The following is a 56026-nucleotide window of genomic DNA, read 5'->3' on the forward strand; positions in this document are numbered from 1 at the left end:
GGCGGCTGCGAGAAGTGGTGGCCGCACGGACAAACCGTCTTGCGCCGGATCGTGCGAATCACCTTGAACATCGCCGCGACGCGGGCGAGTTGCTCGGACACGTCTTCTCCGAGCCGCTGCATGGCGCTGCCGCACTTCGGACACGTTGCGTCAGCCTCCAGTACGCGTTCTTCGCGTGGCAGATGCGGCGGCAGCGCTTCTTTCGGCGATGCGTCGCTCACGGGCGCGCTCGCGCTTGATTGGCGGGCGCGCCGCACATCGGCGACGCCGCGCTCGCCCGTCAAATCCTCGAGCGCGGTTTCGAGCCGTGCCACCTCCCGGTCCAACTGCTCGGACTTGCGCCCGAATTGCATGCGCCTAAGCTTGTCGAGCTGCGCCTTGAGTTGCTCGATCTCCAGATCACGCTCGGCAAGCTGAGCACGAGCCTCGAGCAGCAAGGCTCGCAGCGTTTCAACATCGTCAGGAAGTTCGGCGCCGTTCGACATGCGGCGCAGTTTACGAGCCTTCTGCTCGGTTTACAACATCGACAGTGCAGCGGTGCGACGCGGTTGCCGCCAATCGATGCCTTCGAGCAACATGGACAATTGCGCCGCCGTCAGATGAACCTTGCCGCCATCGGCCTGCGGCCAGACGAAACGACCACGCTCAAGCCGTTTCGCAAGAAGCCAGAGCCCGTCCTCGGTCGCCCACATGAGCTTCACGAGATCGCCGCGCCGGCCCCGGAAGATGAACACGTTGCCGCCCAGCGCATTGTCCTCGAGCACCGTCTGCACCTTCGCCGCCAGCCCTTGGAATCCGCAGCGCATGTCGGTGACGCCGGCCACCAGCCAGACTCGGGTACCCGTGGGAAGAGAGATCACGATCGCATGCTCCCCAGTACGACACGTAGGGTATCGGCGTCAACGGCACCGTCGACCTTGATCACCACTGCGCCGATCCGGATCTCGATCGTCCCGGCTCGTGTAGTCCGGTTGCCGACGGACCGTGCATCCGAGGGCATCGTCACGCGCTGCGCCGGCGTTTCATGGACCACCGCCACCGGAATCAGCGACGTCGTTTGGGCCTGCAATTGCTCGCGATAGCGGCGCCGCCAGGTGAACAGCATGTTTGCATTGATGCCATTCTCGCGCGCCAGCTTTGCGACCGAGGCACCCGGCTCGCATGCCGCAGCGGCGAGTCGGCGTCGAAACTCGCGATCATAATTCGGGCGTCCCTTGCGGCTACCCGGCTTGGCTTCCGGCTCTGTCACAGTGATGTCCATCAAATCGAAAATGATGGGCACCACTTTGATGTCGGTTCTCGCCGTCGTCTACGACGGTCGTCGTGAGGTGCTTACAGTGCATCTACAGCGTTCTTGTTAACTTCCCGTAGGGCATCAAGGCTGAATGTCGTGCTGCGGTATATGAGGTCAGAATATGAGTGCATGATTGGTCCAGTTATCTGGTAAGGCTGTTGTGAATCATTCCACACCCTGAACCGCGAGGCTTTCACCTTTGCCCCTGCTGCCCCATCAAATCGGGGCGACTCAGGAGGCGTGAGCCAGGTCAATTCGGGTCATATGGCTTTACAGGCCGCAGCATCCGCTTTTAATTCAACATCTTAATTAAATGAACCACTCAAACTGACCACCCCATCCAACTGAAACCTACTACACACGCTAGGGCGAACATGGCCGATGTACGATAGGGTCTTGATCACACGTGCGGGGCCTACATGACGACCCGTTCTCCCGACGCGATCGAACGCGGGATAGCCCGCCTGCAGGAACGGATCGACACGCTCAGAGCATTCGACTTCCAGGTTCTCAGGAAGGATGGAACCTTGCCCGAGTTGGCCCCGCTGTCAGCAGCGATCGCGGACACGCTCGAACGATGTTTTGGCAAGAATACGACAGCATACAGACGCTATAGGCCGGCAACTTCCCTGAGACCGATACAGCCCAAAAGCTTCGGTAACGAGTTCTCCCTCAGACAAGAAGTCTCGGAACATTTCGAACGCTCTATCGCGCTTCTGCAAGACGCGCAGCGTGCGCTTCGCGAGGACCTCGTAGATTCAGAGCATGAAATGCTGTCACACAAAAAAACATCGCTTGAGGACCAAATGCTCTCCCCTTCTCGGCGCGTATTCGTGGTTCATGGACATGACGGTGAAGCGCGCGAGTCCGTCGCCCGCTTTCTGGAAAAAATCGGGTTTGAAGCAATCATCCTGCACGAGCAGGCAAACCAAGGACGCACAATCATTGAAAAAATTGAAGCCAATAGCGACGCTAGTTTCGCGGTGGTGCTACTAACGCCCGACGACGAGGGCTGTGTGAAGGGCGGCAAACTCCAACCCCGTGCACGACAAAATGTGATGCTTGAACTCGGCTATTTCATCGGCCGACTTGGCCGCGATAGGGTGTGCGCGCTCAAGCGCGGCGAGCTCGAAATTCCCAGTGACTATCTTGGTGTTGCGTGGGTTCAAATGGACGCGAGCGACGGCTGGAAACGGGCGCTCGGGAATGAGCTTGAGGCAGCCGGTCATGAAATCGACTGGAACAAGGTCATGCGGCCGTAGGAGCACTGGTAAACTCGGGCAGCCAAAGCAACTCCCCGGTCACATGAGCACGCCCCCCGCCGCAGTACCTGCAACCGCCACTCCAATGATGCAGAGGTCTCTTTGCCATATCTGACAAGGCATTGATCGAAAAGCTACGCCAAGACCTACGCTTGCCCCTTTTGAGACCGGCCGCTTTCGACCCGAATCGGTCCGTCGGTGCGACGAGATCTGGGCGACCGCTTTCAACCCCTTCTCGGGCGTACAGCATGCCCGAGTGAAATGCCTGGCGCCACTGGCCAAGAGTGAGGGGAACTGATCCAGTACGGCCAACCGCAGTCGTAAGGGTCGAGAGTCGAGGCCGGCCAGCTCTGGAGGGGCTATGTATCAGTCCGGCGGGTGGCCTTCGTTCAAAGCCATGCTTAGACCCACGATCTATTGGAATGGCGACTTACGGGAAATATTTGAAAATAAACCGTAATCACAAGCATTGCTTCCGTTCTTTATATTATAAGTGTGGTGATGAAATTTCTTGACCAAATACAATGCCACTACCATACTGATTTTGCTGGGTGCCAGTAATCCATTTCGAACCGCTTCGGTGCAATTTATGGCGTAGATTTACAGCCGGAATGGAGCGCTCATGTGCATGAAAGTGTAGCTTGCGCTGCTGCAGCGACACCATCTGCTCGATAATTCTTGCCGGCGGTTTGCATTCTCGAGCGATCGCTACGCTGTCGCCACCAGATAAATCTGGAATCGATACGGCGGCTTCGGCGTCGATCAATAGAATCGGCGCAATGAGTTGCCTAAGCTTATCCAAATCCGAAAGCAGATCCTTTATTTATTTCGGATGGTCTACTGGCGCCCGCATCGAGTATCGGTGGCGTATAAATATATTCTATAGCAATATTCTTGGGTCGCGACTCAAATTCCGATGGCTGGCCATCATTAACAATGAGGATTTGACATGAAAGACGATTTGGTTTATGCGGAATCGAAGAAATCCACGAAGCCCGCAGCTTTCGACGCGAGATTTCAGTATGACTCCGGTTGGGTAGCTGAGAACAACCAAACAAACCACAACTTGGTTTTATCCCACAATCTAAAGGCTTCCCCCAGCCAAATAGCCATTTTCTTTTCGCCTGATCAGGAAACGTCATATCCGATTATCTGGCCATGGGATAAGGTCGCTTCTGGAAATCCTGTTTCAATTTGGACCAATGCAACCACCATCACGCTCTCCATATTTTCCCAAGCCCCGTTGCACGGAAATTGGAATGGTCAGACTAGCAGCTGGACATACTGGAACTCGGGATTTTTCCGGGTTTTTGCCTCATCCTGAGCAAGTCACTTAAATGCGAAAAGCTCGCGCTATCGCTCGGCGGGCTTTTTTTACATCGCAAACTAACCAAGCCTGCCGCAAGCGTTTGATCGATACAGTCACGACATCCGTGGCAACATCGGGTGGAATGCGCAGCCGAACGGCCGGTTCGGGTGTAGCCTCCTCTCTGGAAATATTGGCGCGTGATCGTAGTCAGGGCGATTCACCCCAATTGACCCGATAGCCGTTGATTGTGCAGTTCAATCGGCTTCTTCTCACGTAACCGCATACTTCCGCGCCGCAATACCCCCTTCTCGGGTGGCTTGGACGGCTGAAATCTAGTCGAAACCGACGTTGCAACGTCAGCGCGACTACACGGTCGGACGTCGCTTCTTGGCCGCATTCGGCCGTCCGATGCCAACCCGGAGCGGCCATTTGCATACACCACCGCCCTCGGTCAGATATCCGCATACGATCGCCCCAGCAGTGGCCGCAGTCGCGCCGTCGTCGAATCATTCGAGCTCACACAGCTCCGCCGATCGATCGTAGTTGAGCTTAAAAATTGACATCCACACCTGACAGATTCACCGGGTGCGGCAACATTTCGCCGGCATGTACACTACGTGCGTCTAGAACAATAAGGGCCGAGCGATGCCGATCCGCTGCACATTCGTCTTGAACAATCAGCCGACGTCCGCTTTTCATTGTCCCGGCGTAGGTACCCTACCCGCGTTCTCCGGGCGCAGTTCGGGACGGGACAATCCGAACGCAACCTCGCTTGAGAAAATCGGCCCGATTCCCAAGGGCACCTACTACATCGTCGATCGCCAATCTGGCGGAAACCTAGGATGGCTCTACGACCTGTGGGGCAAATTCGGTTACGGCACATCCGACCACACGAAGTGGTTCATGTTGTGGAACAAGGACACAGGCGATAGCACCTATGTCGGCAAGGTGAGGCGCGGCGCGTTTCGCCTGCATCCGATCGGCGTGATGGGATTGAGTGAGGGGTGCATTACCGTGGCGAACGCAGTCAGCTTCGAGAGGTTTGCGGCATTCCTTCGCAAGAATGGCCCGGACCTTGCCGTACCGGGCACGAACCTCAAAGCCTACGGCACGGTGGATGTGAAATGAAAAAGCTCGGCAAATGTGCGCTCAACACGATCATTACACTTGTGGGCGGATGGGCGCTTGCCAACATCGTGATCCGATTACCGATCGAAATGCCGGGGTTTCTCGATGACGGCATCCGAGCAATGCTGAATCTGACCGGACATCCCGAGCTCGCGAATCCCGACGATATGGAGGTGTTGGCGATGACGGCGATTCTCATCGCCTCGATCATCGTGGTCGGCGTGCTCGTCACGCTCGCGAACGTTATCATCAAGCGGTCAATCGCCCGCAAGGCAGCGCCCTGAAATGCGTTATGGCGGGAGTCCCGCCATAACGCACCGCGTCAAAACAACCCGGCCGGCTCCGCTGAATCGTCCCAACTGAAAATTATCAGTTCGCGGCGATCGACGCCCTTCCCCCCGCTTACCGTGTACTGAATCGGCACGCTCTCGATGTGGAAGCCGGCAAACACGCGCCGGATCTCCGGATGGTCGTTGAGGCTGACGATCGCGCGCCCCTTGATGGTCCGCAGCCGCTCGGCCATCTTCTCGTATTCTCCGAACGGAAACGCGACGCCGTATCCTTCCGTTTCGAAGTACGGCGGATCGAGGTAGTACAGCGTGTGTGGTCGATCGTATCGATCGATACAGGCCGCCCAATCGAGCCGCTCGATGTAGGCATTCGCGAGCCGAATGTGCGCGGCCGACAGTTCCTCCTCGATGCGCAGCAGGTTCAGGCCGGGCGGCGTAGTCGTCGCCGTTCCAAACGTTTGCCCCTCCAATTTGCCGCCAAAGCAACTTTTCTGGAGGTAGTAGAACCGCGCCGCGCGTTGGATATCGGTGAGCGTTTCCGGGACCGTGTGCTTGAGCCATTCGAAGACCTGCCTGCTCGTCAGCGCCCATTTGAACTGGCGCACGAACTCTTCGAGATGATGCTGAACAACGCGATACAGATTCACCAGCTCGCCGTTGATGTCGTTGATCACCTCGACCTTGGCGGGCGGTCGCATGAAGTAAAGCGCAGCCCCGCCCGCGAATACCTCGACGTAGCAGTCGTGCTTCGGAAAGCGCGGGATGATGTGATCCGCGAGACGACGCTTGCCGCCGATCCAAGGAATGATGGGAGTTGCCATGGTGAAAGCCGTTTTTAAACTTGGTGTAGAATCCGGCCCGCCTACCGGTAGGTAGCAGGGCCTTGGCTGATTCACTGGCACCGACAGTGGAAAGGCGACCGTCGCGCGTGTTCGCGCACGCACGACGGTCGCCCTGTTTCTCGTTACTTCTGATCGCAGCTCGGCGTCTCAGGCCGAACCGCACACACATAGCCCTGTAGGGCCGTCAGTTTGTCGATCTCGTGCTGATCGTCCCCGGCGACGGCAAAAACGCGCTCCGCAAGCGCTCCGTCGAGGTCCGCGTAGGCGGCGGCACCATCGCCGACGCCGGCGGCGCTGGCAGCGTCGGACAGACCGTTGGGATCGGCTGCCGTGCAATTTCGAACCGCGACGCGCAGCCGCTCAGTACCAGTGACGAGAGCAGCCCGCAGGCTGCGATTCTCTGCTTCATGTTCGTTTCGCTCCTTCGTGGTTTTCTCGTCGACAGCGGCCACTGCCGAAGCGGCCGCGTCGTGCATAGCGATCGCGCGCTGCTCGGCGTCGAGCGCGGCGCGCGAGATCGCGCCCAACGCTTCGGCGTGCCGCTGCGCATCGGACGCCCGAGCGGCCTGCTCGTCGGCAAGCTGGCGTGCGCTGATTAGATGGTCGACGCCCGAGCCGGCCGCCAAGCCGAGCAGCGCGGCCAACAAGTACGGAGTTGCTTTCGGCATCACAGCCCCCGCTCGCAGATCGCGCGCTCTTCCGCGCGCCGCTTCACCAAGCCGGGCAACACGCGCCCCCGCGCCGTCACCCATTGCGGACGTCCGTCGTTGGCCTCGTTCATCGCGCGGCATGCGCCACGCAAATCGCCCGCGCTGAAGCGCTTCGCCGTCGTGCTGTTGCAATAGGCCGTCGGGCCGATGTTGTCCGCAAAGCTCACGGCGGCCGCGAGCTGATAGGGACGCGCCTTCAAGCCCGGCGTGCATCGAAGCACCGCTTCTGCGTGCGTGATCAGATGCGCTTCGAGCGACGCGCGGTACCCGCAGGGGCGTGCACGCACGCCTCGACGCGCTTTGCATCGAGATCCGCGCCCTTGTGAGCGACGTCTCGCACTCGGCCGACATCGTGCTGCTCGACCTGATGGCCGACGACATCGGCGGCTACGCGCGGCACAAAGCGGCGCAGGACGCTCGCACTTGGGCGGCGGCCGCCGGCGTCACGCTCGAAACGGGTTTGATGCAGCTCGGCCGGGCGATACCACACAATCAGAATTGAGGACGACCATGAACGACAAACAGAACACCGCACCGAACTGGTTGCAGGAAGGCGATCTGCTCTATCGCATCACGATCGACACGCACCGGCAAAACCATGACGAAATCTATGTCACGCTGGCTGAAGGATCGCGGGACATACGTGCACGAGCAGCGCGCGCTGCTGAGCTTCGGGAAACTTTGAAGCGGCTCGGACCCAACAGGCTAATCGATGGCACCTCGCCCGAAGCGCTCACGAAGCTCAAAAGGCTCATTGCCGCCGACGAATACGCGATCTCGTTTCAGACGATGCAGCAATATCGATCCGCGCTGCTACGGGAAATTGACAACGCGAGTCCCGTTCGCTCGATCCCGGCTACGATGACGCAAGAACAGCACGCGGCGATCGAGTTTGCGCTTGGCGCATGTGCCGGTCATCCGGCCGGCGAACAGCATGTGGCCGCACTTGAATCACTGCTTTCGCGGGGAGGCGACCACGCATGACTGTCGCGATGAAGCCCATATATCTCGACATCGCATCGGTATCAGCGGCGGTCTCCCTGTCGCCCGCGGTCATCCACAAACTCGTCCGGCAAGAGGAGTTCCCGAAGCCGCGCGCCCTTTCCGGGCGACGCGTCGGTTGGCTCACGCGGGAAGTCGAAGAATGGGCAGAAGCTCGAACGCCGTCTGAGTTCCTACCGCCGCCTAACTGCGGGACCGGCCGGCGGAAAGCGACAATTGATGCGACCGGGTAACAGCCTCCAGCTTCTCATCGAGCTTCGCCAACCAGAGCCGGCGCTCGGCGTCATACGAGTGCCGGTTATAGATACCGCCGACACCCGGCAACATGTGCCCAAGGATGGCCTCGCCGATCTCGTACGGACAGCCGAGCGCAGCCAACATCGTGCGAGCCGTTCGACGCAGATCGTGAGGGGCCCAATGCGTGACCGGAAGACGCGGCCGGGCTTGTTCCGGCCGCGTCTCGCTATAGGGCATATGGAAATGAACGGCCTGACCGAACACCTTCTGCTGCATGTGCCCGCCCCGTTCAGCCGGGAACACCTTCCCCTTGCCGTAACGTTCGAGGCGTCGGCGCACAACAGCATCCGCACGTCCGATTAACGGCACCCGAAGATCCGTCGCTTTCTCGTGCCTGGCGTTCTTCGTCTTGGCCTTGGGAATCGTCCACCACAGGCCGTCCTGTTCGTCGGTAATCTCTGCCCCTTCCATTGCGCCGATCTCGGCACCGCGCGTCCCGGTCCAAAGGTACAGCGTCAACGCATCCTCGACATTGCGACTGAAATTCGGCAACCAGTTGATCAATGCACCCGCCTCGACGTCGCTCAGGAACCGTTTTGCGGTACCGACCGGCTGCCCTGGATCCGTCTGCCGTTGCTGCGTAGTCGACCGCGCATGATTTGTCGCCACCAGTTCGACGCAGACTCGGGCAGCCGGCCAGTATCCAGAGCGTAGCCCCAAGCGGCCCCGAGTTCGAGTCGAAGCTTCGACGCCTGCACCGGAGTTTGCCGATACGAGTCGATCTTGCTGAACGCGCGCTCGCGCGTCAGCTCGGCGGCCGGCAGCGCTGCAATATCTCCCAACATCGTCCGGAACATCCGGGCCACTTCGGCCGCCCCTTCGGCTGGCGATTGCGCTCGACGTGCCCCTTCAGGTAGGCCATACAGATATCGCGCACTGTCGGCGAATCCCCTTGCTGTACCATAACGCCGACAGAATCGTTTGCTTGCCGCTTGGCGAGCGCCGGGTCGTTGCCTGAGTTGCGCTCTTGTTTCAGACGCTCCCACTCAACGGCGGCCGCCGCGATGGAAGCTCAACGGCGGCCGCCGCGATGGAAGGCGCTGGCCCCCCCGCCGATTTTGATTTGTCGCATACGCCCGTCGACGAGTAACTTGTAACGGTAATGCCGTCGCCTCGAGCCTGAGCCCCGGACAGCCATCGATTTTCAGGTGTGCACCGGGCAAAAGTTGCTTTGCCGATCGGGCGTCAAACCGCATTCAGACCTCAGCGTAGGTTTCCGCCACGCGCATAACATCAGCGGCGTAGGCGTAGATTCTGGAAGAGCCGAAAAGCTACGCTGACGATGGAAATTTAGCAAGATGTCGATAGGCGGGGAAATTCGACAGCGAACACCCCGAAATGGACGGAAAGCCTTGATGGATAAGGACGTGCAAGAAATTACGGATTCAAAACAGCAGCTTACAGAAGGGGCGTTCAGCAACCACACGCCGATGATGCAACAATACCTTCGCATCAAGGCCGAACATCCCGACACGCTCGTGTTCTACCGGATGGGCGACTTCTACGAGCTCTTCTTCGAAGATGCAGAAAAAGCCTCGCGCCTGCTCGACCTGACGCTCACGCAACGCGGCGCGTCCGCTGGCACCCCGATCAAGATGGCGGGCGTGCCGCATCACGCGATCGAGCAATACCTCGCGAAGCTCGTGAAATTCGGCGAATCCGCGGCGATCTGCGAACAGATCGGCGATCCGGCGACGTCGAAGGGCCCCGTCGAGCGCAAGGTCGTGCGCGTCGTCACGCCTGGCACGCTGACGGATGCCGCGCTGCTGTCCGACAAGAGCGACGTGTTCCTGCTCGCGCTTTGCCTCGGGCACAACAAGCGCGGCGTCGCATCGAACATCGGCCTCGCCTGGCTCAATCTCGCGAGCGGCGCACTGCGGCTCGCCGAGATCGCGCCGGACCAGCTCGGCGCGGCGCTCGAGCGCATCCGGCCCGCCGAGATCCTCGCAGCGGACGGCGCGATCGAATCGGTGCCCGCCGGCATGGGCGCGATCACGCGCGTGCCTGCGTGGCACTTCGACGTCGCGTCGGGTACGCAGCGCCTGTGCGACCAGCTCGAAGTCGCGAGCCTCGACGGCTTCGGCGCGCAGGCGCTCACGAGCGCTTGCGGCGCGACAGGCGCGCTGCTGATCTACGCGGCGGCCACGCAAGGCCAGCAGTTGCGCCACGTGCGCAGCCTCAAAGTGGAAAACGAATCCGAATACATCGGGCTCGATCCGTCGACGCGCCGCAATCTCGAACTCACCGAAACGCTGCGCGGCACCGAATCGCCGACGCTCTATTCGCTGCTCGACAGCTGCTGCACCGCGATGGGCAGCCGCCTGCTGCGCCATTGGCTGCATCATCCGCCGCGCGCGTCGGTCGCGGCGCAAGGACGTCACCAGGCGATCGGCGCGCTGCTCGACGCGCTCGCGAACGCGAGCCTCGACAGCCTGCGCTCAGCGCTGCGGCAGATCGCCGATGTCGAGCGGATCACCGGCCGTCTCGCGCTCCTGTCAGCGCGGCCACGCGATCTGTCGAGCCTGCGCGACACGTTCGCGGCCCTTCCCGCACTGCGCGAGCGCGTCGCCGAAATCGCATCGAACGCATCGGCGCTCGGCCGCCTCGAAGCCGCGCTCGAGCCGCCCGCCGGCTGTCTCGATCTGCTTGCGCGCGCGATCGCGGCCGAGCCGGCTGCGATGGTTCGCGACGGCGGCGTGATCGCCCGCGGCTACGACGCGGAACTCGACGAACTGCGCGACATCTCCGAGAACTGCGGCCAGTTCCTGATCGACCTCGAAACGCGCGAGCGTGCACGCACGGGCATCTCGAACCTGCGCGTCGAGTACAACAAGGTGCATGGCTTCTATATCGAAGTCACACGCGGCCAAACCGACAAGGTGCCCGACGACTATCGCCGTCGCCAGACCCTCAAGAACGCGGAGCGCTACATCACGCCCGAGCTGAAGACGTTCGAGGACAAGGCGCTGTCCGCACAGGAGCGCGCGCTCGCTCGCGAACGCGCGCTTTATGACGGCGTGCTGCAAGCGCTGTTGCCGCACATCGAAGGCTGCCAGCGCGTCGCAAGCGGCCTCGCGGAACTCGATTTGCTCTCGGCGTTCGCCGAACGGGCCCGCACGCTCGACTGGGTCGCACCGGAGTTCACCGACGAGATCGGCATCGAGATCGATCAGGGCCGCCATCCTGTCGTCGAAGCGCAGGTCGAGCAGTTCATCGCGAACGATTGCACGCTGAACACGGATCGCAAGCTGCTTCTCATCACCGGCCCGAACATGGGCGGTAAATCGACGTTCATGCGACAGACGGCGCTCATCGCGCTGATGGCGTACGTGGGCAGCTACGTACCGGCGAAAGCGGCTCGCTTCGGTCCAATCGACCGCATCTTCACGCGAATCGGCGCGGCGGATGATCTCGCGGGCGGCCGTTCGACGTTCATGGTCGAAATGACGGAGGCCGCGGCAATCCTGAACGACGCGACGCCGCAAAGCCTCGTGCTGATGGATGAAATCGGCCGCGGCACGTCGACGTTCGACGGCCTGGCGCTCGCGTGGGCGATCGCGCGCCATCTGCTGTCGCACAACCGCTGCTACACGTTGTTCGCAACGCACTACTTCGAGCTCACGCAGTTGCCGGCCGAATTTCCGCAAGCGGCAAACGTGCATCTGTCGGCGGTCGAGCACGGCCATGGCATCGTGTTCCTGCATGCGGTCGAAGAAGGTCCGGCGAACCAGAGCTACGGGCTACAGGTCGCTCAGCTCGCGGGCGTTCCGGCACCGGTGATTCGCGCCGCTCGCAAGCATCTCGCGCACCTCGAGCAGCAGTCCGCGGCACAAGCGACGCCGCAGCTCGACCTCTTCGCCGCACAACCGTCCGTCGACGAACCCGAATACGACGAGCCGCCGGCGGCCACGCCGCACCCGGCGCTCGAGCGCCTGCTCGAGCTCGATCCGGACGACTTGAAGCCGCGTGATGCACTCGAGCTGCTCTACGAGCTGCGTGCGCTCGCTCGCTCAGGCGCGACGGATGCGCAACGCTGACGACACCGCGCGACGCGCGGCGCTTCGCGCGCGTCTCGCCGCGGCCGCGCTCGCCTGCACACTTGCCGGCGGCGCACCGGCGGCCGCGCCCGCGTCGCGGGCTGGCGGCGAGCCGTACACGTTCGCGGTACTATCCGGCGTAATCGCATCCGCAGACGACGAGCCGCATGCTCGGCGTCTGCTCGATGCGATCGCGCGCGACCGCTCGGTGTCGTTCATCGTCTACGAAGGCAATCTGAAGGGACCGAAGGAAGCCTGCCGCGATCAGCTGTACGAGCAGCGCAACGTGCTGCTCATGACGTCCCGCGTCCCGCTCGTGCTGCTGCCCGGCCAGTTCGACTGGGCTGCATGCGGCACGCGCGGCGCCGGCGCGTACGACCCTGTCGAGCGGCTCGACTTCCTGCGTCAGAACGTCTTCTCCGAGCCCGCATCTCCCGGCGCGAATCCGTTGCCGCTGTCGCGCGAAAGCGAAGTGGCGCGCTTTCATCCGTATCGGGAGAACGTCCGCTGGGTCCGCGACGACACGGTGTTCATCGGCCTGAACGCGCCGAGCCCGAACAATCGCTATCTGACGGCGGGCGGCCGCAACGGCGAGTTCGAAGATCGCGTCATCGCGAACGCGTTCTGGATCGATCATGCGGCCGAGTACGCGAAGCGCCGCAGCGCGCGCGCACTCGTGATCTTTCTCGAAGGCGATCCGCAGTTCGAACGCCACCAACGTTCGGAGCGCTTCGGATGGCTGCGCTTCAACCGCCCTCGCGTACGCGACGGCTTTCGTGAATTCAAACGTGCATTGGTGAAAGCCGCGGCGGTCTTTCGCGGCTCGATCGTCGTCGTGCACCCGAGCGGCGAGCCGCTCGCGAACGGCTTCAGGATCGACCGTCCGCTACGCGACGACAAAGGGGATCTTGTCGCCAATCTGACGCGCATCGCGATCGCGCCGCGCGCGCGTCTGAGTCAATGGGTGCGAATCGGCGTCGATCCGGCGAAGCAGCCGATGTTCAACGTGAGCGTGCAGACCGTGCCGAAGCATCTGCCTCAACCGCCCGCACTGCCCGTCGTGCCGCATGACGACACGCCGCTGCCCGAGATGCCGGAAATCCCGGCACCGCCGACGTTACCGGATTCGAGTGCGAGCGGCGTGGAGCCGCCCGGCTATGGCTATGACGAATGGCATGGCATGTACGACGATCATTTCGATCACCGTGCGTCAGGCGCGACACCCAGCCAGTCGCCGAGCGTCGCCCCGCCCGGCTCAATGCAAAGTGCGCACTGAACCGTTGCCGTCGTTGTCGCTTTCGTCGTCATCGTCCTCGTCGACGATTTCGAGTCCCTCCGCGCCGTGCGCGTGCTCATGCTCGATTTCGTCTTCCGTCGCTTCGCGCACGTCCTTGACGGTCAACGAGAAACGCAGCGCCATCCCGGCGAGCGGGTGATTGCCGTCGAGGACGACCTTGTCTTCCGCGACATCGGTCACGGTGTAGATCAGCGAATCGATTTCCTCGTCACCGTCTTCCGGCGTGCCTTCGAACTGCATACCGACTTCGAGCGGCTCGGGGAAACGGTCGCGCGGCTCGATCTTCACGAGTTCAGGATCGTAATCGCCGAACGCATCCTGCGGCTCCAACTGGATTTGCGCTTGATAGCCAGGTTCCTGGCCATCGAGTTGTTCCTCGATCTTGGGGAACGTGCCATCATAGCCGCCGTGCAGATAGACCATCGGCTCATCGCTCTCCTCGATCAGATTGCCTTGCGCATCCGACAGCTTGTAAGCGACCGATACGACAGTGTTTTTTGCGATTTTCATCCAATTCTCCCAAGTACAACAGTCATTATACGATGCCCAAACGGCCATCACCCGAACCGTCCGGCCGTGTGCGCGAACGCACCCGCGCGCCGCTGCCCGAGGTGCCGACTCAGCTTCTCGGCAACCTCACGCCTGCGCAATTCATGCGCCGACATTGGCAGAAAAAGCCGCTTCTCATTCGCCAGGCCATTCCCGACATCGCACCGCCGCTGTCGCGCGACGCGCTGTTCGAGCTCGCGAGCGACTTTGACGTCGAGTCGCGGCTCATCACCCATTTTCGTAACAGATGGCAACTAGAGCATGGCCCGTTCGAGCCGGAGAATCTGCCGTCCGTGAAGCGCCGCGAATGGACGCTGCTCGTGCAGGGGCTCGATCTGCACGACGACCGCGCACGCTCGCTGCTCGAGCGTTTTCGCTTCATTCCGGATGCACGCCTCGACGACCTGATGATCTCGTACGCGACGGACGGCGGCGGCGTCGGCCCGCATTTCGACTCGTACGACGTGTTCCTGCTTCAGGTGCACGGCAAGCGCCGCTGGCGGATCGGCGCGCAGCAGGATCTGTCGCTGAAGGAAGGATTGCCGCTCAAGGTCCTCGAACATTTCGAGCCGACTGACGAATGGGTGCTCGAACCCGGCGACATGCTGTATCTGCCGCCGCACGTCGCGCACGACGGCGTCGCGCTCGGCGAGTGCATGACGTGCTCGATCGGCTTCAGAGCCCCGTCCGCAGGCGAACTGCGCACACAGTTTCTCTATCACCTGGCCGAGCGCGGCGGTTTGCGCACGGGCGCGCGCGACGACGCGCCATACCGCGATCCGGCGCAGCCCGCGGTCGACGCCCCGGCGATGCTGCCCTCGGCAATGGTCGAGCGTGTCGCCGCAATGCTCGCCGGAATCAAATGGGACGAGCGCGATATTGGCGATTTTCTTGGCTGTTACTTGAGCGAGCCAAAATCGAACGTCGTTTTCGAGCCCCCTGCCCGGCAACTGGGCGAAGCCGCGTTCGCGGCCCAGGCCGCCCGCCGCGGCCTCCGACTCGACAGGAAAGCGGCGTTGTTGTATAACGCGCGCTCGTACTTCATCAACGGTGACGCGTATCCGCTCGCAACCGCGGCAAAATGGCTGCCGGAACTGGCCGATACGCGCCAGATGGAGGCGAAACGGTTTGTAACACTCTCCCGGGGCCCCTCCATGACAGCCTTGCTGCACGAATGGTATCGTGCGGGCTGGATACGGGTGGGCAACATGGAGTAAAGTTGCCCGGCCGTACGCCCATGCAGATGCGTGTTTTTGTATGGGAAAGACAACGTATTGACCCCGCATTTGTCGACGGTCGATAGGAAAGTGCATATAATTTCCGCCCAAGCCGTAGGGAAGATTCACGCTCTAGAAGTGCATCTCCACCAGCGGCCCAGGTCGGTGTTGGAGCACATTACCGGTATTGTTTCGCGCTGTTGCTTACCTTTAACCATAAAAGGACGTGATCATGAAGAAATCCCTCCTCGTAGCTTCCCTGTTGGCTGCCGTTGCACTGGCTGCGTGCAACAAGAGCTCCGAGCAAGCTGCTTCGTCGGCTGCTAGCGACGCTACCGCCGCCGCTGCTTCGGCTGCTTCGGGCGTTGCCGCTGCTGCTTCGGAAGCGGCTTCGGGCGTTGCTGCCGCTGCGAGCGATGCAGCTGCTGCTGTGGCGTCGGCTGCTTCGGCAGCGACGGCTGCTCCGGCTTCGGGCGCAAGCCAGTAAGTCGCGTCAGCATCAGCTGAAAAAAAAACCGGCCCGCGGGCCGGTTTTTTTACGTCTTCAGCACCGCACGACTTTCCTACGGCGTCACGGTCCCTTGTTCACGGCCGGTACGCCGCAGCGGGCGCGCGCGCCCGCCGGCGTCACATCAGCGCAGGCTGAGCCAACCGAAGCCGTCGTCCTGCGACGCGACGATCACGTCGCCCACTCCTCCCCCCAATGCCGCCGACAGCGCCGCTTGCGCGAGCGCCGGCGAATTGTTTTGCTGGCTCAGATGCGCGGCCACCAGATGGCGCAGCCGGCTACGATCGAGCTCGGCGAGGATGGCCGCCGCCGCATCGTTGCTCAGATGGCCGTGGGGGCCGCCGATACGCGCCTTCAGCGACGCCGGGTAGCGGCTTGCCGCGAGCATCGCGACATCGTGGTTCGCTTCGAGCACGAGGCCGTCACAGCCGCTCAGGACGGTGCCGATATGCGACGTCGACATGCCGACGTCGGTCAGCACGCCGAGGCGCGCCGCGCCGTCGCCGAAGACGAACTGGAGCGGCTCGCGCGCGTCGTGCGGAACCGTATAGGGCAGCACGCACAGATCACCGAGCGCCGCCTCGTCGCCGCTCCAGAGGACGTGGAGGTCGACATCGGCGTCGTCTGCGCCGACCGCGCGCGCAGTGCCCCAGCTCATATACAGCGGCAGCGATGCGCGGCGGGCGAGCGTCAACGCGCAGCCGACGTGGTCGCCGTGTTCGTGGGTAACGAGAATCGCGTCGAGCTCGTCGACGCGCAAATCGAGGCGCGCGAGCCGGCGTTCGAGTTCTTTCGCCGAGAAGCCGCAGTCGAGCAGGACGCGCGTCGTCGTCGCGCCATTCGACGCTTCGACGACGAGCGCATTTCCTTCGCTGCCGCTTCCGAGGCTCGCGAATCGCACGCGCTTAGTTCAACTGCGCGTGCAGCAGCGAGATGAGCCGCTGAGCATCGGACGAGTTGTCGATCTGGCCGTTCGCGTCGACGACGGCCACTTGCGTCTTCGCGTCGCCTTGCGGGCGCACGTTGACGAGGAACTCCTTGCCCGGCTTCGCGGCCGTCGAACCGCCGTAGAACAGCTTGCCGAACAGGCCGTCGCGCTTCAGCTCTTCCATCGAATTCGCATAGCGCACGTAGTAGATGCCCTTCGTGCGATCGCGGTTGTCGACCGTGAAGTTCGTCCGGTCGAGCGCGATGCCGACGCGCAGCCACGCGCGGTCGAACGATTCGGCCAGATCGAGCGTCGACGCGCCGGCATTGGTGTCGACGACGGTCGCGGGCGCCGTCGCCGGGCGCGCATCGGCGAGCAATTGCTTCGCCTGCGCATCGGTCAGACCGAATTTCTCCATCAGCTTCGCGAGGAACACCGCTTCGAGCACCGGGTTGCGGGGACGCTCCTCCCAGCGCGACGACGTGCCGCCCTGCGCGCCCGTCAGCTTCTCTTCCATCGCGCTATGCGTGATCGAGATGTCGGTATTGCCGCCCGAGGTGCGCGTGACGAGTGTGCGGAAGCGATCGCGGGTGCCCGACGAATAGGCGAAATCGATCACACGGCCGATCGTGCGGCGAAACCAGTCATCCGGAATGTTCGCGCGGTTTTCCGCCCAGTCGGTCGCCATGATGCCGGTCGAGGGCGCGTCCGTCTTCAGCGCGAAGCCGTTGTCCTGCCAGAACTCCTTCAACTGCGGCCAGAGCTGCTCGGGCGTGCGGCCGTCGACGACGAGCCAGCGGCGGTCGCCGTCGCGCTCGACGTGCATCCCGAACGGATCCTGCGCGGTCGGCTGCCCTTCCGTCGTGTTGCCCGCGGCCGTCACGGCGCGCGTCGGCGCGGAGCCCAGGCCCGAGTTCGTCGGCGGCGCGATGAACGACGGGCTGAGCGGCACGGCCGTCAGATCCTGCGGCACCTGCAGCGGCGGCGCCGAGCCGGTCGCCTTGTAGTTGACCCGGTCGGGCGCGAGATAGTCGTTCAGCGTGTCGCAGCCGGCGAGTGCGCCCAGCGCGAGCGCCAGCACCGAAATCTGGATCGCGCGAGAGGAAAAGGCGGAATGTTTCATGAAGTCCTTCGTCTTGCTAGAACGCGTGTCACGCACGACGCCGGGGACGGCCGGGTCGGTGTCGGATCGATCGGGATGCGGCGCGGCCGCGCGGGCGGCCGCGTCCGGCCTCACAGGAGGCCGGCCTCGCGAAGCGCGCTGCGCACGGCTTCGTGGCAGCGCTCGTCGAGGGGCGTGAGCGGCAGGCGGATACCGCCCGCGATCTTGCCCATCTGTTGCAGCGCCCACTTCACGGGAATCGGGTTCGCTTCGATGAACAGATTCTTGTGCAGCGCCAGGAGCTTCATGTGAATCTCGCGCGCCGTCCTCGCGTCGGCGGCGAGCGCCGCGCGGCACAGTTCGCTCATCGCGCGCGGCGCGACGTTCGCCGTCACCGAGATGTTGCCGTGGCCGCCGAGGAGCATCAGCGCGATCGCGGTCGGATCGTCGCCGCTGTAGATCAAAAAGCGCTCGGGCGCCGCCTTGATCAGTTGCGCGGCGCGGTCGATGTTGCCCGTCGCGTCCTTCACGCCGACGATGCCCGGTACCTGCGCGAGGCGCAGGATCGTCTCGTTCGACATGTCGGCGACGGTGCGGCCGGGCACGTTGTACAGGATCACCGGCAGGTCGACCGCTTCGGCGATCGCCTTGAAGTGGCGGTACATCCCTTCCTGCGTCGGCTTGTTGTAATACGGCACCACTTGCAGCGTCGCGTCGGCGCCCACCGCCTTCGCGTGCTTCGACAGCTCGATTGCCTCGGCCGTCGAGTTGCCGCCCGCGCCGGCGACGATCGGAATCCGCTTCGCCGCGTGCTTGACCGCGGTTTCGATCATGAGGACGTGCTCGTCGACCGAAAGCGTCGCCGATTCGCCGCTCGTGCCGACCACGACGAGGGCATCCGTCCCCTCTTCGATGTGCCAGTCGATCAGCTTGCGGAAGGCCGCCAGATCGAGGCCGCCGTCCTCGAGCATCGGGGTGACGATCGCGGGGACGCTGCCGCGGATTTGAATGCCGTCTTGAGTGCCGTTAGCCATGAAACAAACACGATGAAAAATCGGTAAAGGTCGATTGTAACGGATTAGCCTGCCAGTCCGTAACGCGGAAATCCCGCCCCTGCTTCCGGCGCGGCGCGCTCACGCACCGCGCAGATTCGTTGGACGAATGCGTCGCGCGGCGCGGCCAGGAATCCGTCCTCGAACGCGACGACGCGCAACTGCCCGCGCACCGCATCGAGCAACTCGCCCGGCGCGAGCAGGAACGCGAGGTTGGACGGCTTGCCGACCGTTTGGTTGCCTTGCGCGAACGTCTCGTACAGCAGCACGCCGCCCGGCGCGACTGCGGCAACGAGACGCGGCAGCAGCGGACGATGCAGATAATGTGTCACGACGACTGCGGCGAAGCGCGCGTCGTCGGCGAGCGGCCACGGCGCGCCTTCGAGATCGGCCGCCTGCGCAGCGACGCCCGGCAGCGCGCCGAGCGACGCGAGCCCAGCCGGGTCGCGCTCGAGCGCGCGCACCGGATGGCCGCTCTCGGCGAACCAGCGCGCGTGCCGGCCGTGGCCCGCGGCGACGTCGAGCACCGCACCGCCCGCCGGCACCAGATGCGACCACTTGCGCACCCACGCCGACGGCTCGGTCGTCGCGCCGTGCGAGCCCGCGTGCGGCGGGCCGTCGACTGCAATCGTCAGCGTTTTCAACTGTACGACAGCCCCATCGCCTCGCGCACGTCGCGCATCGTCTCGGTCGCGTGCTTGCGCGCCTTGTCGCAACCGTCCGCGACGATCGCGCGCAGCAACGACGGATCGTCCATGTACTTCTGCGCGCGCTCGAGCATCGGCTGCTGCTCGCGCAGGATGCCCTCGATCACCGGCTGCTTGCAGTCGAGACAGCCGATGCCCGCCGAACGGCAGCCCTGCTGCACCCACTCGTGGGTCGCCTCGTCCGTGTAGACCTGGTGAAGCTGCCATACCGGGCACTTGTCCGGATCGCCCGGATCGCTGCGGCGCACGCGCGCGGGATCGGTCGGCATCGTGCGGACCTTCTTCGAAATCGTCTCGGCGTCCTCGCGCAGGCCGATCGTGTTGCCGTACGACTTCGACATTTTCTGGCCGTCGAGGCCGGGCATGCGCGACGCCTCGGTCAGAAGCGCCTGCGGCTCGACGAGGATGATCTTGCGCGCGCCTTCGAGATATCCGAACAGCCGCTCGCGGTCGCTCATCGACAGGCTCTGCGACTCCTGCAACATCGCGCGCGCCTGTTCGAGCGCCTCGTCGTCGCCCTCCTGCTGATACGCGTTGCGCAGCTCGCGATAGAGCTTCGCGCGCTTGCCGCCCAGCTTCTTCGCCGCTTCGAGCGCCTTCTCCTCGAAGCCCGGCTCGCGGCCGTACAGGTAGTTGAAACGGCGCGCGATCTCGCGCGTCATCTCGACGTGCGGCACCTGGTCCTCGCCGACCGGCACGAGCGAACCGCGGTACAGCAGGATGTCGGCCGCCATCAGCACCGGGTAGCCGAGGAAGCCGTACGTCGACAGATCCTTGTCCTTCAGCTTCTCGATCTGCTCCTTGTAGGTCGGCACGCGCTCGAGCCAGCCGAGCGGTGTGCTCATGCCGAGCAGCAACGCGAGCTCGGCGTGCTCGGGCACCTTGCTCTGGATGAAGAGCGTCGCCTGCGCCGGGTCGATGCCCGACGCGAGCCAGTCGATCAGCACGTCCCACACGTTCTTCTCGATTACCTCGGGCGTTTCGTAGTGCGTCGTCAGCGCGTGCCAGTCGACGACGCAGAAGAAGCACGGGTACTCGGACTGCAGCTTGACCCAGTTCTTCAGCACGCCGTGATAGTGGCCGAGGTGGAGCGACCCCGTGGGTCGCATGCCGGAAAAGATACGGTCTGGGAACATGATTATCGTTAGAAAAGCGAGGCGAAAGGAGTCAGGATGGCCGTCACGACGGCGTAGCCGGCGCCCACCAGCGGCCGCAGCCAGAATTTCGTCAAAAGCCCCGTTGCGACGAGCGCGAGCACGATGAAGAAGCCGTACGGCTCGATCCGCGACAGCGCGATCGATTGCTTCGGCGGCAGCAGCGCCGCGAGCACGCGCCCGCCGTCGAGCGGCGGCAGCGGAAAGAGGTTCAGCACCGCGAGCACGAGATTCACGCCGACGCCCGCGCCCGCCATCCGCGTGAAGAACGGCTCGTCGACCGCGAGCGCGGCGAGGCCGATGCTCACGAACCCCCACAGAAGTGCCTGGACGAAGTTGCAGCCCGGCCCCGCGAGCGCGACCCACAGGCTGCCCCAGCGCGGATCGCGCAGATTGCGGAACGTGACGGGCACGGGCTTCGCATAGCCGAACAGGAACGCGCCGCTCGTCAGGAAGTACAGCACGAGTGGAATCACGATCGTGCCGAATGGATCGATGTGGCGCATCGGGTTGAACGACACGCGGCCCATCATGTACGCGGTGTTGTCGCCGAGCAGGCGAGCGACGTAGCCGTGGGCAGCCTCGTGCAGCGTGATCGCGAAGACCACGGGAAGCGCATAGACGGCAATCGTCTGTATCAGGGAAGAAGCATTCATAGCGCGCTATTGTAACAAGCGGGAAACGCGCGAACGGCGCGCATGCATGCGGACCGAAACGGCGGCCGCTCCGAAGCGCCTGGACGGCGCGGCGCCGCTCACGCGGCGAGACCGAACGGATCGAGCCGACCGCGCCCCGCCCGCACGAGCTGCGGCTCGTCGCCCGTCAAGTCGATCACGGTCGACGGCTCGCGCGGGCACGCGCCGCCGTCGACCACGAGATCGGCCTGCTTTTCGAGACGCGCACGGATTTCGTCCGGGTCGTTGAGCGGCTCGACGTCGGGCGGCAGGATCAGCGTCGTGCCAAGGAGCGGCTGGCCGAGCGCCTCGAGCAACGCGAGCGTGATCGCGTGCGCGGGCACGCGCAGCCCGATCGTCTTGCGCGACGGGTGCGACAGCCGCCGCGGCACCTCCTTCGTCGCCTGCAGGATGAACACGTACGGCCCCGGCGTCACCGATTTGATGAGCCGATATTGTCGATTGTCGACCATCGCGAACGTCGCGAGTTCGGACAGATCGCGCACGAGCAGCGACAGGTGCTGCTTCTCGTCGAGCCCGCGGATGCGACGCACGCGCTCGACCGCGTCCTTGTCGTCGAGATGGCATGCGAGCGCGTAGCTCGAATCGGTCGGCAGCGCGATCACGCCGCCGCTACGCACGATTTCGGCCGCCTGCTTGACGAGGCGCGGCTGCGGATTATCCGGATGAATCCTGAAGAATTGGGACATGAGGACAGAGGGAATGGATCGGCGCGCGCGCCAGCCTGCGGCCGGACGCGCTGCCGGCAAACGCCGCTACAGCCAGCGTTCCCAGACGGGTTTGAGATCGGACGGCAGCGGCGGCAGGCTGCCGAGTTCGGTGCGCCCTTCGCCCGGCGCGTGGAAATCGGAGCCGCACGACGCCTCGAAGCCGAAGCGCCGCGCGACGTCCGCGTATTCGCGGTACTGGTCGGGCGTGTGGCTGCCCGTCACGACTTCGATCGCGACGCCGCCCAGATCGATGAACTCGCCGAAGAACGCGTCGAATTCGACGGGCGTGTACGCATAGCGGCCCGGATGCGCGACGACCGCCTCGCCGCCCGACTGCCGGATCCACGCGACCGCGTCGGACAGCTTGGCCCAGCGGTGCGCGACGTAGCCCGGCTTGCCGTCGCCGAGGTAGCGGTCGAACACGTCGGCCGTCGACGCCGCATAACCCTTGTCGACGAGAAAGCGCGCGAAGTGCGTGCGCGAGATCAGGTCGGGATTCGACACGTATTCGAGCGCGCCTTCGTAAGCCCCTTCGATGCCGACCGAGGCGAGCGCGTCGCCGATCGCGACCGCGCGCGCAGTGCGGCCGTTGCGCGTCCGGTAGAGGCCATCGGCGAGCACGCGGTTCTCCGGGTCGATGTGCAGACCGACGATGTGTACGGTGCGCGACGCCCACGTCACCGAAATCTCGACGCCGTGCAGATAGCGCATGCCGAGCGCCTCGGCAGCTTCACGCGCGGCGCGCTGACCGCTGACCTCGTCGTGATCGGTCAGCGCCCACAGCATGACGCCGCCCGCGTGCGCGCGACGCGCGACGTCGGCAGGAGAAAGCTGACCGTCGGAGACGTTCGAATGGCAGTGGAGATCGGCGTTCATGGGGGCATCGGGGGCTAAGCGTTCATTCTACTGCAATGCGCAAATTCGCCGCAGCCGCCCCGGTGGTGAGGGAACGGCCGGGGCGGCAATTTTCGACGCGTCGCCTCTTGCCTCTTGCCTCTTTTGCCGCCTGCCGCCTGCCGCCTTGCCGATTTGCCGCCTTGCCGATTTGCCACCTTGCCACCTTGCCACCTTGCCGATTTGCCGATTTGCCGATTTGCCGATTTGCCGATTTGCCGATTTGCCGATTTGCCGATTTGCCGCCTTGCCGATCCGCCCGATCGCGCCGAACCCGCAGTCAGTTCACGCGCAGAACGCTTCGATCAGCGCGGCGATCTGCTCCGGCTGGTCGTGATGGACCATGTGCCCCGCATCCTCAACGAGCTTCTCGCGCCAATCCGCGAACGCCGCAAAGCGCGCCTTGAATTCGGGAATCGGGATCTCGCCCGCGAGGAACGCGAGCGTCGGCGAATCGACGGCCTCCACGTGCAGCACCTTCGCGCACACCTTCGACCAGATCGCCGTCACCTCGTCGAGCCGGTACAACAGCGGGCCGCGCAGCTTGTGCGCGGGATCGGCGAGGAGCCGGTACTGGCCGTCCGCATCGCGCGTCGACCAGTGCGCGGCGAGAAATGCCGCGCGGCGGGCGTCGAGGCGCGGATTCGTCTTGCTGAGGCGCGCGGCGACGTCTTCGAGCGATGCGTAGCGCTTGAGCGTCGGCGGCGTGCGCAGCTCGTCGAGCCACTGCGCGAGGCGCCGCGGCGCCTGCTCGGCGCGCGCGGGCGCAAGCCCGAAGCCCTCCAGGTCGACGACCCGCCGCACCCGCTGCGGCCGCGCGCCCGCGTACAGGCACACGACGTTCGCGCCCATGCTGTGGCCGATCAGGTTCACTTCGCCGTCGGGCGTGTAGTGGTCGATCAGCGCGTCGAGATCCGCGAGGTACTCGTGGAACCAGTAATGGCCGCCGCCGTGCGCGGCGACCGGCCAGTCGGACAGCCCGAATCCGCGCGCGTCGGGTGCGATCACCTGCCAGTCGCCCGCGAGCGCGTCGACAACGAACTGGAACGACGCCGCGACGTCCATCCAGCCGTGCAGCATATAGAGCGTCGGCGCGTCGGGCCGCCCCCAGCGGCGCACGTGCAGCTTCACGCCGCGGATCGTGAGGAAATCGGAGACAGATTGAGTGGAGTGCATCGCAACCGCCAAAAAAAGAATGACCGTTCGATTATATCGATCCGGCCCGTCTGGCGTGGGCAGCGCATCGAGCCTGTGTGCGTGTCGAGGCACTTCTCTAGTGTAGGGTTTCGCTCTCGATGGAACTTAAAATCGCCATGAAAACCTTGTGCGCATTGGGCTTCGTACGTTTCAAATAGCGTAGGACGCTGCACTGATATGTATGGACCGTGTCAAGTGCCAAAGTGCGCGATTCCCCGAAGTTTGGCGGGTCAAGGGCGGAAGCGGCAAATGCTTGATGGGGTCGAATCCGATGCCACGGATCAGGCCCACTGAAATCGCCGAACGCGTCGCGAACGGTTCGGACGTCCGCCATCTTTGATCGCACTCCGATGCCGATCAAATCAAACGCGAATCCGGCAATCGACGCGCCCCGCTTGCGGGCGTCTTCGATTAGTCAACCAGTCATCCACGGCCTCGCGCGGCCGACTTCATCGCCCCGCGCGCCCGTCGGCCCCGACGATCCGCTCTCGCCCTCGATTTACACCGCAGCCAAGCCGCCCCCGCACACGCGATGCGCCCCGCCCTGTCAAGCCTTCGGCTCGACGTCCTGCGCGACGAGCGCGTTCAATTCGTCGTCGTTGAAACCCGCCGCGCGGCGCGCATCGAAATTGAACGGACCGCGCAGCCGCGGCGCGTGATACTGCGCGGCGAGCCGTTCGTAGGTCGCGTGCGGCTCGAGCCCCGCCTCGTCGCACAGATGGCGAAACCAGCAATTGCCGATCCGCACATGACCGATCTCGTCGCGCAGGATCACGTCGAGAATCGCCGCCGACGTGTGATCACCGGCCTGCTGAAGCCGCGCGCGGATCGGTGGCGACGCATCGAGCCCGCGCGCCTCGAGCGTGCGCGGCACGAGCGCCATCCGCGCGAGCACATCGGCCGCCGTCCGCTCGCACATCTCCCAGAGGCCGTCGTGCGCGGGAAAATCGCCGTACGCGTGCCCGAACTCCGCGAGGCGCGCGGCAAGCAGCGAATAATGGTGCGCCTCCTCCGCCGCGACTGTCAGCCAGTCGGCATAGAACGCAGCCGGCATCCGCGCAAAGCGCCACACTGCGTCGAGCGCGAGATTGATCGCGTTGAACTCGATATGCGCGAGCGCATGCAGCAGCACCGCGCGCCCTTCCGGCGAGCGCATGCTTCGCCGCTCGAGCCGGCGCGGCTCGACGAGCTCCGGCCGCGCGGGCCGCCCGGGCAAGCCGTGCTCGGGCGCGCACAGCTCGCGCTCCAGCAGCGCCGTCGCGCGTCCGTCGAGCAGTGCGGCGCGCAGCTCGCCGACGAGCACGGCCTTGCGCGCAGGATCGGGCTCGCAAAGCGCTGCGAGCGCGTCGCTGCGCGCGCAGCGCGGGGGTTCCAACGACGAAATCGGGACGAATGACATGAGAAGGCGACATGCCCGAGCGCGTCGAGCGCGCGCGAACGACCAGGACAACCGTTTACAATAAAGGATTCGATCGCGCCGCATCCAAGCGCGACGCAACCGCGCGCCATTGTACCGGCCGCCCAGACAAGCCCCAAGGGAGACACCGTGACCATCTACAAGCTCGGCGACAACGCCCCGTCCATCCACGAAAGCGTGTTCGTCGCGGACAGCGCGGCGATCGTCGGCAAAGTCGTGCTCGAAGAGAACGCGAGCGTCTGGTTCGGCGCGACGATCCGCGGCGACAACGAGCCGATCATGGTCGGCGCGGGCAGCAACGTGCAGGAAGGCGCGGTGCTGCACACCGATCCGGGCTGTCCGCTCTCGATCGCGCCGAACGTGACGGTCGGCCATCAGGCGATGCTGCACGGCTGCACGATCGGCGAAGGCTCGCTGATCGGCATCCAGGCAGTGATCTTGAATCGCGCGGTGATCGGCCGCAACTGTCTCGTCGGCGCAGGCGCGGTGATCACCGAAGGCAAGACGTTCCCCGACAATTCGCTGATTCTCGGGGCGCCGGCGAAGGTCGTGCGAACGCTGTCCGACGAGGACATCGCGCGGATGCACATGAACACGAAGAGCTACGCAATGCGGCGCGCGTATTTCAAGGAGCAGCTCGTGCGGATCGGCTGAAACGCCGCGCGCGAGCCGTTTGATTGTCGAGGGAAAAAAGTGAGCGACCAGTTACAGAAATTCATGTTCAACGCGGCTCCGGTGCGTGGCGAGATCGTCTCGCTGCGCAACACGTGGCAAGAGGTGCTCACGCGCCGCGACTATCCAACGCCCGTGCGCAACGTGCTCGGCGAGATGATGGCGGCCTGCGCGCTGCTGTCGGCGAACCTGAAGTTCGACGGCACGCTCATCATGCAGATCTTCGGCGACGGCCCGATGAAGATGCTCGTCGTCCAGTGCAGTTCGGACCTCGCGATGCGCGCGACCGCGAAGTTCTCGGGCGACGCCGCGCAAACGCTCGGCGAGGACGCTTCGTTCGCCGACCTGATCAACGCGAGCGGCCACGGCCGCTGCGTGATCACGCTCGATCCGACCGACAAGCGGCCCGGCCAGCAACCGTATCAGGGAATCGTGCCGCTGAACGGCGAGAACGGCCCGCTCGCGTCGATTGCCGACGTGCTCGAGCATTACATGCGGCACTCCGAGCAGCTCGACACGCGCCTCTGGCTCGCGGCCGATCACAATCGCGCGGTCGGCGTGCTGCTGCAGAAACTGCCGGGCGACGGCGGCATCGTCCCGCGCGTCGAGGAAACCGACACGGACACGTGGGAGCGCGTCTGCACGCTCGGCGGCACGCTCTCGTCGAAAGAACTGCTCGAAGTGGAACCCGAGACCGTGTTCCGGCGTCTGTTCTGGCAGGAGAATGTGCAGCACTTCGAACCAACGAGCACGCGCTTCCATTGCACGTGCTCGCGCGAGAAAGTCGGCGGGATGCTGCGCATGCTCGGACAGGTCGAGATCGACGGCGTGATCGAGGAGCGCGGCCACGTCGAGATCCACTGCGAATTCTGCAATCAGCGCTACGAATTCGATCCGGTCGATGTCGCCCAGTTGTTCTCGACGCCGGAACTCGGCGCGAGCGTAGCGCCCGCCGCCGAGCGACGGCACTGATTCGCGCGCGTGCGCGCGGGCGACGCGCCCGCCCGCGCCGTCCGGCGTGCAAGTCGCCGGCACAAGCCAGGAGGCAGCAGCATGAAACCGATTCTTGTTCGCGCCGCACCGATCGCGGCGCTCGTTGCGGCCGCGTCGCTGAGCGGATGCGTCGCGCCGCCGCCGACGACGGTCCTGAGCCGCCTGCCCGAGCAGGCAGGCACGACGCCGCGCACGCTCACGCCCGACGAACGCAAGCGCTACGACGAGATCGACCGGCAGGTGCTGCGTGAGCAGAACGCGGCGATCGCGGCCGACGAAGCCGCGCGCGCGTGGTCGTACTACTATCCGCCGCCCGTCACCTATTACGGCGGCTATTACGGCGGAGGCTGGGGGCGTGGCTGGGGCACGGGCTTCAGCTACGGCTACCCGGGCTGGTGGTGAAAAACACCGGATTCCGAACGATTGAAAATCGGCAGGAAACAAAAAAGCGCGGCCGAAAGACCGCGCTTTTTTGTTAGGCGCTCCGAAGCTTCATCACCGCGCGAAGCTTGCGATGCTCGGCCGGTCGAAGCCGGCAACACGAGCGATGCGCGTCCGGCCAAGCACCTGCGCCACGCACCGCGCTCGACGACGCGTCAGCCGTGCACCGGCTTGTGCGCCTTGTCGCCGCCGTGCCGCTTTTCTGGCTTCGCGCGCGACACCGGATTCGGCACGACGCGCACCGGCGCGGCCGACACCTCGCCGCGCGTCGACATCGCCGGCTGCGCATTGCTCTGCGCCGCAGGCGCCGGCGAATTCGGCGACACGAACTGCACGAACACTTCGCCGTCCTTCACCATGCCCATCTCGTAGCGCGCACGCTCCTCGATCGCCGAGGTGCCGCTCTGCAGATCCTGCACTTCGCCCGCGATCCGCTCGTTGCGCAGCTTCGCGTCGGCGTTCTTCTGCAATTGGTCGTTCAACTGCTGCCGAAGCTCGTGCACTCGCAGCCAGCCGCCATGCCCCCACCACAATGGGTACTGAATCACGACCAGCAAAGCGATCAGGACGACGGTAACGAGCCGCATGAATAAGCCGCAGATATAAGAAGCGCCGCTTCACGAGATCGCGAAGCGGCGTCATCGATGAACAAGACCGATATTAACGCGTTAGCGCGTGTCAGCGCAGGTTATAGAACGCCGACTTGCCCGGGTAGCTCGCGATGTCGCCGAGATCTTCCTCGATGCGCAGCAGCTGGTTGTACTTCGAGATGCGGTCGCTGCGCGACAGCGAGCCCGTCTTGATCTGGCCGGCGTTCAGGCCGACGGCGATGTCGGCAATCGTCGAGTCTTCCGTTTCGCCCGAGCGGTGCGAAATCACGGCCGTGTAGCCGGCACGCTTCGCCATCTCGATCGCCGCGAACGTTTCGGTCAACGTACCGATCTGGTTGATCTTGATGAGGATCGAGTTCGCGACGCCCTTCTCGATGCCTTCCTTCAGGATGCGCGTGTTCGTGACGAACAGGTCGTCGCCGACGAGCTGAACCTTCTTGCCGAGGCGCTCGGTCAGCAGTTTCCAGCCTTCCCAGTCGCTTTCGTGCATGCCGTCCTCGATCGACACGATCGGGAACTTGTCCGCGAGCGTCGCGAGATAGTCAGTGAACTCGGCCGACGACAGCTGCAGGCCTTCGCCCGCGAGCTGGTACTTGCCGTCGTGGTAGAACTCCGACGCCGCGCAGTCGAGCGCGAGCAGCACGTCTTCACCCGCGCGGTAGCCGGCCTTCTCGATCGCCTGCAGGATCGTCGACAGGCATTCGTCGTTGCTGCCGAAGTTCGGCGCGAAGCCGCCTTCGTCGCCGACCGCCGTGCTCATGCCGCGGTCCGACAGGATCTTCTTCAGCGCGTGGAACACTTCCGCGCCGCAGCGCAGCGCTTCGCGGAACGTCGGCTGGCTCACCGGCACGATCATGAATTCCTGGATGTCCAGGCTGTTGTTCGCGTGCGCGCCGCCGTTCACGATGTTCATCATCGGCACCGGCAGTTGCATCGCGCCCGAGCCGCCGAAGTAGCGGTACAGCGGCAGGCCGGCTTCTTCAGCCGCGGCCTTCGCGACCGCCATCGACACGGCGAGCATCGCGTTCGCGCCGAGGCGCGACTTGTTGTCGGTGCCGTCGAGTTCGAGCAGCGTCTTGTCGAGAAACGCCTGCTCGGACGCGTCGAGGCCCATGATCGCTTCGGAGATCTCGGTGTTGATGTGCTCGACCGCCTTCAGCACGCCCTTGCCGTTGTAGCGGCCGGCTTCGCCGTCACGCAGCTCGATCGCCTCGCGCGAGCCGGTCGACGCGCCCGACGGCACCGCCGCGCGGCCCATCGTGCCCGACTCGAGCAGCACGTCGCACTCGACGGTGGGGTTGCCGCGCGAATCCAGAATTTCGCGGCCGATGATATCTACGATTGCACTCATGGTTTCCTCTGAAAATGACGATGGATTCTGTCTTCAGCGATGGCGGCCGGCGCGCACGCGAAAGCCGCTTTCGCTACTGACGCGCACGAGGGCCGCCGAGTTCATCTCAATTGAAATCGTTTTCCAGGAACGGCGCGCACTTCACCGCCCGATCGAGCGTGGCGAGCGTCTCCAGCAACGCGGCCATCTTGCCGAGCGGCACCGCGTTCGGTCCGTCCGACCGGGCCTCGGCCGGGTTCGGGTGGGTCTCCATGAAGAGCCCCGCGACGCCCGTCGCCACCGCCGCGCGTGCGAGCACCGGCACGAATTCGCGCTGGCCGCCCGAGCTCGTGCCCTGCCCGCCCGGCAACTGCACCGAATGGGTTGCGTCGAACACGACGGGCGCGCCCGTCTCGCGCATGATCGCGAGCGAGCGCATGTCCGACACGAGGTTGTTGTAGCCGAACGACACGCCGCGCTCGCATGCGAGGAAGCGGTCTTCCGACAGCCCCGCGTCGCGCGCGGCGTCGCGCGCCTTGTCGATCACGTTCTTCATGTCGTGCGGCGCGAGGAACTGGCCCTTCTTGATGTTGACGGGCTTGCCCGACTGCGCGCACGCGCGGATGAAGTCGGTCTGACGGCACAGAAACGCGGGCGTCTGCAGCACGTCGACGACGGCCGCGACAGGCGCGATCTCGTCGATCTCGTGCACGTCGGTCAGCACCGGCACGTTCAGCTGGCGCTTCACCTCGGCGAGGATCCGCAGGCCCTCGTCCATCCCGAGCCCGCGAAACGACTTGCCCGAGCTGCGATTGGCCTTGTCGTACGACGACTTGTAGATGAACGGCACGCCGAGCTTCGAGCAGATCTCCTTCAGCCGGCCCGCCGTGTCGATCGTCATCTGCTCCGATTCGACGACGCAGGTGCCCGCGATCAGGAAGAACGGCTGGTCGAGCCCGACTTCGAATCCGGCGAGATTCATGCTTTCACTCCGGCGCGCGACTGCTGATACGCGAGCGCGGCCTGGACGAACGACTTGAAGAGCGGATGGCCGTCGCGCGGCGTCGACGTGAATTCCGGGTGGAACTGGACGCCGACGAACCACGGGTGCATCGCGCGCGGCAGCTCCATCATTTCCGGCAGATCCTCGCTCGGCGTGCGCGCGCTGATCACGAGGCCGCCTGCTTCGAGCTGCGGCACCAAGCGGTTGTTGACTTCGTAGCGGTGACGGTGACGCTCGTTCACGTCCTTGCCGTAGATCTCTTCGGCGAGCGTGCCCGCCTTGATCGGGCAGCGCTGCGAACCGAGCCGCATCGTGCCGCCGAGGTCCGATTCCTCGGTCCGCTTCTCGACCTTGCCGTCGCGGTCGAACCACTCGGTGATCAGCGCGACGACGCGCTCCGGCGTGTTCGGATCGAACTCGGTGCTGTTCGCCTGCGCCAGGCCGACGACGTCGCGCGCGAATTCGATGACGGCGAGCTGCATCCCGAGGCAGATGCCGAGATACGGGACCTTCGACTCGCGCGCATGGCGGATCGCCGCGATCTTGCCTTCGGTGCCGCGCCGGCCGAAGCCGCCCGGCACGAGAACCGCGTCGAGATGCGCGAGACTCGCGGTGCCGTTCGCCTCGAGCTCTTCCGAATCGATGTACTCGATGTTGACCTTCGTCGACGTGTGGATCGACGCATGGCGCAGCGCTTCGATCAGCGACTTGTACGATTCCGTCAGGTCGACGTACTTGCCGACCATCCCGATCGTCACCTCGTGCTTCGGATGCTGAAGCTTCTCGACGAGATCCGACCACATGCGGAGATCGGCCGGCTTCGGATCGAGCTTGAGCTCCTCGCAGATGATCTTGTCGAGGCCCTGGTCGTGCAGCATCTGCGGGATCTTGTAGATGCTGTCGACATCCCACACCGAGATCACCGCGTCTTCCGGCACGTTCGAGAAGAGCGAGATCTTCTTCGATTCGTCGTCGGGGATCGGGCGGTCGGCGCGGCAGAGCAGCACGTGCGGCGAAATGCCGATCTCGCGCAGCTTCTGCACGCTGTGCTGGGTCGGCTTCGTCTTCAGCTCGCCCGCCGTCGCGATGAACGGCACGAGCGTCAGGTGAACGAAGCATGCGCTGTTGCGGCCGAGGCGCAGGCTCATCTGGCGCGCCGCCTCGAGGAACGGCAGCGACTCGATGTCGCCCACCGTGCCGCCGATCTCGACGATCGCGACATCCGGCTCGCCGCAGGTGGCCGATGCCGCGCCGCGCTCGACGAATGCCTGGATCTCGTTCGTGATGTGCGGGATCACCTGGACGGTCTTGCCGAGGTAATCGCCGCGACGCTCCTTGCGGATCACCGATTCGTAGATCTGACCGGTCGTGAAATTGTTGGCCTTGCGCATCTTCGTGCTGATGAAGCGCTCATAGTGGCCGAGGTCGAGATCGGTTTCCGCGCCGTCTTCCGTCACGAACACTTCGCCGTGCTGAAACGGGCTCATCGTGCCGGGATCGACGTTGATGTACGGATCGAGTTTGAGGAGGGTGACTTTGAGACCGCGCGATTCGAGGATCGCGGCGAGAGAAGCGGCGGCAATGCCCTTGCCGAGGGAAGAAACTACGCCGCCGGTGACGAAAACATATTTGGTCATCGCTGGATGCTCGCGGGAAAAACGGATTATACCGTAAAGGCCGCGCGTCACTCAGCAATCGACGCTCGATCGCACCCTTTCCTTCTCCTTTCCGGGCTCATGTGCGCCCCCTCCCCGGCCGTCCCGCGCGGCCCCCCCGCACGTCGCGCAAACCTGTCGAGCGGACCTTGCTTCGCGCGCGTTGCGTCCGCCCCTCTTGCGCACCGCGGCACGCTCGAAGCGGACGCCGACACGATCACGCGCGCCGAGCTTCGGCGCCGCCGCTCTCGGCGGCGCGCAGCGCGTTGATCATGCGCTGCAGCGCCCGCGCGGTCTCGAGCGGCCGCTCCATCGGGAAGAGATGACTGCCCTCAAGCCACTCGATCCGGCCGCGCGCCGCCCGGCGCGTCGCCGCGAGCCCGATCTGGCGGATCTCGCGCGAACGCGTGCCGGCGAGAAAGCCGATCGGCACGGGCGCGCCGTGCGCAAGCCGCGGACCGAGCGTATGCGGCAGCGTCCGGTAGATCATGTATTCGATCTGCCGGTCGAACGCGAGCGCGCGCTCGCCCGCCGCACTCGCCTGCGGAATGCCGTAGTCGATGTAATCGGACAGCATCCGTTCGTCCCAGCGCGCGAACGACTGCTTCGCGCGGAAGTGCCGCCAGACGTCATCGCGGCTCGCCCAATGGACGCGACGGTTGCGCGTCGCGGCGGCGGGCGACAGGCGCTCGTCGAGCCCCGTCCATTGGCTCACGCGCAGCGCGCTGCTGCGCCAGCCCGCGATCACGGGCGAATCGAGCATCACGACGCCGCGCACCCATTGCGGGCGCTTGAGCGCCGCCATCAGCGACAGGTAGCCGCCGAGCGAATGGCCGACGAGCCAGACGGGCCGCTCGTACGTGCGGCCGATGTCGTCGAGCAGCTGCTCGACGAGGTGCGGCCAGTCGCGCGTTACCGGAAAGCGGCGGTCATGTCCGATTCTCTCGATGAAGCGCAACTCGTAATCGTCCGCGAGCTCGGCGAAGATCGTCCGGTAGGTAGATGCCGGAAAGCCGTTCGCATGCGAAAAATGGATGATGTCCTTCAAATGCCGCTGTCTCCCTGTCGTAGCCTCCGCGTCGCATCACCAGCCCATCCAGTAGCGCCGGCGCGCGTCCCGGTATCGGATCGGCACTGGGGCCGCGCCGTTCGACGTCACGTCGATGCGCACTGCGCCGTCGCGGTCGGTGCGAGGCAGCTCGATACCGCGCCCGACATAGCGCGCCCAGACGGTCGGATGCGGATGCTGGAACCTATTCGCGTAGCCTACCTGAAATATGGCAATGCGCGGCTCGACCGAATCGAGGAAAGGTTCGGTCGACGACGTGCGGCTGCCGTGATGCGGGACGACGAGCACCTGCGCGGCGAGCGCCTCGCGCGATCCGGCGACGAGCGTGCGCTCGGAGCGTGCGTCGACGTCGCCCGTCAGGAGCGCCGCGCGCTCGCCCGCCGACACGCGCAGCACGCATGACTGCGCGTTCGTCGCACCGCCCGCCCGTGGGCCGCCGTCGGGCCAGAGCGTCGTGAATTCGACGCCGTCCCAGCGCCAGCGCTGCCCCGCGGCGCACGGCAGCGCGTCCGTCACGCCCGCTGCGCGCGCGACGCGCCAGAGGCGATTCGAAGGCGGCAGGCCGCCCGTCATCTGCGCGACCGTGACCGATTCGAGCACGGCGGGCGCGCCGCCCGCGTGGTCCGAGTCCGCGTGGCTCACAACGAGCGCGTCGAGCGCGCGCACGCCCTGCGCGCGCAGGAACGGCACGACGATCCGCTCGCCCGCGTTCGACGCCTCGGGTCCCGGGCCCGCATCGAACAGCAGCGCGTGCCGCGCGGTCTCGATCAGCACGGCGGAGCCCTGCCCGACGTCGAGCGCCGTCAGCCGGAACGCGCCTTCGGGCGGCGCATGCGACGCCGGCGCGAGGAGCGGCAGCCAGGCAAGCGGCGCCGCGTGGCGCAGCGGCCAGCCGCGCGGCGTCAGCGCCCAGACGACGCCCGCCGCCGCCGTCGCGAGCGCGAGGCTGCCAGGCACCGGCAACATCCAGACCGTGCGCCCCGCGCCGGCCGTCGCTTCGAGGAGCCGCATCATGGTCGCGACGAGCGCATGTGCGAACGCGAAGGCGAATGCGTCGAGCGGCGCGGGCAGCACGACGCCGGCGAGCACCGTCGGCGTGACGAGCGAGCCGACCCAGGGGATCGCGAACGCGTTCGCGAGCGGCCCCGCGAGCGGAATCTGCGCGAACCACAGCACGGTGAGCGGTGCAAGCGCGATCGTCACCGCGTACTGCGCGCGCGCAGCATCGCGCACACGCCGGGCGAGCCGCCTCGTCGCCCGCGCGAAAACCGTGCGCAACCGCGCGGCGTGCGACGGCGGCACGCCGTCGCTGCCGTCGATTGCGCCGCGCCCCGCGCGTCCATCGTCCGCCTCACGCGCATCGCGCGCGGCACTTCGCCCCGACGACACGAACAGGATCGCCGCGACCGCGCCGAACGACAGCCAGAATCCCGGCGCCGTCACCGCCCACGGATCGACGAGCAGCACGCAGCCGAGCGCCGCCGCCAGCACCGACGATGGCGCGAGCGAACGCCCGCTCAGATACGCGACGCCCGCGGCGGCGAGCATCCACCACGCACGCTGCGCGGGCACGTTGAAGCCGGCGAGCGCCGCGTAGCCGGCGCTGCCAATGATCGCACCGATCGCCGCGATCTTCTGCGCGGGCAAGACGAGCGGCCAGTTCCGCCCGACGTAGCCCGAGCGCCGCCAGAATCTGCCCGCGAGCCACGCGCACAAGCCGCCGACCATCCCGACGTGCAGCCCGGAGATCGCGACCAGGTGGCTCGTGCCGGTGTCGCGCAGGATGCGCCAGTCGTCGTCGCCGATGTCGCCCTGCGCGCCGATCGCGAGCGCGACGACGATCCCGCGATGCGCAGCGTCGCCGAGCACGTCGACGATCCGGCCGCGCAGCCGCGCACGCAGCCGGTCGATCGCGGCGGCGATGCCGGGCGCCCCGCCCGTCAGCCGCTGCGCATCGTGCGGCGCGGACACGTAGCCGAGCGCCCGGATGCCGCGCGCGAGCCATGCCGCCTCCGCGTCGCGCACGCCGAAGTTCGCGTTGCCGTGCGGGCGTTTCAGACGCACGCGCAGCCGCCATCGGTCGCCCGGCACGAGCTCGGGCGGCGGCGCCGTGCGCCTGAATGCGTACCAGGCGAGCGACAGCGTCGCGGGAAACCTGACGATGCCCGCATCGTTGTCGTCGACGTCGAATAGGAAGCGCACGCCGTTCGCGTCGCGCGACGGCAGCCCGCGCACCGCGCCCGTCACGACGATGTCACGCCCTTGCCACGGCTCGGGCAGCGCATCGCTCAGGCGCCACTGCGCATGCGCCGCCGCGTAGCCGAAGCCCGCGAGCGCCGCGGCGCAACAGCACGCGCAGAAACCGGCCCGCTGCATGCGCGCACGCGCGTCGCCGCGCAGCGCGGCCGCAAGCCATACGCACAAGCCGAACGCGAGCCCGCCGCCCGCCCATGCCGCCGCACCCGGCAGCGCCGCCTGCTGCTGCAGCGCGACGACGCCGAGCGCGAACGCGCCGCACATCGCCCGCATCGCGCCTCCGTGTTTCGCGCCGCCTGGGCGCGCGCCTGGTCACGGGTCGATTATGCGGACGAAAGCGCGAGACGCGGCAGCGCGGCGAGCGCGTTAGCCGAAGTGGATAGCGAGAGTCGGGCGACGTCGATGCCGCGCAGCGCGGCGATCGCCGCGCCGATGAGCGGCACCTGGTCGGGCGTGTTGCGCTGCCTGTAGCGCCATTCGGGCGGAATGTCCGGGGCGTCGGTCTCGACCACGAGCGCGTCGAGCGGCAATTGCCCGGCGAGCCGCCTGATCTGCAGCGCGCGGCCGAACGTCACGTTGCCGCCGAAGCCGAGCTTGAGCCCTTGCGCGAGATACGCATCGGCCTGCTGGAAGCTGCCGTTGAACGCGTGCGCGATGCCGCGCCGCACGCCCGCGCGCCGCAGCCCGGCCAGCACGCGATCCTGCGACTTGCGCACGTGGCACACGACCGGCAGATCGAAATCGCGCGCGAGCCGCAGCTGCGCATCATAGAAGCCTTGCTGCCGGTTCTCGTCGAGCCCCGGCACGAAGTAGTCGAGGCCGATCTCGCCGATGCCGACGAAACGCGGATCGTCGAGGCTCGCCTCGACCTCCATCCGCAGCCGGTCGAGATCCTCGTCGCGCGCATGCGGCGTGTACATCGGATGAATGCCGAGCGCGTACACCGCACCCTCCGTCGCGTGCGCGAGCTCGCGCACCGTCGCGAAATTCACGCGCCCGACACTCGGGATCACGATCCGCGACACGCCCGCCGCCCGCGCCGCATCGGCAACGGCCCCGCGATCGGCGTCGAACTCGGCCGCGTCGAGATGGCAGTGCGTGTCGATCCACATCGCGTCACACCGGCACGGCCGGCTCCTCGTGCAGCACGCCGTCGCGCAGCCGCAGGATGCGGTCGCAGCGCGCGGCGAGATCGGGATCGTGCGTGACGATCACGAAGCTCGTGTCGAGCGTCCTCGACAATTCGAGCATCAGGTGGAACACGTGATCGGCAGTCGAGCCGTCGAGGTTGCCGGTCGGCTCGTCGGCAAGCACGCACGCCGGCTTCGTGACGAGCGCGCGCGCGATCGCGACGCGCTGCCGCTCGCCGCCCGACAGCTCGCCCGGCCGGTGCTTCGCGCGTGCGCCGAGCCCCACCTCCTCGAGCATCGCGCGCGCGCGATGGCGCGCGTCCTCGGTCGACATCCGGCGGATCCGCAGCGGCATCGCGACGTTGTCGAGCGCGGTGAACTCCGGCAGCAGATGGTGAAACTGATAGACGAAGCCGAGCGCGCGGTTGCGCAGGTCGTTGCGCTCGCGCTCGGCGAGCTGCGTAAACGGCTTGCCGAGCAGCGACACCCGTCCGGCGCTCGGCTCGTCGAGGCCGCCCAGCACGTGCAGGAGCGTGCTCTTGCCCGAGCCCGACGCGCCGACGATCGCAAGCTTCTCGCCGCGCCGCACCGACACCTCAGCGTTGTCGAGCACCTGCACGTTGAAGCCGCCCTGCACGAACGTCTTCGTGATTCCGTGCGCCTCGAGCACGCACTCGCGCGCGGCGCCATCCTGATAGTTCTGATTCATCGTCTGTTCGAAGACCCGGTCATTCATAGCGCAGCGCCTCCGCGGGGCGCACCTTCGCGCCGCGCCAACTCGGATAGAGCGTCGCGAGCGCGGACAGCGCGAACGCGATCACGCCAATCTTGATCACATCGCCCGGCACGAGCTCGGACGGCAGCTCGCTGATGAAGTACACCGACGGCGGCAGGAACTGCACGCCGAACGCATGCTCGATCATCGGGATGAGCCACGGGATGCTCCACGCGATCAGGCAGCCGAGCGCGACGCCCGTCGCGGTGCCGGCGAAGCCGATCGTCACGCCCTGCACGACGAAGATCTTCATGATCGAGCCCGGCTGCGCGCCGAGCGTGCGCAGGATCGCGATGTCCGCCTGCTTGTTCGTCACGGTCATCACGAGCGACGACACGAGATTGAACGCCGCGACCGCGATGATGAGCGTCAGGATGATGAACATCATCCGCTTCTCGATCTGCACCGCGGAGAACCACGTCTTGTTCTGCTGCGTCCAATCGCGGATGTACAAGTCGCCCGACAGCGTGTGCGCGAGCTCGCGCGCAACCTGCGGCGCCTTCTGCATGTCCGTGAGGCGCAGCCGCACGCCCGTCGGCGCGGGCAGCCGGAAGAGCGCCTGCGCGTCCTGGATGTCGATCATCGCGAGCGAGCTGTCGTATTCGTAATGGCCGGATTCGAAGAGGCCGACGACCGTGAACTGCTTGAGGCGCGGCATCATCCCGGCCGGCGTGATCGTGCCTTCCGGCGCGACGAGCGTGACCTTGTCGCCGACGCCCACGCCGAGATTGCCCGCGAGCGCGTCGCCGAGCACGATCCCGAACTGGCCGGGCGCGAGCGCCGTGAGCGCGCCCGCCTTCATGTCCTTGCCGATGTCGGACACCTGCGGCTCGAGCGACGGCTCGACGCCGCGCAGCATCACGCCGCTCACCGCGTCCTGGCGCGTGAGTAGCGCCTGCGCGTCGACGTAGGGCGCCGCGCCGATCACGGACGGATTCAGGCGCGCCTCCTTCGCGGTCAGTTGCCAGTCGGGCATCGAGCCCGTCGGCGAAAAGACCTCGACGTGCGCGAGCACCGACAGCATCCGGTCGCGCACTTCTTTCTGGAAGCCGTTCATCACGGACAGCACGACGATGAGCGCCGCGACGCCGAGCGCGATCCCGAGCATCGACACGAGCGCGATGAAGGAGATGAAGCCGTTGCCGGTCGTGCGTTTGCCGGCGCGCGTGTAGCGCCAGCCGATCTGCCATTCGTACGGAAGTTTCAAGCGTATCCTTTCTGCTGGTTGGGACGCCGCGCGCCGCGCGAATCCGCGCGCAGGAACCGGGCCTGCCCGGTCACGCGCGCAGTGTGCCACACAATGCTTAACCGACCCTGAAAACGCTCCGGATCAGGCCGGCCGGCGGCGACGTGGCGGATTCGATCGAATCCGCCACGTCAGGCGCGATCGATGCGGCGTCGACCGATACTCGCGGGTGCGCCTTCGCCGCGGGCAGCGTGCGCCGACAAGCGACGCGTGCGCTGCGCCGATCCGCAATTTTACCAACGGAGTCACGCGCGCCGCGCACGCGACGTACGGCGCGGCATCGGCGACCGGCCTTGCCGTTTGGCCTACAATGCGCACCATCATGCGTGCCCAACGTCTTCACTTCCTCGTGCCTTTCGCGCTGCCGTCGGTCGCCGACGCCGCGTCTTCCCTCCACACGCTCGACAGCCCCGCGCTCGACAAGCTTCTCGCTCGCGCGCGCCTCGTCGAACGCACGGTCGGCGAAGATTTCCAGCGCACGCTGCCAAACGAACGCTGGCTCGCGCGCCAGTTCGGCGCGATTCCCGCCGACGCCGACGACGCGCCGCTCGCGCCGTACATGCTCATCGCCGACGGCGGCACGCCGGGCGACGACACATGGGCGTGCGTCGAGCCCGTGCACGTGCGGATCGCGACCGATCACCTCGTGCTGATCGATCCCGCGTCGCTCGAGATCGGCGACGACGAAGCCGCCGCGCTCCTCGACACGGCGCGCCCGCTGATCGAGGAGCTCGGCGTGAAGCTGCAGGCGCCGCGGGCATCGCGCTGGTATCTGTCGAGCCCGCAGCTCGCCGGACTCGCGGGCGCCGCGCCGCTGCGCGCGAGCGGACGCAACATCGAGATCTGGCTGCCGCACGAGACGCAGACGGGCGAACGCTCGCGCGCCTGGATGAAGCTGCAGAACGAAGTGCAGATGGCGTGGTTCCAGCACCCCGTCAACGAGGCGCGCGAAGCGCGCGGCTATCCTGCCGTCAATTCGATCTGGTTCCACGCGCAAGGCGCGATGAAGCCGGTGACGAGCCCGTTCGCGCGCGTGTTGTCGCGCTCGCCCGGCGCACGCGGGCTCGCGCTTGCGGCGGGTTCGGCCGCGGGAGAGCCACCCGCCGCATTCGATGCGCTCGCCGCCGGCGCCGCGGCGCAATCGAGCGACACGATGCTCGTCGAGCTCGACGCGCTGACGACGCCGTTCATCGAGCAGGACTGGGCGCGCTGGCACGACGCGCTCGCCGCGCTCGAGCGCGACTGGTTCGCACCCGCGCTCGACGCGCTCGCGCGAGGCCGCGTCGGCGAGCTCGCGCTCACGCTCTGCGGCGATACGAGCACCGCGACGCTCGCCGCGACGCGCGGCGATCTGCGCAAATTCTGGCGCCGCCGCACGCTCGCCTCCCTGTTCGAATAACGCAACCGCTTCGCATGACCCACATCGTCACCCGCTCGCCCGCCCCCGCCGCGCTCGACGCGCTCGCCCGCCACGGACTGCATCCCGTGCTCGCCCGCCTCTATGCGGCGCGCGGGATCACGTCGCCCGCCGACGTCGAAACCGCGCTGTCGCGCCTCGTGCCGCCCGCGCAGCTCAAAGGCTGCGCGGACGCCGCCGCGCTGCTCGCGGACGCGCTCGAGGCCGGCCGCAAGATGCTCGTCGTCGCCGACTACGACTGCGACGGCGCGACCGCATGCGCGGTCGCCGTGCGCGGCCTGAGCATGTTCGGCGCGAAGATCGACTACCTGGTGCCGAACCGCTTCGAGTACGGCTATGGCTTGACGCCCGAGATCGTCGAGCTCGCCGCCGCGCGCAAGCCCGATCTGCTGATCACCGTCGACAACGGGATCGCGAGCGTCGACGGCGTCGCGGCCGCGAATGCGCGCGGCATCGACGTGCTCGTCACCGATCATCACCTGCCCGGCGACACGCTGCCCGCCGCGCGCGCGATCGTCAATCCGAATCAGCCGGGCTGCGCATTTCCGAGCAAGCACATCGCGGGCGTCGGCGTGATGTTCTACGTGCTGCTCGCGCTGCGCACCGAGCTGCGCGCGCGCGGCGCGTTCGGCGACGCGCGTCCCGAGCCGCGGCTCGACGGCCTCCTCGACCTCGTCGCGCTCGGCACGGTCGCCGACGTCGTGCGCCTCGACGGCAACAACCGCGTGCTCGTCGCGCAGGGCCTGCAGCGGATCCGCAACGGCCGGATGCAGCCCGGCATCGCGGCGCTCTTTCGCGCGGCGGCGCGCGAAGCGCGCAGCGCATCCGGCTTCGATCTGGGCTTCGGCCTCGGCCCGCGCCTGAACGCGGCAGGCCGCCTGTCCGACATGTCGCTCGGGATCGAATGCCTGACGACCGACGACGTCGGCCGCGCGTGGGAGCTCGCCCAGCAGCTCGACGCGATGAACCGCGAGCGGCGCGAGATCGAGGCGGGCATGCAGCAGCAGGCGCTCGCCGATCTCGCGTCGGTCGACCCGGCCGAAGCGGCGACGATCACGCTCTTCAACCCCGAATGGCACCAGGGCGTGATCGGCATCGTCGCGGGGCGGCTGAAGGAGCGCTTTCACCGGCCGGCGTTCACGTTCGCGCACGCGGACGACAGCGGCGCGCGCGTGAAGGGCTCGGGCCGCTCGATCCCCGGGTTCCATTTGCGCGACGCGATCGACCTGATCTCGAAACGCGAACCCGATCTGATCGTCACGTTCGGCGGCCACGCGATGGCGGCGGGCGTCACGCTCGATACCAAGAACGTGCCGCGCTTCGCCGCCGCGTTCGAGGCGGTCGCGCGCGAACGGCTGTCCGACGATGTGCTCGCGCGCGTGATCGAGACAGACGGCGATCTCGAGGACGCGTATTTCACGCCGCAGGTCGTCGAGCTGCTCGATTCGGCCGTCTGGGGCCAGGGCTTTCCGGCGCCGCTCTTCTCGGGCGAATTCGATGTAGCGTCGCAGGCGCTCGTCAAGGACAAGCACCTGAAACTGCAACTGATGCGCGGCCGCCAGCGCTTCAACGCGATCTGGTTCAACCACGCCGAGCCGCTGCCCGCGCGCGCGACGGTCGCGTTCCGGCTCGCGAGCGACACGTGGAACGGCATGACGCGCGTGCAGCTGATCGTCGAGCACGCGGCGTAGGGCGCGCCGCCGATCGTCGGAACGCGCCGAACCGAACCGAACCGAGCCACATCGATTCGCGCGATCGCTCGTACGGGACGAGCGCGGCGATCCGCGGGACGGGCGCGTTGCAGCGCGGCGTCGCGCCCGGCTTCGCCTCGAATACGGACGCGCCGTGCGATCAAGACGCCCGCCCCGCTCGCCTCCAGTCGTGCATCGTCCCCGATGCCGCCACGCGCGCCCGCATCCGCACGCAGATCCGTCACCGATTCCTGACGAGTCGGATCGGCACGATCGGCGCGCAGCCGTCCCGCGCCGCATGCGCATGGCCTCGAATGCCGCTGCTCCGATCGCCGTCCCGCCCGCCGCGCACCGAATCGGCGGCCCCCGCGCGCCGCGCCGCGCACCGCCGCCTGCGCCGCGCCGTACCGGCCGAGGCCGTCGATCGGCTATAATTTCTCTTTTTCACGAAGCGTCAAAAGCGAACAAGATCATGGAAGCGGAACGTCTGAACGCGATCGAAAGCTCCCTCGCGGACCTGCGCCGGCGCGCGGGCGAGCTACGGGGGTATCTTTGACTACGACGTCAAGTCTGCACGTCTAGCCGAAGTCAACAAGCAACTCGAAGACCCGAACGTCTGGAACGACTCGAAGAACGCCCAGGCGCTCGGCCGCGAGAAGAAGTCGCTCGAGGGCGTCGTCATGACGCTCACGGCACTCGATAACGACCTGCGCGACGCGCAGGACCTGTTCGACCTCGCCCACGAGGAAGGCGACGAAGACACGCTTCTCGCGACCGAAGAGGACGCGGCGAAACTCGAGGCGCGCGTCGCCGACATCGAATTCCGCCGGATGTTCTCGAACCCGGCCGATCCGAACAACTGCTTCATCGACATCCAGGCCGGCGCCGGCGGCACCGAGGCGTGCGACTGGGCGTCGATGCTGCTGCGCCAGTACCTGCGCTACTGCGAACGCAAGGGCTTCAAGGCGGAAGTGCTCGAAGAATCCGACGGCGACGTCGCCGGCATCAAGAACGCGACGATCAAGGTCTCGGGCGAATACGCGTACGGCTATCTGCGCACCGAAACCGGCATTCACCGCCTCGTGCGCAAGTCGCCGTTCGATTCGTCGGGCGGCCGTCACACGTCGTTCTCGTCGGTGTTCGTCTATCCGGAAATCGACGATTCGATCGAAGTCGAGGTCAACCCGGCCGATCTGCGCATCGACACGTACCGCGCATCGGGCGCGGGCGGCCAGCACATCAACAAGACCGACTCGGCCGTGCGGATCACGCACATGCCGACGGGCATCGTCGTCCAGTGCCAGAACGACCGCTCGCAGCACCGCAACCGTGCGGAAGCGATGGCGATGCTGAAGTCGCGCCTGTACGAAGCCGAGCTGCGCAAGCGCCAGGCCGAGCAGGACAAGCTCGAATCGAGCAAGACCGACGTGGGCTGGGGCCACCAGATCCGCTCGTACGTGCTCGACCAGAGCCGCGTGAAGGATCTGCGCACGAACGTCGAAATGAGCAATACGAAGGCCGTCCTCGACGGCGACCTCGACGACTTCATCGGCGCGAGCCTCAAACAGGGCGTGTAAGCGCCCCCGCGCGGGCGCGGCCGACCCGCGCGCCGGCCGCATCGGCGCCGCGCCCCGCTGCCGCATTACCCTCGAACCCGACCATCATGACCGAACCGACCCAACCGCAGGCCGCTGTCGCAGCGGACGAAAACCAGATCGTCGCGGAACGCCGCGACAAGCTGCGCGCGCTGCGCGACCAAGGCATCGCCTATCCGAACGACTTCCAGCCGACCCGCCATGCGGCCGATCTGCAGAACGAATACGCGGACGCCGACAAGGAAGCGCTCGAAGCGAAGCACCTCGAAGTCGCGATCGCCGGCCGGATGATGCTCAAGCGCGTGATGGGCAAGGCGAGCTTCGCGACGGTGCAGGACGGCTCGGGCCAAATCCAGTTCTTCGTGACGCCGGCCGACGTCGGCGCCGAGACCTACGACGCGTTCAAGAAGTGGGACCTGGGCGACATCATCGCCGCGCGCGGCGTGCTGTTCCGCACGAACAAGGGCGAGCTGTCGGTGAAGTGCACGGCGCTGCGGCTGCTGTCGAAGGCGCTGCGCCCGCTGCCCGACAAATTCCACGGCCTCGCGGATCAGGAGACGCGCTATCGCCAGCGCTACGTCGACCTGATCGTCACGCCGGAGACGCGCTCGACGTTCCGCGCGCGCACGAAGGCGATCGCGTCGATCCGCAAGTTCATGGGCGACGCCGACTTCATGGAAGTCGAGACGCCGATGCTGCACCCGATCCCGGGCGGTGCGGCGGCGAAGCCGTTCGTCACGCATCACAACGCGCTCGACATGCAGATGTTCCTGCGCATCGCGCCCGAGCTGTACCTGAAGCGCCTCATCGTCGGCGGCTTCGAGCGCGTGTTCGAGATCAACCGGAATTTCCGCAACGAGGGCGTGTCGCCGCGCCACAACCCGGAATTCACGATGATGGAGTTCTACGCCGCGTATACCGACTACCGCTGGCTGATGGACTTCACCGAGCAGTTGATCCGTCAGGCGGCCGTCGACGCGCTCGGCACCGCGACGATCCAGTACCAGGGCCGCGAGCTCGATCTCGCGAAGCCGTTCCATCGGCTCACGATCACGCAGGCGATCCAGAAGTTCGCGCCGAACTACACGCACGGCCAGTTGTCGGACGACGCTTACTTGCGCAGCGAACTGAAGCGCCTCGGTGTCGACGTCACGCAGCCGGCGTTCCTGAACGCAGGCATCGGCGCGCTGCAGCTCGCGCTCTTCGAGGAAACCGCAGAACCGCAGCTGTGGGAGCCGACCTTCATCATCGACTACCCGATCGAAGTGTCGCCGCTCGCGCGCGAATCGGACACGGTGCCGGGCATCACCGAGCGCTTCGAGCTCTTCATCACCGGCCGCGAGATCGCGAACGGCTTCTCGGAGCTGAACGATCCCGAAGACCAGGCTGCGCGCTTCAAGAAGCAGGTCGAGCAGAAGGACGCGGGCGACGAGGAAGCGATGTTCTTCGACGCCGACTACATCCGCGCGCTCGAATACGGGATGCCTCCGACAGGCGGCTGCGGGATCGGCATCGACCGTCTCGTAATGCTGCTCACCGACAGCCCGACGATCCGCGACGTGCTGCTGTTCCCGCACCTGCGCCGCGAGGACTGATCCCCGCGCGGGCCGTCTTCCGCCCGTTTTTCGCCCGCTTCCCCGAGGCGGAAAACGGTGGCGGACAGCGGCAAACCCGCCCGCTTTGTAACCGCCCGTAAATCCCGGCCGCCGCGCCGCCTCCCTCTTCCGTCCCCTTCTCTTCGCTTCCTTTGCGCCGCTTGCGCGAGCGGGCATTTGACAGTGTTTCACACGCAAGTTTCCGCAGCGAATCGTTACAACTTGAAACGGCGTGCCCACGGCGTTTGATCGACACTTAGCTCCAGAAAATAACGCACGATCGTGTGCGGCACGCTTTGCATGGGATCGGAGCAACGGATAAAGCGCTCGCTCCGATCGACACCGGAGAGTCGAAAATGGACAACCAGAACCAGAACACCACCACGCAACAACGTCAGCGCATCCATCCGCTCGTCGCGACGGCCGCAGGCGCCGTCATCATCGCGAGCCTCGCCGCGACGGCCGCCGTCACGGGCCTGTTCCCGAAGGCGAGCAGCACCGATGCGCAGAACCCGCAGACGCAGGCCGCACTGATCGCGTCGCAGCCGGCCGTCGACACGGCCGCCGCGGCGAGCGCCGCACTCGCCGCGCAAGCCGCGCAGCAGCAGACTGCGGAACGCCAGGCGGTCGCACAAGCGGCGCCGAAGCCCGCGCCGCGCCCAGTTCATCATCGCCGCGCGTCGACCGCGCCGCAGCCGCCGCAATATGCGCAGCAGCCGTATCCGCAACAGCAGCAGCAATCGACGTACTGCGCGACCTGCGGCACCGTCGCCGCGATCGTGCCGGTGCGCACGGCGGGCACGAGCTCGGGGATCGGCGCGATCGGCGGCGCGGCCGCAGGCGGCCTCGTTGGCAATCAGTTCGGTCACGGCAACGGCCGCACCGCGATGACGATCATCGGCGCGTTGGGCGGTGGCCTCGCCGGCAATGCAGTCGAAAAACAGGTCCGCAGCGAAACCGACTATCAAGTCCAGGTGCAGATGCAGGACGGCTCGACGCGTACGTTCACGTACCACAACCCGCCGCCGTTCGGCCAAGGCCAGCGCGTGCGCGTCGAGAACGGTTCGCTCGTCGGCGCGTGACGCGAACGCGCGGCGTCGAGGCCGCGCGTCGCACGCCCGCTGGTCGGCCGCCTCGACAGTATCGGCCGACCATGAAAAAAACGGCTCGTGATCGCTTCACGAGCCGTTTTTCTTGACGCGATCGCCGCAGACTTCGCCGAAGCGGCGCCGTCGCGATCCGGTTGGTTGCGCCGTTGCGCTGTCAAGCGACCGATTGCGGGGCGACACCATCGATTGCGGCGCACATCGGTCCCACGCACGGCTATCGAACACTCGCCATCCGCGCACGGCGCGCGACCGCGCCACGTCGCTCCGCCAAGCGGCCGCGCCCGTCGATCGACGACAATCGACACCGATCGGCGCGGCCCCGGTCCATCAGTCTTCGTCGTCGAAGTCCGATTCGTCGATCCAGTGCGCCTGGATCGCCTCGAGGATCTTCTCGCCCGAATGCTTCGGATCATCGTCGAAACCATCCAGCGCCAGCACCCACTGGCGCAGATCGACAAAATTGATCCGCTGCGGATCGACGTCCGGATGCTTGTCCGCGAGCGCGATCGCGATCTCGCGGGAATCGGTCCATTTCATCGTCGAACCTCCTCGCCGTCAGTGATTTTCTTTCGCGTGGTTGATCGAGTACTTCGGAATCTCGACCACCAGATCCACGTCTTCCTTCACGATCGCCTGGCACGACAGGCGCGACGTCGGCTCGAGGCCCCACGCCTTGTCGAGCAGGTCGTCCTCGTCTTCCTCGGACGGTTCCAGGTCGTTGAAGCCTTCGCGAATGATCACGTGGCACGTCGTGCACGCGCACGACTTCTCGCACGCGTGCTCGATCTCGACGCCGTTGTCGAGCAGGTTGTCGCAGATGCTCTTGCCGGGCACGGCATCGATCACCGCGCCGTCCGGGCACAATTCGACGTGCGGCAGTACTACGAGTTGAGGCATGTTCGTTCCGTTCGTTCAGCCAGTGCGCTGCGCCGGCGGCCGTTCGGCCGCGCGGCGCAGTTCGTTTTCAGATCTCGTCGAGCTTGCGGCCGGCAAGCGCCCGCTTGATGCTCTTGTCCATCCGGCGCGCCGCGAAGTCGTCGGTGCCCTCGGCGAGCGCCTTCGTCGCCGCATCGATTGCGTTCGTGTCGTCGCTCGTCGCGAGCGCGCGCAGCGACGAGACGAGGCCGTCGACCGTCGTGCGCTCGTTCGCGTCGAGCAGATCGCCGTCGGCGGCGAGCGCCACCTCCGTCGCCTCGACGAGGCGCTGCGCCTCGACCTGCGCCTCGCGCAGCGCGCGCGCGCGCATGTCGACCTCGGCCGTCTTGAAGCTGTCCTCGAGCATCCGCGCGATGTCGTCGTCGCCGAGGCCGTACGACGGCTTCACGACGACCGACGCCTCGACGCCCGAGTGCTGCTCGCGCGCGAACACCGACAGGAGACCGTCCGCATCGACCTGATAGGTCACGCGAATCCGCGCGGCGCCCGCCGCCATCGGCGGAATGCCGCGCAGCTCGAAGCGCGCGAGCGAGCGACAGTCGGACACGAGCTCGCGCTCGCCCTGCACGACGTGGATCGCCATTGCGGTCTGGCCGTCCTTGAACGTCGTGAATTCCTGCGCGCGCGCGACGGGGATCGTCGAGTTGCGCGGGATGATCTTCTCGACGAGACCGCCCATCGTCTCGACGCCGAGCGACAGCGGGATCACGTCGAGCAGCAGCCAGTCGTCGCCGCCGCTGCGGTTGCCGGCGAGCAGATCCGCCTGGATCGCCGCGCCGAGCGCGACCACCTGATCCGGATCGAGATTGACGAGCGGCGGCTGGCCGAAGAATTTCGCGACCGCGTCGCGGATCACCGGCATGCGCGTCGCGCCGCCGACGAGCACGACGCCCTTGATGTCGGCGGGCGTCACCTGCGCGTCGCGCAGCGCCTTGCGGGTCGGCGTCAGCGTGCGCTGCACGAGCGGCTCGACGAGCGCGGCGAATGCATCGCGCGTGACCGTCTGCACGAGCTTCGTGCCCGTCGACAGCTTCACGTCGAGGTGCGTCTCCTGCATTGCAGACAGCGCTTCCTTCGCGCTGCGCACGCGATCGAGCAGCAGGCGCACGTCTTCGGGCGCGAGCGTCTCCGCGTCGATGCCGGCCTGCGCGAGCACGTGCGCGAACAGCGCGTGATCGAAATCGTCGCCGCCGAGCGCGGAATCGCCGCCCGCCGCGAGCACTTCGAACACGCCCTTCGTGAGCTTCAGGATCGACAGGTCGAACGTGCCGCCGCCGAGGTCGTAGACCGCGTAGAGGCCTTCCGAACCATTGTCGAGCCCGTACGCGATCGCGGCTGCGGTCGGCTCGTTCAGCAGGCGCAGCACGTTCAGGCCCGCGAGCCGCGCGGCATCCTTCGTCGCCTGGCGCTGCGCATCGTCGAAGTACGCGGGCACCGTGATCACCGCGCCGACGAGCTCGTCGCCGAGCGTGTCCTCGGCACGTTGGCGCAGCGTCGCGAGAATCTCCGCCGACACCTCGACCGGGCTCTTCACGCCGTCGACCGTGCGGATCTGCACCATGCCGGGCGCATCGACGAATTCGTACGGCGCGTTCGCCGCGCCTTCGACTTCCACCTTGCCGCGCCCCATGAAGCGCTTGACCGACACAATCGTGTTGCGCGGATCGAGCGCCGCCTCTTCCTTCGCGGTGTGACCGATCCGCCGGCCGCCCTTCTCGAGGTAGCGGACGACGGACGGCAGCAGCACGCGGCCCGCGTCGTCGGGCAGCGCTTCCGGGATGCTGTTGCGCACCGCGGCGACGAGCGAATTCGTCGTGCCGAGGTCGATGCCGACGGCGAGGCGCCGCTGATGCGGCGCGGGCGCCATGCCGGGTTCGGAAATTTGCAGTAAAGCCATCTGTGTGTTCGATGAGGGCCGAAGCCCCGCTTGCATCGCGTGCGTCACGCGCGCGGTTAGTGTTCGAGGCGCTCGATCTGAGCGCCGATCTCGGTCGACACGCGCTCGACGAACATCAGCTGCCGCACGGCTTCCGCCGCGCCCTGGTCCGAGCCGCTGTCGAGCAGCGCCCCCAGCTTCGCGAGGCGCGCGCGACGCTCGTCGCGCATTTCGGCGAGGAGCGCGTCGAGCTCGCCGACGTTCTTCGCGGCCGCCGCATCCTCGATGCGCTCGCGCCACTCCATCTGCTGCATCAGGAACGCCGGCTCCATCGCCGTATTGTTCTCGGCGCCGACGTCGACGCCGCGCAGCGTCAGCAAGTACGTCGCCCGCTTGAGCGGATCGCGCAGCGTCTGATACGCCTCGTTCGCGCGCGTCGCCCATTGCATCGCGATGCGCTTTTGCGCGTCGCCCGCCGCGGCGAAGCGATCCGGGTGCACCTGCGACTGCACGGTGCGGTACGCGGCGTCGAGCGCATGCTCGTCGAGCGCGAATTGCACCGGCAGGCGAAAGAGATCGAAGTGGCTGTCTTTCAGCGAAACCATCGCGTAGTAGCTGTAGCGCTCAACTCGTTGTCGACTGCGGCACGACGTGGACCGATATGCCGCCCATTAAAAAGGCGGCCCGCGCCGCCCCTTGCCCGCCTCACGCGGATCAGCCGTCACACGCGGAACGATTCGCCGCAGCCGCACTCGTCCTTCACGTTCGGGTTGTTGAACCTGAATCCCTCGTTCAATCCCTCGCGCGCGAAGTCGAGCTCGGTGCCGTCGATGTACGCGAGGCTCTTCGGGTCGACGAAAACCTTCACGCCATGGCTTTCGAACACCTGATCCTCGACGGCGAAATCGTCGACGTACTCGAGCTTGTACGCGAGGCCCGAGCAGCCGGTCGTGCGCACGCCGAGCCGCAGGCCCAGCCCCTTGCCGCGCCGCGTCAGATACTTCTGCACGTGTTGCGCAGCCTTTTCGGTCAGTGTGATAGCCATAATGTCCCTGGTCGCACGGAGCGAGCCCCGTGCGTCATGCGTCTAAACCAAAACCATCGACGTCCGTCGAACCCGCGGCGCCGCTTACGCGGCGACCTTGCCGTCTTCAGCGCCGTCGTGACGCTTCTTGTAGTCGGCCACGGCCGCCTTGATCGCGTCCTCGGCGAGGATCGAGCAGTGGATCTTCACGGGCGGCAGCGCGAGCTCTTCGGCGATCTGCGTGTTCTTGATCGAGAGCGCTTCGTCGAGCGTCTTGCCCTTCACCCATTCGGTCACGAGCGAGCTCGACGCGATCGCCGAGCCGCAGCCGTAGGTCTTGAACTTCGCGTCCTCGATCACGCCGTTTTCGCCGACGCGAATCTGCAGCTTCATCACGTCGCCGCACGCGGGCGCGCCGACCATGCCGGTGCCGACCGCGTCGTCGTCCTTCGAGAACGAACCGACGTTACGCGGGTTTTCGTAGTGATCCAGAACCTTGTTGCTGTAAGACATGATCAAACTCCTTGCTTCGTTTCGTCTGCGCGGCGCTCGGGCGCCCGCGAATAAAGTCGCTGCGCTCAGTGCGCCGCCCATTCGATCGTCGACAGATCGATGCCGTCCTGATGCATTTCCCAAAGCGGCGACAAATCGCGCAGCTTCGCGATCTTGCCCTTCAGCAGATCGATCACGTAGTCGACTTCCTGCTCCGTCGTGAAGCGGCCGACCGTGAAGCGGATCGAGCTGTGCGCGAGCTCGTCGTTGCGGCCGAGCGCACGCAGCACGTACGACGGCTCGAGCGACGCCGACGTGCACGCGGAGCCCGACGACACCGCGACGTCCTTGATCGCCATGATCAGCGACTCGCCTTCGACGAAATTGAAGCTGATGTTCAGGTTGTGCGGGATGCGGTGGTCGAGGTCGCCGTTCACGTAGGTTTCCTCGATTTCCGACAGGCCGCGCAGCAGCTTGTCGCGCAGCATCCGGATGCGCTCGTTCTCGGTCGCCATCTCTTCGCGCGCGATGCGGAACGCTTCGCCCATGCCGACGATCTGGTGCGTCGGCAGCGTGCCCGAGCGCATGCCGCGCTCGTGGCCGCCGCCGTGCATCTGCGCCTCGATGCGCACGCGCGGCTTGCGGCGCACGTAGAGGGCGCCGATGCCCTTCGGGCCGTAGGTCTTGTGCGCGGAGAACGACATCAGGTCGACCTTCAGCTTCGCGAGATCGATCTCGACCTTGCCCGTCGCCTGCGCGCCGTCAACGTGGAAAATGATGCCCTTCTCGCGGCAGATCTCGCCGATCGTCGCGATGTCCTGGATCACGCCGATCTCGTTGTTCACATGCATCACCGACACGAGGATCGTGTCCGGGCGCAGCGCGGCCTTGAACACGTCGAGGTCGACGAGGCCATCGTCCTTCACGTCCAGATAGGTCACTTCGAAGCCTTCGCGCTCGAGCTCGCGGCACGTGTCGAGCACCGCCTTGTGCTCGGTCTTCACCGTGACGATGTGCTTGCCCTTGCCTTGGTAGAAGTGCGCGGCGCCCTTGATCGCGAGGTTGTCGGATTCGGTCGCGCCGGACGTCCAGATGATTTCGCGCGGGTCGGCATTGACGAGTGCCGCCACCTGCTCGCGCGCCTCTTCGACCGCGCGCTCCGCGTCCCAGCCGTATGCGTGGCTGCGGGACGCCGGGTTGCCGAACTGCTCGCGCAGATACGGCACCATCTTGTCTACGACGCGCGGATCGACGGGCGTCGTCGCGCTGTAGTCCATGTAGATGGGCAGGTGGGGGATCTCGTTGTTCATCTATCGCTCCGGATATGCGTTCAGTGCGGGGACTATTCGTTGTGCTGGCCGCGTTCAGTGCGCGGCAATCATGAGCTTGCGATGTTGAAAACCGAATTCGGACCGAGCGGGACCGTGCGGACCGGCTCGACGCTCGCCGCGACGGACTCCGGCTTGCGCTTGTCGCGCAGCACGGCGGGCGTTCCTTCGCGGGCGCGCTGCTGATCGACGAGATCCTGCAGCGACACCGAATCGAGGTATTCGACCATTTTCTGGTTCAGCGTCGACCAGAGCTCGTGCGTCATGCAATGGCCGTCGGGCTGCTTCGTGCCTTCGCACGCGCCCTTGCCGCCGCATTGGGTCGCATCGAGCGGCTCGTCGACCGCGATGATGATGTCGGCGACCGTCACGTCCTGCGCGCGGCGCGCGAGGTTGTAGCCGCCGCCCGGCCCGCGGACCGATTCGACGATTTCGTGCCGGCGCAGCTTGCCGAACAATTGCTCGAGGTAGGAGAGCGAAATCCGCTGGCGCTGGCTGATGCCTGCAAGCGTCACCGGGCCTTGCTCCTGGCGCAGCGCCAAGTCGATCATCGCCGTGACGGCGAAACGGCCTTTTGTGGTGAGTCTCATGGTATTGAATGGGCAGCAATCTTGACGATTTTGGTCAAGTATAAATATTTGACCAATTTAGTCAAGTATCCCTGCTCCTAAAAGGGGTTGTATGCGGCGCTTCAGCGCGCCGTTTCACGCAAGCTTTCGAGGAGGCCGCGGCACGCGTCCTCGCACTGATCGAGCACCTGCTCGAAGCCGCGCGCGCCGCCGAAATACGGATCGGCGATTTCGCGCGCCGACGCGTCGCTCGCATATTCCATCAGCAGCCGGATCTTGCCCTGATATTGCGGCGGGCAACGCTTGTGCAATTCGGCGAGATTGGCGGAATCCATCGCGAGCACGAGATCGAAGCGCTCGAAATCCGCCCGACCGATCTGCCGCGCGCGTAGCGCCGACAGGTCGTAGCCCCGTGCCTGTGCGGCCTGCTGCGCGCGTACGTCGGGCGCGTCGCCGACGTGCCAGTCGCCGGTGCCGGCCGAATCGACCACGATTGCTTCGTCGAGCCCCGCGGCCGCCACCTGATGACGCATCACACCTTCAGCGGTAGGCGAGCGGCAGATGTTGCCGAGGCAGACGAAACAGATCGCGACGCTTTTCATCACGCGGCCAGAAAATCGCGGCGAACCGCTCGGATGAGTAACGTGCCATTATACAAAAGCACACCGATTCCCGCTTGCGGCAGATCCGGCTTCACAACGCCTTCGCGCTGGCGAGCGGCGCGCCGTGCGACGCGACCGGCAGCGCCTGCGACGCGTCGTCGACGAGCCCGTACGACACCGCGCGCGCGAGTTCGGCCGACGCATCGCGCGCGACCGCGGGCACGCGCTGCGGCGCGGCTTCGGACAGGCACAGGTAAGCGGCGGCGAGCGGCACGACGATCGCAAGCGGCCAGTACATCGATATTGTCTTTCTCATGATGCGACCTCTCTCGGCTGGTGCACTGGGCGTCGCCCAATGCTGACATGTCGAGATTCTATAGATCGCACCTATCGAGATAAATCCACGAATAGCGAACGCAGTGTTGCCCCTCGATGAACAGTCACGACGCGCGGCGTTCCCGGCCCGCGCGCGACGTGCTTGCGCACGGTCAAATCAAGACGTCGACGAATGGTCGAGATGCGTGCGCGACGCCGCGTACAGTTCGCGGAACGTCCTGCCGGCGGGCGCCGGGATGTCGCGCGTATCGGTCCAGCCACGCGCGAACGGGAACCGCCTGAGCACACCTGTCGCGCCGCCCGCGCGCTCGAGCACGCGGACCGCGAGCTTCGTCGCGAGCGCGTAAAGCGTCGGTCGCCGCGCGAAGAAGCCCCACGCGGCGAGCCCCGCCCGCTCGTGCAACGGCCGCAGGCGCCGCTCGACCTGCTTCTCGCGCAGCTTGCGCAGCAGGCCAGAAATCGGGATGCCGACCGGACAGACGCTGTCGCACTCGCCGCAGAGCGTCGCCGCCTGCGGCAGGTCGAGCGCCTGGTCGAGCCCGACGTAGCTCGGCGTCAGCACCGAGCCCATCGGCCCCGGATACACCCAGCCGTAAGTGTGTCCGCCCACCTTCTGATACACCGGGCAATGGTTCATGCACGCGCCGCAGCGTATGCAGCGCAGCATCTCCTGGAACTCGCCGCCGATGAGCCCGCTGCGGCCGCCGTCGACGAGCACGACGTACGAATGCTCGGGCCCGTCCTCGTCGCCGTCGGCGCGCACGCCCGTCAGCAGCGAGAAGTAGTTCGACGTCTTCTGCCCGGTTGCGGAGCGCGGCAAGAGACGCATCGCAGTCGCCAGATCCTCGAGCGTCGGCAGAACCTTCTCGATCCCCGTTACTGCGACGTGCACGCGCGGCAGCACCGTGCACATCCCTTCGTTGCCCTCGTTCGTCACGAGCACGACGGAGCCCGTCTCCGCGATCACGAAGTTGCCGCCTGTCACGCCCATGTCCGCCGACAGGAAATGGGGGCGCAGCACCTCGCGCGCCTCGCGGGTCATCTCCGGGATTTCGGTCAGGCGCGGCCGCCCGTGCGTCTTCGCAAACAACTCGGCGACCTCCTCCTTGTCCCGATGCAACACTGGCGCGATGATGTGGCTCGGCGGCTCGTTGTCGTTGATCTGCAGGATGTATTCGCCGAGATCGGTCTCGATCGATTGCACGCCGAGCTGGCCGAGCACCGCGTTGAGGTTCGCCTCCTCGGTCACCATCGATTTCGTCTTGATGACCTTCTTCACGCCGTGCCGGCGCGCGATGTCCGCGACGAGCTTCGCCGCGTCGGCCGTCGTCTCCGCGTACAACACGGTCGTTCCGCGCCGCGCCGCCTCGCGCTCGAACATCTCGAGCCATATGTCGAGCTGATCGAGCGCGCGATTGCGGCGCGCCTTCAGCTCTGCGCGCGTCGCGACGAAGTCGATCTGCGTGACCGCTTCCGCGCGCCCCGATACGAATTTTGTCGACAGCCTCTTGAGGTTTTCCTGCAGGCGCGGATCGGCGAGCTTTTCGCCCGCGCGCGCCTTGAAGTGCATCGATTGAACTTGCATGGCGGCTCGTGGGGTTCGTGGTTCTCGTCGTGGTTCTCGTCGTGGTTCTCGTCGTGGTTCTCGTCGTGGTTCTCGTCGTGGTTCTCGATCGTGCGTCCAACGGCGCGGCGGATCGCCGGTGGCGTCAGACGTCTCCCGCGAGCACCTGCGCGACGTGCAGCACGCGCGTGTCGCGATCGCCCGTGCGGCGCAGGCGGCCCTCGATGTTCAGCATGCAGCCGAGATCGCCGAGCACGACGGCCGGAGCGCCCGTCGCGCGCACGTTCGCGCATTTCTCGTCGACGATCGCGGTCGAGATGTTGCCGTACTTCACCGCGAACGTGCCGCCGAAGCCGCAGCAGTGCTCGCAGTCCTTCATCTCGTCGACGGCGACGCCGCGCTGCGCGAGAAGCGCGCGCGGCTGCGCCTTCACGCCGAGCTCGCGCAGGCCCGAGCAGGAATCGTGGTACGTGACGGGCCCCTTGAACTCGCCCGGCTCGAGCTTCACCTGCGCGACGTTGACGAGGAAATCGGTCAGTTCGTAGACCTTCGTGCGCAGGCGCCCGTAGCGCGCCATCAGCTCGGGATCGTCGCGAAAGAGATCGCCGTAATGGACGCGAATCATCCCGCCGCACGAGCCCGACGGCACGACGACGTAGTCGAACTGCTCGAACTCGCGCAGCGTCTTCTCGGCGAGATCGCGCGCAAGCGCGCGTTCGCCCGAGTTGTACGCGGGCTGGCCGCAGCAAGTCTGCGCGGGCGGCACGACGACCTCGCAGCCCGCCTGCTTCAGCAGCTTGAGTGCCGAAAAACCGATTTCGGGCCGCATCAGGTCGACGAGGCACGTGACGAACAAACCGACTCGCATAGCCAATCCTTCGAGAAAACGGCGCTCATTATCCGCCGTTTGCGCGGCGAGACTAACGCCGCGCCGCAAAGAGACTCCGCCACGGCCCCGAGCGAGGACTTCCTCGAACACCGTTCGCTTTTTTCACTATACGAGATACAATCGCCGCATTGGTATTTGATGCGGCAATCGATTTCTGACGATGAGCAACCCGAACCCGGATTCCAAGACATCGATCCAAGTGATCGAACGGATGATGCGGCTCC

At 65.9% G+C, this 56026-nt stretch carries 59 protein-coding genes and 2 pseudogenes (1 of these 61 cut by a window edge); 21 read left to right on the top strand and 40 right to left on the bottom strand.

Annotation, left to right across the window (positions count from 1 at the left end; genetic code table 11):
* The 3 genes from WS69_RS26875 to tnpA all read right to left on the bottom strand — a co-directional run.
* The coding region (locus tag WS69_RS26875) for an IS66 family transposase zinc-finger binding domain-containing protein (protein ID WP_197419319.1) at positions 1-485 on the bottom strand (485 nt) is incomplete at its 3' end.
* Between the two features lie 30 nt (positions 486-515).
* Positions 516-824, bottom strand: coding sequence for an IS66 family insertion sequence element accessory protein TnpB (gene tnpB / locus WS69_RS26880; RefSeq protein WP_442854927.1), 309 nt, complete (start codon positions 822-824; stop codon positions 516-518).
* A gap of 32 nt (positions 825-856) precedes the next feature.
* The gene (gene tnpA, locus WS69_RS26885) at positions 857-1285 is read right to left on the bottom strand and encodes an IS66-like element accessory protein TnpA (protein WP_231747233.1); all 429 of its coding nucleotides are present in this window, start codon (positions 1283-1285) and stop codon (positions 857-859) included.
* Between the two features lie 428 nt (positions 1286-1713).
* Here tnpA and WS69_RS26890 point away from each other — a divergent pair, with 428 nt between their 5' ends.
* Positions 1714-2556, top strand: coding sequence for a TIR domain-containing protein (locus WS69_RS26890; RefSeq protein ID WP_059473693.1), 843 nt, complete (start codon positions 1714-1716; stop codon positions 2554-2556).
* 487 nt (positions 2557-3043) lie between these two features.
* On the opposite strand, the gene WS69_RS33825 is transcribed toward WS69_RS26890, so the two are convergent.
* On the bottom strand, positions 3044-3358 hold the full coding sequence (locus WS69_RS33825; RefSeq protein ID WP_156438412.1) for a hypothetical protein: 315 nt from the start codon (positions 3356-3358) through the stop codon (positions 3044-3046).
* Positions 3359-3505: 147 nt separating this feature from the next.
* Here WS69_RS33825 and WS69_RS32440 point away from each other — a divergent pair, with 147 nt between their 5' ends.
* The 3 genes from WS69_RS32440 (at position 3506) to WS69_RS26900 (ending at position 5277) form a co-directional block, all read left to right on the top strand.
* Positions 3506-3880 (top strand): hypothetical protein, encoded by a 375-nt coding sequence (locus WS69_RS32440; protein ID WP_082716524.1) that lies wholly within the window; start codon positions 3506-3508, stop codon positions 3878-3880.
* Positions 3881-4510: 630 nt separating this feature from the next.
* Positions 4511-4993 carry a DUF2778 domain-containing protein gene (locus WS69_RS26895; protein WP_059473694.1) on the top strand — a complete coding sequence of 161 codons (483 nt, stop codon included), beginning with the start codon at positions 4511-4513 and terminating at the stop codon, positions 4991-4993.
* The gene (locus tag WS69_RS26900; protein ID WP_059473695.1) at positions 4990-5277 is read left to right on the top strand and encodes a hypothetical protein; all 288 of its coding nucleotides are present in this window, start codon (positions 4990-4992) and stop codon (positions 5275-5277) included. Before WS69_RS26895 ends, WS69_RS26900 begins: the two co-directional genes overlap by 4 nt.
* A 38-nt stretch (positions 5278-5315) precedes the next feature.
* On the opposite strand, the gene WS69_RS26905 is transcribed toward WS69_RS26900, so the two are convergent.
* From WS69_RS26905 to WS69_RS26915, 3 genes and pseudogenes are all read right to left on the bottom strand, one after another.
* Positions 5316-6104, bottom strand: a complete 789-nt coding sequence (locus WS69_RS26905) for a DNA adenine methylase (protein WP_059473696.1) — start codon at positions 6102-6104, stop codon at positions 5316-5318.
* Between the two features lie 143 nt (positions 6105-6247).
* The gene (locus WS69_RS32445; protein ID WP_082716525.1) at positions 6248-6793 is read right to left on the bottom strand and encodes a lysis system i-spanin subunit Rz; all 546 of its coding nucleotides are present in this window, start codon (positions 6791-6793) and stop codon (positions 6248-6250) included.
* A pseudogene (locus WS69_RS26915) lies at positions 6793-7098 on the bottom strand (glycoside hydrolase family protein); the annotation flags it as partial. The pseudogene WS69_RS26915 and the gene WS69_RS32445, both read right to left, overlap by 1 nt.
* A gap of 14 nt (positions 7099-7112) precedes the next feature.
* Here WS69_RS26915 and WS69_RS26920 point away from each other — a divergent pair.
* The 3 genes from WS69_RS26920 to WS69_RS32450 are packed head-to-tail and all read left to right on the top strand — an operon-like array spanning position 7113 to position 8070.
* Positions 7113-7337: a hypothetical protein gene (locus tag WS69_RS26920; protein WP_059473697.1), complete on the top strand. Its 225-nt coding sequence runs from the start codon at positions 7113-7115 to the stop codon at positions 7335-7337.
* Positions 7338-7345: 8 nt separating this feature from the next.
* Positions 7346-7819: a hypothetical protein gene (locus WS69_RS26925; RefSeq protein WP_059473698.1), complete on the top strand. Its 474-nt coding sequence runs from the start codon at positions 7346-7348 to the stop codon at positions 7817-7819.
* An 8-nt stretch (positions 7820-7827) separates the two neighbouring features.
* Positions 7828-8070, top strand: coding sequence for a helix-turn-helix transcriptional regulator (locus WS69_RS32450; RefSeq protein WP_082716535.1), 243 nt, complete (start codon positions 7828-7830; stop codon positions 8068-8070).
* On the opposite strand, the pseudogene WS69_RS26930 reads toward WS69_RS32450, so the two are convergent.
* Positions 8021-9330 (bottom strand): annotated as a pseudogene (locus WS69_RS26930) (tyrosine-type recombinase/integrase). The gene WS69_RS32450 and the pseudogene WS69_RS26930 overlap by 50 nt on opposite strands.
* Before the next feature lie 159 nt (positions 9331-9489).
* Here WS69_RS26930 and mutS point away from each other — a divergent pair.
* Positions 9490-12171 (top strand): DNA mismatch repair protein MutS, encoded by a 2682-nt coding sequence (gene mutS / locus WS69_RS26935; RefSeq protein WP_059473699.1) that lies wholly within the window; start codon positions 9490-9492, stop codon positions 12169-12171.
* Positions 12158-13447, top strand: a complete 1290-nt coding sequence (locus WS69_RS26940) for a hypothetical protein (protein WP_059473770.1) — start codon at positions 12158-12160, stop codon at positions 13445-13447. Before mutS ends, WS69_RS26940 begins: the two co-directional genes overlap by 14 nt.
* Here the strand turns inward: WS69_RS26940 and WS69_RS26945 are convergent.
* Complete coding sequence (locus WS69_RS26945; protein ID WP_059473700.1) at positions 13427-13978, bottom strand: FKBP-type peptidyl-prolyl cis-trans isomerase; 552 nt, start codon at positions 13976-13978, stop codon at positions 13427-13429. The genes WS69_RS26940 and WS69_RS26945 overlap by 21 nt on opposite strands.
* A 68-nt stretch (positions 13979-14046) precedes the next feature.
* On the opposite strand from WS69_RS26945, the gene WS69_RS26950 reads away from it, so the two are divergent.
* Positions 14047-15234: a cupin domain-containing protein gene (locus tag WS69_RS26950; RefSeq protein WP_197419320.1), complete on the top strand. Its 1188-nt coding sequence runs from the start codon at positions 14047-14049 to the stop codon at positions 15232-15234.
* Between the two features lie 57 nt (positions 15235-15291).
* Positions 15292-15561, top strand: coding sequence for a hypothetical protein (locus WS69_RS35575; protein WP_009904701.1), 270 nt, complete (start codon positions 15292-15294; stop codon positions 15559-15561).
* A 305-nt stretch (positions 15562-15866) separates the two neighbouring features.
* Here WS69_RS35575 and WS69_RS26955 read toward each other — a convergent pair whose 3' ends face one another.
* From WS69_RS26955 to WS69_RS26990, 8 genes are all read right to left on the bottom strand, one after another.
* Entirely contained in the window at positions 15867-16643 is a 777-nt protein-coding gene (locus WS69_RS26955; RefSeq protein ID WP_059473702.1) for an MBL fold metallo-hydrolase, read from the bottom strand.
* A 4-nt stretch (positions 16644-16647) separates the two neighbouring features.
* Positions 16648-17793 carry an outer membrane protein assembly factor BamC gene (gene bamC, locus WS69_RS26960; protein ID WP_059473771.1) on the bottom strand — a complete coding sequence of 382 codons (1146 nt, stop codon included), beginning with the start codon at positions 17791-17793 and terminating at the stop codon, positions 16648-16650.
* 110 nt (positions 17794-17903) lie between these two features.
* On the bottom strand, positions 17904-18806 hold the full coding sequence (dapA, locus tag WS69_RS26965) for a 4-hydroxy-tetrahydrodipicolinate synthase (protein ID WP_059473703.1): 903 nt from the start codon (positions 18804-18806) through the stop codon (positions 17904-17906).
* A gap of 44 nt (positions 18807-18850) precedes the next feature.
* Complete coding sequence (locus WS69_RS26970) at positions 18851-19459, bottom strand: class I SAM-dependent methyltransferase (protein ID WP_418230150.1); 609 nt, start codon at positions 19457-19459, stop codon at positions 18851-18853.
* Between the two features lie 5 nt (positions 19460-19464).
* Positions 19465-20667, bottom strand: coding sequence for a tryptophan--tRNA ligase (locus WS69_RS26975; protein WP_059473705.1), 1203 nt, complete (start codon positions 20665-20667; stop codon positions 19465-19467).
* 8 nt (positions 20668-20675) lie between these two features.
* Positions 20676-21341 (bottom strand): site-2 protease family protein, encoded by a 666-nt coding sequence (locus WS69_RS26980; protein ID WP_059473706.1) that lies wholly within the window; start codon positions 21339-21341, stop codon positions 20676-20678.
* 98 nt (positions 21342-21439) lie between these two features.
* Positions 21440-22069: an L-threonylcarbamoyladenylate synthase gene (locus tag WS69_RS26985; protein ID WP_059473707.1), complete on the bottom strand. Its 630-nt coding sequence runs from the start codon at positions 22067-22069 to the stop codon at positions 21440-21442.
* Between the two features lie 66 nt (positions 22070-22135).
* A complete protein-coding gene (locus WS69_RS26990; protein WP_059473708.1) occupies positions 22136-22966 on the bottom strand; it encodes a 3',5'-nucleoside bisphosphate phosphatase in 831 nt (276 codons plus the stop codon).
* Here WS69_RS26990 and WS69_RS33830 point away from each other — a divergent pair.
* Complete coding sequence (locus WS69_RS33830) at positions 22965-23321, top strand: hypothetical protein (RefSeq protein WP_156438425.1); 357 nt, start codon at positions 22965-22967, stop codon at positions 23319-23321. The two genes, WS69_RS26990 and WS69_RS33830, sit on opposite strands and share 2 nt — an antisense overlap.
* Here the strand turns inward: WS69_RS33830 and WS69_RS26995 are convergent.
* A complete protein-coding gene (locus tag WS69_RS26995; RefSeq protein ID WP_059473772.1) occupies positions 23270-24160 on the bottom strand; it encodes an alpha/beta fold hydrolase in 891 nt (296 codons plus the stop codon). The genes WS69_RS33830 and WS69_RS26995 overlap by 52 nt on opposite strands.
* 568 nt (positions 24161-24728) lie before the next feature.
* A complete protein-coding gene (locus WS69_RS27000) occupies positions 24729-25580 on the bottom strand; it encodes a ferritin-like domain-containing protein (protein ID WP_059473709.1) in 852 nt (283 codons plus the stop codon).
* Between the two features lie 147 nt (positions 25581-25727).
* Between WS69_RS27000 and WS69_RS27005 the strand changes: the two genes are divergently transcribed.
* The 3 genes from WS69_RS27005 (at position 25728) to WS69_RS27015 (ending at position 27665) form a co-directional block, all read left to right on the top strand.
* Positions 25728-26252, top strand: coding sequence for a gamma carbonic anhydrase family protein (locus WS69_RS27005; RefSeq protein WP_059473710.1), 525 nt, complete (start codon positions 25728-25730; stop codon positions 26250-26252).
* Positions 26253-26291: 39 nt separating this feature from the next.
* The gene (gene hslO, locus WS69_RS27010; RefSeq protein ID WP_059473711.1) at positions 26292-27242 is read left to right on the top strand and encodes an Hsp33 family molecular chaperone HslO; all 951 of its coding nucleotides are present in this window, start codon (positions 26292-26294) and stop codon (positions 27240-27242) included.
* Positions 27243-27323: 81 nt separating this feature from the next.
* Positions 27324-27665 carry a hypothetical protein gene (locus WS69_RS27015; protein WP_059473712.1) on the top strand — a complete coding sequence of 114 codons (342 nt, stop codon included), beginning with the start codon at positions 27324-27326 and terminating at the stop codon, positions 27663-27665.
* Positions 27666-27859: 194 nt separating this feature from the next.
* Here the strand turns inward: WS69_RS27015 and ftsB are convergent, their stop codons facing one another.
* The 9 genes from ftsB to WS69_RS27060 all read right to left on the bottom strand — a co-directional run bounded on the left by ftsB (position 27860) and on the right by WS69_RS27060 (position 38740).
* Positions 27860-28291 carry a cell division protein FtsB gene (ftsB, locus tag WS69_RS27020; RefSeq protein ID WP_059473713.1) on the bottom strand — a complete coding sequence of 144 codons (432 nt, stop codon included), beginning with the start codon at positions 28289-28291 and terminating at the stop codon, positions 27860-27862.
* Between the two features lie 91 nt (positions 28292-28382).
* The gene (gene eno, locus WS69_RS27025) at positions 28383-29666 is read right to left on the bottom strand and encodes a phosphopyruvate hydratase (RefSeq protein WP_059473714.1); all 1284 of its coding nucleotides are present in this window, start codon (positions 29664-29666) and stop codon (positions 28383-28385) included.
* 106 nt (positions 29667-29772) lie between these two features.
* The gene (gene kdsA / locus WS69_RS27030; RefSeq protein WP_059473715.1) at positions 29773-30627 is read right to left on the bottom strand and encodes a 3-deoxy-8-phosphooctulonate synthase; all 855 of its coding nucleotides are present in this window, start codon (positions 30625-30627) and stop codon (positions 29773-29775) included.
* Positions 30624-32285, bottom strand: coding sequence for a CTP synthase (locus WS69_RS27035; RefSeq protein ID WP_059473716.1), 1662 nt, complete (start codon positions 32283-32285; stop codon positions 30624-30626). Before WS69_RS27035 ends, kdsA begins: the two co-directional genes overlap by 4 nt.
* A gap of 235 nt (positions 32286-32520) precedes the next feature.
* Entirely contained in the window at positions 32521-33351 is an 831-nt protein-coding gene (locus WS69_RS27040) for an alpha/beta fold hydrolase (protein WP_059473717.1), read from the bottom strand.
* A gap of 36 nt (positions 33352-33387) precedes the next feature.
* Positions 33388-35901, bottom strand: a complete 2514-nt coding sequence (locus WS69_RS27045) for a DNA internalization-related competence protein ComEC/Rec2 (RefSeq protein ID WP_059473718.1) — start codon at positions 35899-35901, stop codon at positions 33388-33390.
* Between the two features lie 50 nt (positions 35902-35951).
* Positions 35952-36740, bottom strand: coding sequence for a TatD family hydrolase (locus tag WS69_RS27050; protein WP_059473719.1), 789 nt, complete (start codon positions 36738-36740; stop codon positions 35952-35954).
* Between the two features lie 4 nt (positions 36741-36744).
* Positions 36745-37494 (bottom strand): lipoprotein-releasing ABC transporter ATP-binding protein LolD, encoded by a 750-nt coding sequence (gene lolD / locus WS69_RS27055; protein ID WP_059473720.1) that lies wholly within the window; start codon positions 37492-37494, stop codon positions 36745-36747.
* Positions 37487-38740: a lipoprotein-releasing ABC transporter permease subunit gene (locus WS69_RS27060; RefSeq protein ID WP_059473721.1), complete on the bottom strand. Its 1254-nt coding sequence runs from the start codon at positions 38738-38740 to the stop codon at positions 37487-37489. Before WS69_RS27060 ends, lolD begins: the two co-directional genes overlap by 8 nt.
* A 361-nt stretch (positions 38741-39101) precedes the next feature.
* Between WS69_RS27060 and WS69_RS27065 the strand changes: the two genes are divergently transcribed.
* From WS69_RS27065 to WS69_RS27095, 5 genes are all read left to right on the top strand, one after another.
* Complete coding sequence (locus tag WS69_RS27065) at positions 39102-40178, top strand: regulator (protein WP_082716537.1); 1077 nt, start codon at positions 39102-39104, stop codon at positions 40176-40178.
* 14 nt (positions 40179-40192) lie between these two features.
* Complete coding sequence (recJ, locus tag WS69_RS27070) at positions 40193-41887, top strand: single-stranded-DNA-specific exonuclease RecJ (protein ID WP_059473722.1); 1695 nt, start codon at positions 40193-40195, stop codon at positions 41885-41887.
* 472 nt (positions 41888-42359) lie between these two features.
* Positions 42360-43464 (top strand): peptide chain release factor 2 gene (gene prfB / locus WS69_RS27085; RefSeq protein ID WP_197419321.1). Its coding sequence is split into 2 segments (ribosomal slippage): positions 42360-42440 and positions 42442-43464, totalling 1104 coding nucleotides; the frame shifts between segments, so codons are not numbered across the junction.
* Positions 43465-43550: 86 nt separating this feature from the next.
* Complete coding sequence (gene lysS / locus WS69_RS27090) at positions 43551-45077, top strand: lysine--tRNA ligase (protein WP_059473725.1); 1527 nt, start codon at positions 43551-43553, stop codon at positions 45075-45077.
* Positions 45078-45433: 356 nt separating this feature from the next.
* Entirely contained in the window at positions 45434-46159 is a 726-nt protein-coding gene (locus tag WS69_RS27095) for a glycine zipper 2TM domain-containing protein (protein WP_059473726.1), read from the top strand.
* Positions 46160-46513: 354 nt separating this feature from the next.
* Here WS69_RS27095 and iscX read toward each other — a convergent pair whose 3' ends face one another.
* From iscX to WS69_RS27155, 12 genes are all read right to left on the bottom strand, one after another.
* A complete protein-coding gene (iscX, locus tag WS69_RS27100) occupies positions 46514-46723 on the bottom strand; it encodes a Fe-S cluster assembly protein IscX (RefSeq protein ID WP_059473727.1) in 210 nt (69 codons plus the stop codon).
* Positions 46724-46741: 18 nt separating this feature from the next.
* Positions 46742-47083: an ISC system 2Fe-2S type ferredoxin gene (gene fdx, locus WS69_RS27105; RefSeq protein WP_010104990.1), complete on the bottom strand. Its 342-nt coding sequence runs from the start codon at positions 47081-47083 to the stop codon at positions 46742-46744.
* Positions 47084-47150: 67 nt separating this feature from the next.
* A complete protein-coding gene (gene hscA / locus WS69_RS27110) occupies positions 47151-49019 on the bottom strand; it encodes a Fe-S protein assembly chaperone HscA (protein WP_059473728.1) in 1869 nt (622 codons plus the stop codon).
* A 56-nt stretch (positions 49020-49075) separates the two neighbouring features.
* Entirely contained in the window at positions 49076-49603 is a 528-nt protein-coding gene (gene hscB / locus WS69_RS27115) for a Fe-S protein assembly co-chaperone HscB (RefSeq protein ID WP_059473729.1), read from the bottom strand.
* A 116-nt stretch (positions 49604-49719) separates the two neighbouring features.
* Complete coding sequence (gene iscA, locus WS69_RS27120) at positions 49720-50043, bottom strand: iron-sulfur cluster assembly protein IscA (RefSeq protein WP_059473730.1); 324 nt, start codon at positions 50041-50043, stop codon at positions 49720-49722.
* 84 nt (positions 50044-50127) lie between these two features.
* A complete protein-coding gene (iscU, locus tag WS69_RS27125; protein WP_059473731.1) occupies positions 50128-50535 on the bottom strand; it encodes a Fe-S cluster assembly scaffold IscU in 408 nt (135 codons plus the stop codon).
* Positions 50536-50600: 65 nt separating this feature from the next.
* The gene (locus tag WS69_RS27130) at positions 50601-51824 is read right to left on the bottom strand and encodes an IscS subfamily cysteine desulfurase (RefSeq protein WP_059473732.1); all 1224 of its coding nucleotides are present in this window, start codon (positions 51822-51824) and stop codon (positions 50601-50603) included.
* A gap of 68 nt (positions 51825-51892) precedes the next feature.
* Positions 51893-52432 (bottom strand): Fe-S cluster assembly transcriptional regulator IscR, encoded by a 540-nt coding sequence (gene iscR / locus WS69_RS27135; protein WP_059473733.1) that lies wholly within the window; start codon positions 52430-52432, stop codon positions 51893-51895.
* 101 nt (positions 52433-52533) lie between these two features.
* Complete coding sequence (locus WS69_RS27140; protein ID WP_059473734.1) at positions 52534-53013, bottom strand: low molecular weight protein-tyrosine-phosphatase; 480 nt, start codon at positions 53011-53013, stop codon at positions 52534-52536.
* Positions 53014-53104: 91 nt separating this feature from the next.
* Positions 53105-53311 (bottom strand): hypothetical protein, encoded by a 207-nt coding sequence (locus WS69_RS27145; protein WP_162498976.1) that lies wholly within the window; start codon positions 53309-53311, stop codon positions 53105-53107.
* 195 nt (positions 53312-53506) lie between these two features.
* Positions 53507-54934 (bottom strand): lactate utilization protein B, encoded by a 1428-nt coding sequence (locus tag WS69_RS27150; protein ID WP_059473736.1) that lies wholly within the window; start codon positions 54932-54934, stop codon positions 53507-53509.
* Between the two features lie 124 nt (positions 54935-55058).
* The gene (locus WS69_RS27155; RefSeq protein ID WP_059473737.1) at positions 55059-55781 is read right to left on the bottom strand and encodes a (Fe-S)-binding protein; all 723 of its coding nucleotides are present in this window, start codon (positions 55779-55781) and stop codon (positions 55059-55061) included.
* A 181-nt stretch (positions 55782-55962) separates the two neighbouring features.
* Between WS69_RS27155 and WS69_RS27160 the strand changes: the two genes are divergently transcribed.
* Positions 55963-56026, top strand: the 5' end (the start) of a protein-coding gene (locus WS69_RS27160) for an IclR family transcriptional regulator (RefSeq protein ID WP_059473738.1). Its footprint extends 749 nt past the window's final position; the window shows 64 of its 813 coding nt (coding positions 1-64); it begins with the start codon at positions 55963-55965; the stop codon falls past the right edge of the window.

The organism is Burkholderia sp. BDU5 (genome assembly GCF_001522845.1).
Taxonomy (GTDB): Bacteria; Pseudomonadota; Gammaproteobacteria; order Burkholderiales; family Burkholderiaceae; genus Burkholderia; species Burkholderia mayonis.

Bases quoted from the DNA above. Each gene is read 5' to 3' on its own strand.
- WS69_RS26890 (WP_059473693.1), top strand. From the start codon at position 1,714: ATGACGACCCGTTCTCCCGACGCGATCGAACGCGGGATAGCCCGCCTG.
- WS69_RS32440 (WP_082716524.1), top strand. From the start codon at position 3,506: ATGAAAGACGATTTGGTTTATGCGGAATCGAAGAAATCCACGAAGCCC.
- WS69_RS26895 (WP_059473694.1), top strand. From the start codon at position 4,511: ATGCCGATCCGCTGCACATTCGTCTTGAACAATCAGCCGACGTCCGCT.
- WS69_RS26900 (WP_059473695.1), top strand. From the start codon at position 4,990: ATGAAAAAGCTCGGCAAATGTGCGCTCAACACGATCATTACACTTGTG.
- WS69_RS26905 (WP_059473696.1), bottom strand. From the start codon at position 6,104: ATGGCAACTCCCATCATTCCTTGGATCGGCGGCAAGCGTCGTCTCGCG.
- WS69_RS32445 (WP_082716525.1), bottom strand. From the start codon at position 6,793: ATGCCGAAAGCAACTCCGTACTTGTTGGCCGCGCTGCTCGGCTTGGCG.
- WS69_RS26925 (WP_059473698.1), top strand. From the start codon at position 7,346: ATGAACGACAAACAGAACACCGCACCGAACTGGTTGCAGGAAGGCGAT.
- WS69_RS32450 (WP_082716535.1), top strand. From the start codon at position 7,828: ATGAAGCCCATATATCTCGACATCGCATCGGTATCAGCGGCGGTCTCC.
- mutS (WP_059473699.1), top strand. From the start codon at position 9,490: ATGGATAAGGACGTGCAAGAAATTACGGATTCAAAACAGCAGCTTACA.
- WS69_RS26940 (WP_059473770.1), top strand. From the start codon at position 12,158: ATGCGCAACGCTGACGACACCGCGCGACGCGCGGCGCTTCGCGCGCGT.
- WS69_RS26945 (WP_059473700.1), bottom strand. From the start codon at position 13,978: ATGAAAATCGCAAAAAACACTGTCGTATCGGTCGCTTACAAGCTGTCG.
- bamC (WP_059473771.1), bottom strand. From the start codon at position 17,793: ATGAAACATTCCGCCTTTTCCTCTCGCGCGATCCAGATTTCGGTGCTG.
- dapA (WP_059473703.1), bottom strand. From the start codon at position 18,806: ATGGCTAACGGCACTCAAGACGGCATTCAAATCCGCGGCAGCGTCCCC.
- WS69_RS26975 (WP_059473705.1), bottom strand. From the start codon at position 20,667: ATGTTCCCAGACCGTATCTTTTCCGGCATGCGACCCACGGGGTCGCTC.
- WS69_RS26980 (WP_059473706.1), bottom strand. From the start codon at position 21,341: ATGAATGCTTCTTCCCTGATACAGACGATTGCCGTCTATGCGCTTCCC.
- WS69_RS26985 (WP_059473707.1), bottom strand. From the start codon at position 22,069: ATGTCCCAATTCTTCAGGATTCATCCGGATAATCCGCAGCCGCGCCTC.
- WS69_RS33830 (WP_156438425.1), top strand. From the start codon at position 22,965: ATGGGGGCATCGGGGGCTAAGCGTTCATTCTACTGCAATGCGCAAATT.
- WS69_RS26990 (WP_059473708.1), bottom strand. From the start codon at position 22,966: ATGAACGCCGATCTCCACTGCCATTCGAACGTCTCCGACGGTCAGCTT.
- WS69_RS26995 (WP_059473772.1), bottom strand. From the start codon at position 24,160: ATGCACTCCACTCAATCTGTCTCCGATTTCCTCACGATCCGCGGCGTG.
- WS69_RS27000 (WP_059473709.1), bottom strand. From the start codon at position 25,580: ATGTCATTCGTCCCGATTTCGTCGTTGGAACCCCCGCGCTGCGCGCGC.
- WS69_RS27015 (WP_059473712.1), top strand. From the start codon at position 27,324: ATGAAACCGATTCTTGTTCGCGCCGCACCGATCGCGGCGCTCGTTGCG.
- ftsB (WP_059473713.1), bottom strand. From the start codon at position 28,291: ATGCGGCTCGTTACCGTCGTCCTGATCGCTTTGCTGGTCGTGATTCAG.
- eno (WP_059473714.1), bottom strand. From the start codon at position 29,666: ATGAGTGCAATCGTAGATATCATCGGCCGCGAAATTCTGGATTCGCGC.
- kdsA (WP_059473715.1), bottom strand. From the start codon at position 30,627: ATGAATCTCGCCGGATTCGAAGTCGGGCTCGACCAGCCGTTCTTCCTG.
- WS69_RS27035 (WP_059473716.1), bottom strand. From the start codon at position 32,285: ATGACCAAATATGTTTTCGTCACCGGCGGCGTAGTTTCTTCCCTCGGC.
- WS69_RS27045 (WP_059473718.1), bottom strand. From the start codon at position 35,901: ATGCGGGCGATGTGCGGCGCGTTCGCGCTCGGCGTCGTCGCGCTGCAG.
- WS69_RS27050 (WP_059473719.1), bottom strand. From the start codon at position 36,740: ATGTGGATCGACACGCACTGCCATCTCGACGCGGCCGAGTTCGACGCC.
- lolD (WP_059473720.1), bottom strand. From the start codon at position 37,494: ATGAATGACCGGGTCTTCGAACAGACGATGAATCAGAACTATCAGGAT.
- WS69_RS27065 (WP_082716537.1), top strand. From the start codon at position 39,102: ATGCGTGCCCAACGTCTTCACTTCCTCGTGCCTTTCGCGCTGCCGTCG.
- recJ (WP_059473722.1), top strand. From the start codon at position 40,193: ATGACCCACATCGTCACCCGCTCGCCCGCCCCCGCCGCGCTCGACGCG.
- lysS (WP_059473725.1), top strand. From the start codon at position 43,551: ATGACCGAACCGACCCAACCGCAGGCCGCTGTCGCAGCGGACGAAAAC.
- WS69_RS27095 (WP_059473726.1), top strand. From the start codon at position 45,434: ATGGACAACCAGAACCAGAACACCACCACGCAACAACGTCAGCGCATC.
- iscX (WP_059473727.1), bottom strand. From the start codon at position 46,723: ATGAAATGGACCGATTCCCGCGAGATCGCGATCGCGCTCGCGGACAAG.
- fdx (WP_010104990.1), bottom strand. From the start codon at position 47,083: ATGCCTCAACTCGTAGTACTGCCGCACGTCGAATTGTGCCCGGACGGC.
- hscA (WP_059473728.1), bottom strand. From the start codon at position 49,019: ATGGCTTTACTGCAAATTTCCGAACCCGGCATGGCGCCCGCGCCGCAT.
- hscB (WP_059473729.1), bottom strand. From the start codon at position 49,603: ATGGTTTCGCTGAAAGACAGCCACTTCGATCTCTTTCGCCTGCCGGTG.
- iscA (WP_059473730.1), bottom strand. From the start codon at position 50,043: ATGGCTATCACACTGACCGAAAAGGCTGCGCAACACGTGCAGAAGTAT.
- iscU (WP_059473731.1), bottom strand. From the start codon at position 50,535: ATGTCTTACAGCAACAAGGTTCTGGATCACTACGAAAACCCGCGTAAC.
- WS69_RS27130 (WP_059473732.1), bottom strand. From the start codon at position 51,824: ATGAACAACGAGATCCCCCACCTGCCCATCTACATGGACTACAGCGCG.
- iscR (WP_059473733.1), bottom strand. From the start codon at position 52,432: ATGAGACTCACCACAAAAGGCCGTTTCGCCGTCACGGCGATGATCGAC.
- WS69_RS27140 (WP_059473734.1), bottom strand. From the start codon at position 53,013: ATGAAAAGCGTCGCGATCTGTTTCGTCTGCCTCGGCAACATCTGCCGC.
- WS69_RS27145 (WP_162498976.1), bottom strand. From the start codon at position 53,311: ATGTACTGGCCGCTTGCGATCGTCGTGCCGCTCGCCGCCGCTTACCTG.
- WS69_RS27150 (WP_059473736.1), bottom strand. From the start codon at position 54,934: ATGCAAGTTCAATCGATGCACTTCAAGGCGCGCGCGGGCGAAAAGCTC.
- WS69_RS27155 (WP_059473737.1), bottom strand. From the start codon at position 55,781: ATGCGAGTCGGTTTGTTCGTCACGTGCCTCGTCGACCTGATGCGGCCC.